The sequence below is a fragment of the Curtobacterium sp. 458 genome, assembly GCF_030406605.1.
In the GTDB taxonomy this organism is placed as follows: domain Bacteria; phylum Actinomycetota; class Actinomycetes; order Actinomycetales; family Microbacteriaceae; genus Curtobacterium.
In genome coordinates this window covers 287,889-343,452 of the sequence record NZ_CP129104.1, presented here as the reverse complement: position 1 = coordinate 343,452, position 55,564 = coordinate 287,889, and the positions used below count along the sequence as shown (strand labels likewise).

57 protein-coding genes and 1 pseudogene (1 of these 58 running past the window's edge) are annotated in these 55,564 nt (G+C 69.1%); 26 read left to right on the top strand and 32 right to left on the bottom strand.

Features of this window, described 5'->3' with window-relative positions; translation table 11 throughout:
* Window positions 1–37: 37 nt before the first annotated feature.
* Complete coding sequence (locus QPJ90_RS01595; protein WP_290132727.1) at window positions 38–448, bottom strand: hypothetical protein; 411 nt, start codon at window positions 446–448, stop codon at window positions 38–40.
* 525 nt (window positions 449–973) lie between these two features.
* Window positions 974–1,534: a GNAT family N-acetyltransferase gene (locus QPJ90_RS01590; RefSeq protein WP_290132726.1), complete on the bottom strand. Its 561-nt coding sequence runs from the start codon at window positions 1,532–1,534 to the stop codon at window positions 974–976.
* An 86-nt stretch (window positions 1,535–1,620) separates the two neighbouring features.
* Between QPJ90_RS01590 and QPJ90_RS01585 the strand changes: the two genes are divergently transcribed.
* From QPJ90_RS01585 to QPJ90_RS01575, 3 genes are all read left to right on the top strand, one after another.
* Window positions 1,621–2,502, top strand: a complete 882-nt coding sequence (locus QPJ90_RS01585; RefSeq protein WP_290132725.1) for a phosphotransferase — start codon at window positions 1,621–1,623, stop codon at window positions 2,500–2,502.
* A gap of 256 nt (window positions 2,503–2,758) precedes the next feature.
* Window positions 2,759–3,316 (top strand): hypothetical protein, encoded by a 558-nt coding sequence (locus tag QPJ90_RS01580; protein ID WP_290132724.1) that lies wholly within the window; start codon window positions 2,759–2,761, stop codon window positions 3,314–3,316.
* Window positions 3,317–3,782: 466 nt separating this feature from the next.
* Complete coding sequence (locus tag QPJ90_RS01575; protein ID WP_290132723.1) at window positions 3,783–5,030, top strand: MFS transporter; 1,248 nt, start codon at window positions 3,783–3,785, stop codon at window positions 5,028–5,030.
* A gap of 299 nt (window positions 5,031–5,329) precedes the next feature.
* Here QPJ90_RS01575 and QPJ90_RS01570 read toward each other — a convergent pair whose 3' ends face one another.
* Window positions 5,330–5,596: a LuxR C-terminal-related transcriptional regulator gene (locus tag QPJ90_RS01570; protein ID WP_290132722.1), complete on the bottom strand. Its 267-nt coding sequence runs from the start codon at window positions 5,594–5,596 to the stop codon at window positions 5,330–5,332.
* 233 nt (window positions 5,597–5,829) lie between these two features.
* Window positions 5,830–6,183 carry a hypothetical protein gene (locus QPJ90_RS01565; protein ID WP_290132721.1) on the bottom strand — a complete coding sequence of 118 codons (354 nt, stop codon included), beginning with the start codon at window positions 6,181–6,183 and terminating at the stop codon, window positions 5,830–5,832.
* Between QPJ90_RS01565 and QPJ90_RS01560 the strand changes: the two genes are divergently transcribed.
* The 3 genes from QPJ90_RS01560 (at window position 6,170) to QPJ90_RS17710 (ending at window position 12,493) form a co-directional block, all read left to right on the top strand.
* Window positions 6,170–10,357: an RHS repeat-associated core domain-containing protein gene (locus QPJ90_RS01560; RefSeq protein WP_290132720.1), complete on the top strand. Its 4,188-nt coding sequence runs from the start codon at window positions 6,170–6,172 to the stop codon at window positions 10,355–10,357. The two genes, QPJ90_RS01565 and QPJ90_RS01560, sit on opposite strands and share 14 nt — an antisense overlap.
* 6 nt (window positions 10,358–10,363) lie before the next feature.
* On the top strand, window positions 10,364–11,068 hold the full coding sequence (locus QPJ90_RS01555) for a hypothetical protein (RefSeq protein WP_290132719.1): 705 nt from the start codon (window positions 10,364–10,366) through the stop codon (window positions 11,066–11,068).
* 762 nt (window positions 11,069–11,830) lie between these two features.
* Window positions 11,831–12,493 carry an RHS repeat-associated core domain-containing protein gene (locus tag QPJ90_RS17710; RefSeq protein WP_354670499.1) on the top strand — a complete coding sequence of 221 codons (663 nt, stop codon included), beginning with the start codon at window positions 11,831–11,833 and terminating at the stop codon, window positions 12,491–12,493.
* A gap of 383 nt (window positions 12,494–12,876) precedes the next feature.
* Here the strand turns inward: QPJ90_RS17710 and QPJ90_RS01545 are convergent, their stop codons facing one another.
* Genes QPJ90_RS01545 through QPJ90_RS01515 form a run of 7 tightly spaced genes read right to left on the bottom strand, consistent with a single transcriptional unit; the run spans window position 12,877 to window position 17,245 of the window.
* Window positions 12,877–13,902: a hypothetical protein gene (locus tag QPJ90_RS01545; protein ID WP_290132717.1), complete on the bottom strand. Its 1,026-nt coding sequence runs from the start codon at window positions 13,900–13,902 to the stop codon at window positions 12,877–12,879.
* On the bottom strand, window positions 13,902–14,147 hold the full coding sequence (locus tag QPJ90_RS01540) for a hypothetical protein (RefSeq protein WP_290132716.1): 246 nt from the start codon (window positions 14,145–14,147) through the stop codon (window positions 13,902–13,904). The genes QPJ90_RS01545 and QPJ90_RS01540 overlap by 1 nt, the downstream gene beginning before the upstream one ends.
* On the bottom strand, window positions 14,144–15,007 hold the full coding sequence (locus QPJ90_RS01535) for an antitoxin VbhA family protein (RefSeq protein ID WP_290132715.1): 864 nt from the start codon (window positions 15,005–15,007) through the stop codon (window positions 14,144–14,146). The genes QPJ90_RS01540 and QPJ90_RS01535 overlap by 4 nt, the downstream gene beginning before the upstream one ends.
* A 38-nt stretch (window positions 15,008–15,045) precedes the next feature.
* Entirely contained in the window at window positions 15,046–15,321 is a 276-nt protein-coding gene (locus QPJ90_RS01530) for a hypothetical protein (RefSeq protein ID WP_290132714.1), read from the bottom strand.
* Window positions 15,321–16,349: a hypothetical protein gene (locus QPJ90_RS01525; protein ID WP_290132713.1), complete on the bottom strand. Its 1,029-nt coding sequence runs from the start codon at window positions 16,347–16,349 to the stop codon at window positions 15,321–15,323. Before QPJ90_RS01525 ends, QPJ90_RS01530 begins: the two co-directional genes overlap by 1 nt.
* Window positions 16,342–16,659: a hypothetical protein gene (locus QPJ90_RS01520; RefSeq protein WP_290132712.1), complete on the bottom strand. Its 318-nt coding sequence runs from the start codon at window positions 16,657–16,659 to the stop codon at window positions 16,342–16,344. Before QPJ90_RS01520 ends, QPJ90_RS01525 begins: the two co-directional genes overlap by 8 nt.
* A complete protein-coding gene (locus QPJ90_RS01515; protein WP_290132711.1) occupies window positions 16,652–17,245 on the bottom strand; it encodes a hypothetical protein in 594 nt (197 codons plus the stop codon). Before QPJ90_RS01515 ends, QPJ90_RS01520 begins: the two co-directional genes overlap by 8 nt.
* Window positions 17,246–17,653: 408 nt before the next feature.
* Between QPJ90_RS01515 and QPJ90_RS01510 the strand changes: the two genes are divergently transcribed.
* Complete coding sequence (locus QPJ90_RS01510; protein WP_290132710.1) at window positions 17,654–18,421, top strand: hypothetical protein; 768 nt, start codon at window positions 17,654–17,656, stop codon at window positions 18,419–18,421.
* A gap of 114 nt (window positions 18,422–18,535) precedes the next feature.
* Here QPJ90_RS01510 and QPJ90_RS01505 read toward each other — a convergent pair whose 3' ends face one another.
* On the bottom strand, window positions 18,536–19,303 hold the full coding sequence (locus QPJ90_RS01505) for a YfbU family protein (protein WP_290132709.1): 768 nt from the start codon (window positions 19,301–19,303) through the stop codon (window positions 18,536–18,538).
* Between the two features lie 68 nt (window positions 19,304–19,371).
* Window positions 19,372–19,974 carry a hypothetical protein gene (locus QPJ90_RS01500; RefSeq protein WP_290132708.1) on the bottom strand — a complete coding sequence of 201 codons (603 nt, stop codon included), beginning with the start codon at window positions 19,972–19,974 and terminating at the stop codon, window positions 19,372–19,374.
* Window positions 19,975–20,256: 282 nt separating this feature from the next.
* Here QPJ90_RS01500 and QPJ90_RS01495 point away from each other — a divergent pair, with 282 nt between their 5' ends.
* Window positions 20,257–21,054: a hypothetical protein gene (locus QPJ90_RS01495; protein ID WP_290132707.1), complete on the top strand. Its 798-nt coding sequence runs from the start codon at window positions 20,257–20,259 to the stop codon at window positions 21,052–21,054.
* A complete protein-coding gene (locus QPJ90_RS01490; RefSeq protein WP_290132706.1) occupies window positions 21,051–21,527 on the top strand; it encodes a hypothetical protein in 477 nt (158 codons plus the stop codon). The genes QPJ90_RS01495 and QPJ90_RS01490 overlap by 4 nt, the downstream gene beginning before the upstream one ends.
* A gap of 229 nt (window positions 21,528–21,756) precedes the next feature.
* Here QPJ90_RS01490 and QPJ90_RS01485 read toward each other — a convergent pair whose 3' ends face one another.
* Entirely contained in the window at window positions 21,757–22,233 is a 477-nt protein-coding gene (locus QPJ90_RS01485; RefSeq protein ID WP_290132705.1) for a hypothetical protein, read from the bottom strand.
* A 323-nt stretch (window positions 22,234–22,556) separates the two neighbouring features.
* Here QPJ90_RS01485 and QPJ90_RS01480 point away from each other — a divergent pair, with 323 nt between their 5' ends.
* Both QPJ90_RS01480 and QPJ90_RS01475 read left to right on the top strand, forming a co-directional pair.
* Window positions 22,557–23,111 carry a hypothetical protein gene (locus QPJ90_RS01480; protein WP_290132704.1) on the top strand — a complete coding sequence of 185 codons (555 nt, stop codon included), beginning with the start codon at window positions 22,557–22,559 and terminating at the stop codon, window positions 23,109–23,111.
* Between the two features lie 107 nt (window positions 23,112–23,218).
* On the top strand, window positions 23,219–24,088 hold the full coding sequence (locus QPJ90_RS01475; protein WP_290132703.1) for a GNAT family N-acetyltransferase: 870 nt from the start codon (window positions 23,219–23,221) through the stop codon (window positions 24,086–24,088).
* A gap of 16 nt (window positions 24,089–24,104) precedes the next feature.
* Here QPJ90_RS01475 and QPJ90_RS01470 read toward each other — a convergent pair whose 3' ends face one another.
* Window positions 24,105–24,689 carry a TetR/AcrR family transcriptional regulator gene (locus QPJ90_RS01470; RefSeq protein WP_290132702.1) on the bottom strand — a complete coding sequence of 195 codons (585 nt, stop codon included), beginning with the start codon at window positions 24,687–24,689 and terminating at the stop codon, window positions 24,105–24,107.
* A 77-nt stretch (window positions 24,690–24,766) separates the two neighbouring features.
* Here QPJ90_RS01470 and QPJ90_RS01465 point away from each other — a divergent pair, with 77 nt between their 5' ends.
* Window positions 24,767–25,657 (top strand): SDR family oxidoreductase, encoded by an 891-nt coding sequence (locus tag QPJ90_RS01465; protein ID WP_290132701.1) that lies wholly within the window; start codon window positions 24,767–24,769, stop codon window positions 25,655–25,657.
* Between the two features lie 80 nt (window positions 25,658–25,737).
* Here QPJ90_RS01465 and QPJ90_RS01460 read toward each other — a convergent pair whose 3' ends face one another.
* Window positions 25,738–27,162: a cation:dicarboxylase symporter family transporter gene (locus tag QPJ90_RS01460; protein WP_290132700.1), complete on the bottom strand. Its 1,425-nt coding sequence runs from the start codon at window positions 27,160–27,162 to the stop codon at window positions 25,738–25,740.
* A gap of 190 nt (window positions 27,163–27,352) precedes the next feature.
* Here QPJ90_RS01460 and QPJ90_RS01455 point away from each other — a divergent pair, with 190 nt between their 5' ends.
* The 5 genes and pseudogenes from QPJ90_RS01455 (at window position 27,353) to QPJ90_RS01435 (ending at window position 30,918) form a co-directional block, all read left to right on the top strand.
* Window positions 27,353–29,014 (top strand): ATP-binding protein, encoded by a 1,662-nt coding sequence (locus QPJ90_RS01455; protein WP_290132699.1) that lies wholly within the window; start codon window positions 27,353–27,355, stop codon window positions 29,012–29,014.
* Window positions 29,011–29,301 (top strand): annotated as a pseudogene (locus QPJ90_RS01450) (response regulator); the annotation flags it as partial. The gene QPJ90_RS01455 and the pseudogene QPJ90_RS01450, both read left to right, overlap by 4 nt.
* 181 nt (window positions 29,302–29,482) lie before the next feature.
* Window positions 29,483–29,692: a helix-turn-helix domain-containing protein gene (locus QPJ90_RS01445; RefSeq protein WP_354670498.1), complete on the top strand. Its 210-nt coding sequence runs from the start codon at window positions 29,483–29,485 to the stop codon at window positions 29,690–29,692.
* 68 nt (window positions 29,693–29,760) lie between these two features.
* Window positions 29,761–30,156, top strand: a complete 396-nt coding sequence (locus tag QPJ90_RS01440) for a nuclear transport factor 2 family protein (protein WP_354670497.1) — start codon at window positions 29,761–29,763, stop codon at window positions 30,154–30,156.
* Window positions 30,157–30,183: 27 nt separating this feature from the next.
* Window positions 30,184–30,918 (top strand): YafY family protein, encoded by a 735-nt coding sequence (locus QPJ90_RS01435; RefSeq protein WP_290132698.1) that lies wholly within the window; start codon window positions 30,184–30,186, stop codon window positions 30,916–30,918.
* On the opposite strand, the gene QPJ90_RS01430 is transcribed toward QPJ90_RS01435, so the two are convergent.
* The gene (locus tag QPJ90_RS01430) at window positions 30,915–31,514 is read right to left on the bottom strand and encodes a TetR/AcrR family transcriptional regulator (protein WP_290132697.1); all 600 of its coding nucleotides are present in this window, start codon (window positions 31,512–31,514) and stop codon (window positions 30,915–30,917) included. The genes QPJ90_RS01435 and QPJ90_RS01430 overlap by 4 nt on opposite strands.
* A gap of 69 nt (window positions 31,515–31,583) precedes the next feature.
* On the opposite strand from QPJ90_RS01430, the gene QPJ90_RS01425 reads away from it, so the two are divergent.
* Complete coding sequence (locus tag QPJ90_RS01425; RefSeq protein WP_290132696.1) at window positions 31,584–32,318, top strand: SDR family oxidoreductase; 735 nt, start codon at window positions 31,584–31,586, stop codon at window positions 32,316–32,318.
* Window positions 32,319–32,423: 105 nt separating this feature from the next.
* Here QPJ90_RS01425 and QPJ90_RS01420 read toward each other — a convergent pair whose 3' ends face one another.
* Complete coding sequence (locus QPJ90_RS01420) at window positions 32,424–33,461, bottom strand: LLM class flavin-dependent oxidoreductase (protein WP_290132695.1); 1,038 nt, start codon at window positions 33,459–33,461, stop codon at window positions 32,424–32,426.
* 318 nt (window positions 33,462–33,779) lie between these two features.
* Here QPJ90_RS01420 and QPJ90_RS01415 point away from each other — a divergent pair, with 318 nt between their 5' ends.
* Entirely contained in the window at window positions 33,780–34,775 is a 996-nt protein-coding gene (locus QPJ90_RS01415; RefSeq protein WP_290132694.1) for a TerC/Alx family metal homeostasis membrane protein, read from the top strand.
* Here QPJ90_RS01415 and QPJ90_RS01410 read toward each other — a convergent pair.
* The 5 genes from QPJ90_RS01410 to QPJ90_RS01390 form a co-directional block, all read right to left on the bottom strand.
* Entirely contained in the window at window positions 34,677–36,032 is a 1,356-nt protein-coding gene (locus tag QPJ90_RS01410) for a hypothetical protein (RefSeq protein ID WP_290132693.1), read from the bottom strand. The genes QPJ90_RS01415 and QPJ90_RS01410 overlap by 99 nt on opposite strands.
* Window positions 36,033–36,268: 236 nt before the next feature.
* A complete protein-coding gene (locus tag QPJ90_RS01405; protein ID WP_290132692.1) occupies window positions 36,269–36,937 on the bottom strand; it encodes a PepSY domain-containing protein in 669 nt (222 codons plus the stop codon).
* A 70-nt stretch (window positions 36,938–37,007) separates the two neighbouring features.
* On the bottom strand, window positions 37,008–38,264 hold the full coding sequence (locus tag QPJ90_RS01400; protein ID WP_290132691.1) for a HAMP domain-containing sensor histidine kinase: 1,257 nt from the start codon (window positions 38,262–38,264) through the stop codon (window positions 37,008–37,010).
* A gap of 85 nt (window positions 38,265–38,349) precedes the next feature.
* Window positions 38,350–39,027 (bottom strand): response regulator transcription factor, encoded by a 678-nt coding sequence (locus QPJ90_RS01395; RefSeq protein WP_290132690.1) that lies wholly within the window; start codon window positions 39,025–39,027, stop codon window positions 38,350–38,352.
* Window positions 39,028–39,153: 126 nt separating this feature from the next.
* Window positions 39,154–40,818, bottom strand: coding sequence for an HAD family acid phosphatase (locus QPJ90_RS01390; RefSeq protein ID WP_290132689.1), 1,665 nt, complete (start codon window positions 40,816–40,818; stop codon window positions 39,154–39,156).
* A 195-nt stretch (window positions 40,819–41,013) separates the two neighbouring features.
* Between QPJ90_RS01390 and QPJ90_RS01385 the strand changes: the two genes are divergently transcribed.
* Window positions 41,014–41,412 (top strand): hypothetical protein, encoded by a 399-nt coding sequence (locus QPJ90_RS01385; RefSeq protein ID WP_290132688.1) that lies wholly within the window; start codon window positions 41,014–41,016, stop codon window positions 41,410–41,412.
* A 210-nt stretch (window positions 41,413–41,622) separates the two neighbouring features.
* Window positions 41,623–43,572, top strand: a complete 1,950-nt coding sequence (locus tag QPJ90_RS01380) for a potassium transporter Kup (RefSeq protein ID WP_290132687.1) — start codon at window positions 41,623–41,625, stop codon at window positions 43,570–43,572.
* Window positions 43,573–43,593: 21 nt separating this feature from the next.
* Here QPJ90_RS01380 and QPJ90_RS01375 read toward each other — a convergent pair whose 3' ends face one another.
* The 3 genes from QPJ90_RS01375 to QPJ90_RS01365 form a co-directional block, all read right to left on the bottom strand.
* The gene (locus QPJ90_RS01375) at window positions 43,594–44,469 is read right to left on the bottom strand and encodes a DUF808 domain-containing protein (RefSeq protein WP_290132686.1); all 876 of its coding nucleotides are present in this window, start codon (window positions 44,467–44,469) and stop codon (window positions 43,594–43,596) included.
* Between the two features lie 152 nt (window positions 44,470–44,621).
* Entirely contained in the window at window positions 44,622–44,747 is a 126-nt protein-coding gene (locus QPJ90_RS01370) for a hypothetical protein (protein WP_290132685.1), read from the bottom strand.
* A gap of 75 nt (window positions 44,748–44,822) precedes the next feature.
* A complete protein-coding gene (locus tag QPJ90_RS01365) occupies window positions 44,823–45,035 on the bottom strand; it encodes a hypothetical protein (RefSeq protein WP_290132684.1) in 213 nt (70 codons plus the stop codon).
* A 63-nt stretch (window positions 45,036–45,098) separates the two neighbouring features.
* On the opposite strand from QPJ90_RS01365, the gene QPJ90_RS01360 reads away from it, so the two are divergent.
* The gene (locus tag QPJ90_RS01360; protein WP_290132683.1) at window positions 45,099–45,362 is read left to right on the top strand and encodes a hypothetical protein; all 264 of its coding nucleotides are present in this window, start codon (window positions 45,099–45,101) and stop codon (window positions 45,360–45,362) included.
* Window positions 45,363–45,401: 39 nt separating this feature from the next.
* Here the strand turns inward: QPJ90_RS01360 and QPJ90_RS01355 are convergent, their stop codons facing one another.
* The 3 genes from QPJ90_RS01355 to QPJ90_RS01345 form a co-directional block, all read right to left on the bottom strand.
* Complete coding sequence (locus tag QPJ90_RS01355; RefSeq protein WP_290132682.1) at window positions 45,402–45,836, bottom strand: VOC family protein; 435 nt, start codon at window positions 45,834–45,836, stop codon at window positions 45,402–45,404.
* Window positions 45,833–46,264 (bottom strand): VOC family protein, encoded by a 432-nt coding sequence (locus QPJ90_RS01350; protein WP_290132681.1) that lies wholly within the window; start codon window positions 46,262–46,264, stop codon window positions 45,833–45,835. Before QPJ90_RS01350 ends, QPJ90_RS01355 begins: the two co-directional genes overlap by 4 nt.
* Before the next feature lie 166 nt (window positions 46,265–46,430).
* Window positions 46,431–47,009: a TetR family transcriptional regulator gene (locus QPJ90_RS01345; RefSeq protein ID WP_290132680.1), complete on the bottom strand. Its 579-nt coding sequence runs from the start codon at window positions 47,007–47,009 to the stop codon at window positions 46,431–46,433.
* 90 nt (window positions 47,010–47,099) lie between these two features.
* On the opposite strand from QPJ90_RS01345, the gene QPJ90_RS01340 reads away from it, so the two are divergent.
* Complete coding sequence (locus QPJ90_RS01340; RefSeq protein WP_290132679.1) at window positions 47,100–47,960, top strand: SDR family NAD(P)-dependent oxidoreductase; 861 nt, start codon at window positions 47,100–47,102, stop codon at window positions 47,958–47,960.
* 16 nt (window positions 47,961–47,976) lie between these two features.
* On the opposite strand, the gene QPJ90_RS01335 is transcribed toward QPJ90_RS01340, so the two are convergent.
* Together QPJ90_RS01335 and QPJ90_RS01330 are read right to left on the bottom strand one after the other, a co-directional pair.
* Window positions 47,977–48,576: a helix-turn-helix domain-containing protein gene (locus QPJ90_RS01335; protein ID WP_290132678.1), complete on the bottom strand. Its 600-nt coding sequence runs from the start codon at window positions 48,574–48,576 to the stop codon at window positions 47,977–47,979.
* An 85-nt stretch (window positions 48,577–48,661) separates the two neighbouring features.
* Window positions 48,662–50,827: an MDR family MFS transporter gene (locus tag QPJ90_RS01330; RefSeq protein WP_290132677.1), complete on the bottom strand. Its 2,166-nt coding sequence runs from the start codon at window positions 50,825–50,827 to the stop codon at window positions 48,662–48,664.
* 119 nt (window positions 50,828–50,946) lie between these two features.
* On the opposite strand from QPJ90_RS01330, the gene QPJ90_RS01325 reads away from it, so the two are divergent.
* From QPJ90_RS01325 to QPJ90_RS01315, 3 genes are all read left to right on the top strand, one after another.
* Window positions 50,947–51,423, top strand: coding sequence for a MarR family winged helix-turn-helix transcriptional regulator (locus tag QPJ90_RS01325; RefSeq protein WP_290132676.1), 477 nt, complete (start codon window positions 50,947–50,949; stop codon window positions 51,421–51,423).
* A 192-nt stretch (window positions 51,424–51,615) separates the two neighbouring features.
* A complete protein-coding gene (locus QPJ90_RS01320; protein ID WP_290132675.1) occupies window positions 51,616–53,499 on the top strand; it encodes a DEAD/DEAH box helicase in 1,884 nt (627 codons plus the stop codon).
* Window positions 53,500–53,820: 321 nt separating this feature from the next.
* On the top strand, window positions 53,821–55,158 hold the full coding sequence (locus tag QPJ90_RS01315; protein ID WP_290132674.1) for a fibronectin type III domain-containing protein: 1,338 nt from the start codon (window positions 53,821–53,823) through the stop codon (window positions 55,156–55,158).
* A 73-nt stretch (window positions 55,159–55,231) separates the two neighbouring features.
* Here the strand turns inward: QPJ90_RS01315 and QPJ90_RS17705 are convergent, their stop codons facing one another.
* Window positions 55,232–55,564: the 3' portion of an IPT/TIG domain-containing protein gene (locus tag QPJ90_RS17705; RefSeq protein ID WP_354670496.1), read on the bottom strand. 246 nt of this gene lie beyond the right edge of the window; the window shows 333 of its 579 coding nt (coding positions 247–579); its start codon lies off the right edge, out of view; the stop codon is at window positions 55,232–55,234.

The window sequence follows — 55,564 nt, the reverse complement described above, 5'->3', positions numbered from 1 at the left end:
CGTTGCAGTAGACGATGGCTTAGCAGGCCTCGTCGGTTTAGTCGCGGCGCTTGTCCTGCAGGGTGATGTTCAGTCCCGCGTCGGGGTGGTAAGTCCAAGACGCCTTGATCCCATCCCAGTCGTCATCTTCTCGTCCGTCGAGCGCGCGGGTCTCACCGATGAGGTTCTTTGTTGCCGCGCTGACGTCCAAGTCGTCCAACACGCATTCGACGTTTGTCCAGTCGAGACCCGTGAAGTTCTCCTTGCCCACGGTCGAGAGGATCAGCGTAGCTCCGTCATCGGCGTACTCGACTCCGTCACTGGTCGTGATCAGGTCACATGCGTGTAGCGCGCTCATGAATCTTGGCTCGGAGTCAGCCGACGACGTGCTCGCCGCATCTCCTGGGGTAGCGCAGGCGGTCAACGACAGAACGCATGCAGCGATCAACGGGATGCTGAGGGTCTTCACGTGAGGATTCTAAGCGAGCCTCAGCTCTTGGCTCTGTTGCCGTGGCTGACCTGAAACCGGGCGCCCTCGTGCCGGTAGCCGGTTGGCCTACCGCACGCTGTCCGAGTTCGTCGTGGTCGTTCCGGTAGGGGATCGGCCATCGAGACGTCGATGCCGCCGTAAACGGGGGCGTGAAGCGTCGGAGAAAAGCATCTGCCCGGCCCGTTGGGTCGTGGTGATACTGACTCGGCCGTCGATGGTTCCACCGCAGGCAGAAGTCCTTCATGCCTGCCTCGATGGGATGGGGTTGGACCTGGTCTGCTCGAACTCCTCGTTAGCAAGGAGGAGGTCCGAAGCGAGGTTCCAGCCGTTGAAGTCGAACAGCCACTCTCCCCACGCTGCGACGGCGTGGACTGCAGCTCCGTCATCGGCCCGTAGCCGCGCAGCGGTACGCGAGAACGTGGCACGCGCCGGCCGCGAAGAAAGCCTCGTCGGTGCGGTCCCATCGACCGGATCGAGGAACCCGTCGACTTGAGTACTGCCCGGTCACGACGAGGTGTCGGTGAGGGGCCGGCCGAAGGTGCTGTAGACCACTGGTTCGCCTCCTGGGCCCGTTTCTCCGAGAGCAGGGAAGTCACCGAGGTGGACGAAGCCGCTGTTCCGTGCGACTGTCACCGACGCATCGTTGTCGGTCTCCGCACGGATGATCGCGCGGCGCCCGACGCCGAGTGCCTCAAGGCGCGCGCAGAGCAGTCTGATCGCCACGGTCGCGACACCTTGCCGCCGAGCCCACGGATGGACCGCGTAGGCGATGTTCACATCACCAGGTTCCGGGAGGTCGTTCGCGTCGGGGTCGAAGTCGATGTAGCCGGCAAGTTCGCCGTCGAGCAGCACGCCGAACCCCCGCTTGCCCGCTCCTCGGCGCGCGTTGCGTGCAAGCATCTCAAAGTGTCGTCGAGTGGACAGCGTCGTGCTGGGTGCTCCACTGAGCCAGCGGATCGTCTGGTCGTCCTCGCCTGCGTTGTGCGCGGCAACGTCGGCGTCGGTCAGGGCGCGGAGGCTGACGCGATCAGCGCCCGCATCCTGAGGTTTCGGCGCCGTGTCCATGCTCCTCACGATCGCCCATCCACGCCGACGGGTCAAGCGTGCACCGTGCGACGTGTGGCGGTCGTCCGGTGTGTCAGCATCAGGAGATGCGTGACCTGCTGGACCGGATCTCCGACGTCTCCGGCTACGTCCTGACCAACGGACGGCGCCTGGCCGGTGGAGAGCAGGGCGGCGCGCTGCTGGCAGACTCTTCGGTCGGCCCCGTAGTGGTAAAAGTCCAGCCCGACCCGGACAAAGCCGCTCGGGTGCTCACTGCCGCTCGTGTCATGCAATTGACGCAGGCGGACTGGTCGGTCGCGAACTGGCTGGCAGTCGGACCGCTCGGCGACGGCGCCTTCCACCTCCAGCAGTTCATCCCCGGCACCGTCCTCGACATCTCAAAGGACGCCGCGATCGATGCGGTGATCGCCGCGAACCGGCGGCAAGGCGGCTTGGCTGTTGCGGGCGCGTACGACCATGCCGCGCAGATCGTCGCCGTCACAACGGACCAACATCCATGGTTCGCAGACGTCGCACGCCGGTCGGAAGCCGGAGCACTGGTAGCGGCGACTGCACGCTCGCTCGTCGCGGTCGCGGGAACAGCCGAGCTGACCAGCGACGACATCGTCCACGGCGATCTCAGCGCGTCGAACATCATCGTCACACCATCCGGCGAGTCTCGATTCATCGATGCTGAGACGGTCGGACGTGGCCACCGCGTACTGGATCTAACTGACCTGTACCGGCAGTGTGTCATCAGCGGTCACGCTCCGGAAACCGTCATCCGACGTCTGGCCGTCGCCGGTGCTTCAGCGTCCGGTCCAGCCGCATTCATCACCGCGACCGTCGGAGCATGCCTGAACAACCTCGCCTGGCATGCAGCGAACAGATCCCTGCCCCGATTCGAGCACATGTGCGAGCGGACTCAACGAGTACTCCATCGGGTCGAAGCCGATAGCGAAGCCGCCGAGCACCGCCCGTCGCAATAGCCGATCGCCTTTCGAACGACTACGCCTCGGCCCTTGCGATGCTGATCCGACCGAGCTCGGTGCGTCTCTCGGCACCAGTAGCACGCCATTGTGGTCGAATCGCCGCGGCTCCTACCTGCGTCGCCCGAACGTGTGTAGTTGGGTCTGATGCATGCGCCCACGTCGGACTCTGCTCATCCTCGTGATCGCGGCGGCTGTCCTTGCGGCTACCTACTTCCTCCCACTTGATGGTCGACGGCTCTCGGTCGTCGCATCGATGGCGACAGCACTCGCGACTATCGCTGCTCTCCTCTCGGCTCTGGCGAGTAATCAAGCGGCTAAAGAGTCGGCCTCTGCCGCGCAGCAGGCCACGAGGGCGTTGAGCTACGCGAGCAAGCCCAAGGTCGAGCTCTTTTTGAAGGAGGAATTTGGTCAGCGCTACGCCGTAATCGAGAACGTGTCGCCGCACAGAGCGGAGGGTCTCGTCCTTGCTTGGCGGCTTGTAGGTGGGGTCGAAGGGACGCGCCGCCTTGATGTGCTCGACGGCATGTCCCTGACCAGCAGAGGGCTGTCTTTCGGGCACCGAGGTCCGATGCAGAGTGTGGGACTTCCGGGCTTCATTCCCGGTCCCGGCGCCGTCGAACGCCTTTGGCTGCGGTATCTGGGGACTACCGGTCCCACCGTTTGGATCGCTGATTTTGAGTTTGGTCCTGGGATCAGCGAGGAAGACCGCTTCGATCATCGGTATTATCGACCGCGGCGCCTCGTCGCCGACAGGGAACTCGACCAGATGTCGGACTCCATCCGCTTCCAGTCTTCGACCGCCGGCCCCTGAGACCCCTCGCGGGGTTCGGGCGGAGAGCGCCTAGCTTCGCGCTGACCTCATGCCCGTCGCGAGTTGCCCGCAGCGAGGTCTCGCGATCGGCCGTGAACTTCGATCCGCAGCCGCCGTTCATCGCGAGCACCGAAGGCGCAAAGCTTTCGACGCAATGAGGCAACCCGACGGATCTTGAGCTCCGTCTCGCCAGTCGATCATTCATCGAGACAATGATCGGTCGCTGAGGGGCGGTAGCATCCACGGGAACCCGCCCAAGGCGCATCTACCCGGTAAGGATGCGTCCTGCCCGCAGCATGGCGAGGGTGGCTGCCCGTTCGAGCCGGGCCGGGTCCGTAGGCCTCACTTCGCTGCGGGCGATGTCGGAGGTCATCAGCGGCGACGTCCGATGAGCCATCGGCTATCGGACGGGGTTCCTGACGTGCATTTGCTTGCTCGGAGAGACGCACTCTGTCAGCGTTAGCTCATGGGCGACGTCGTGAGCACGCTGCGTCGGGTTCCCGGTTTCCGCTCGTACTGGTCTGCCGCAACGGTCTCCTCCTTCGGATCGGCGGTGAGTGCAGTCGCTGTTCCGGTTCTCGTGGTCACGGTGCTGCATGCCAGTCCTTTCGAGGTGGGGCTGGTGAATGCCGCCCAGTTCCTTCCGTACGCACTGTTCGGTCTGATCGTCGGCGCCTACGTCGACCGTGTGCAACGGAAGCCGCTGCTGATTTGGGCGAGTGTCGGCCGCGGCGCGTGCCTCGGCACGATTCCGGTCCTTTGGCTGACCGGGGTCCTGAACCTCTGGGCCACGGCTGCGGCGCTGTTCGTGTTCGGCATCCTCTCCGTCGTGGGCTTCGCCGCCACCCAGTCGCTCCTGCCGCGGATCGTGCCCCGGAACCTCCTCCTGGCGGCCAACGCTCGGGTGGACCAGAGCGACGCAGCCGCACAGACCGCGGGCCCAGCGCTCGGAGGCGTCCTGGTCAGTATCGTGACTGCACCGGTGGCGATCGCGATCGACGCCGTGAGCTACATCGTCGACGCGCTGCTCATCGCGCGGGTGCCCGTCAACGAGCAGATGCCCGCCCGCCGAGTCGGTTCGCGGCTCCGGGGAGAGATCGCCGATGGCCTGCGGTGGACCTACGGGCACCCGACGCTCGCACCGCTGGCCATGTCCACCCACCTCTGGTTCCTCGCCAACGCCGCCGCCCTGACAGTGTTCGCGACCCTCGCGCTCCGCACGCTCGCACTCCCGGCGGCCGTCTACGGAGCGATCATCGCCGTGAGCGGCGTCGCAATGCTCCTCGGCGCGACTGCTGCTCCGCGTCTCGGCGTCCGATTCGGTGCTGGCCGCACGATCATCGCCGCACGAGCCGCGTATCCCGTCGCGTGGGCAGCCGTCACACTCGCAACCCTCGGTGTCGGCGTTGCAGCACCCCCGGCGACTGTCGTGGTCCTCTTCGTCGCTTTCGCCGTTCACGGCGCTGCCGCGGGGTGCGAAAACGCGAACGAGATGAGCCTCCGCCAGAGCGTCACACCGGACGCACTCCTCGGGCGCATGAACGGCACGATGCGCAGCGCGAACCGAACGCTCGCGGCTGCAGGAGCAGTGGGTGGCGGCGCTCTCATGACCGTTGCTGGTGACGGCTTCGCGTTGCTCGCGGTGACACTAGTCTTCGCCGGCGCCGTGCTAGTTGCTACGTGCTCTCCATTGCGGACAAACGCCTTCCAATAGACGGTGGCTCATCGGCCAGCCGTGGCCCGTCTGCTTGCCGCGGGTCGTCGAGTCGCAGATAGCCCGTCCGTTTTGATTCTCACCGGGCTGCCCTAAACGAACGTCGGGAAGCCCGCCAGTGGGCCGTATCAGCTCGGCAGATTGTGCCGTAGGTCGTATCCAATGTCGGCGAGGAATTGCAGCCGGTTCCGTACTTCTGGCAGCGATGCCGAGTCGTCGTCGTTCCGCAGGTCGGCGCGGAGGAGTGTGTTGGAGTTGTTGATGTCGTCAGCGCCGGCGAAGCCGTCGGGCCGAGCTGATCACTCGCTGAGGTCGAGCAGGAAGTCGAGCCCGACGACGTCGTTGGTCAGGAGCCCGATCACGAAGGCTATGGCGACGAGAGCGGGCAGGTTTGGTGCGTTGAGGAGCCGCCGAAGCTTTGTCGCGTGGTAGGCGATCGTTGCGGGTGCGAGTGAGAGTTTGCGGGCGATAGTGTTGAAGTCGTCGCCGCGGGCGATGCCTTGGAGCACGGCGAGTTCCTCGGCTGACAGCTTCCGCCGTGCCGCGTCTCGGTCTTCGGTCCCCACCTGCTGACAGTACGACCGACGGCGATGCGGCCGATACGTGCACCGAACCCCCCCGTTGTGGGGTCATCGCCTCGCTTGGGGACTATCGGATCACATAGTCTTCGGCCGATCCCGTAACGATTGTTGTTCGGCGGCGCATACGGTGCACGTAGTTCTGGGCGCGTACTTCTTTCTGAGGTTTTGGGGCGGCTCAGGTAGGACTCCGCGGTGCTTGCGGCCGCGAAGTGAGGGGCTCACGTGTCGTTGTTGTCTGGCCGGTTCCGGCTGCTCTGGGTTGCTGTGCTTGCGGTTGTCGCGGTGCTTGGTGCGATGCTCACCTCGATGTTCGTCGCGGCGGCTCCGGCGCAGGCGTCGACGTCGGGTACCGGGGGACAGTTCGTGGTGACCTCGGGTCGGATCGTCAGTGGGCATGCGCTGACGGCGGGGGCGTGGACGACTGTGCAGGTCGCTGGGCTTGCTGGTGTGCCGTCGGATGGGTCTGCCGGCGCTGTCGTCTTGAACGCGACGGTGTCGGGGGCGAGCGGTGAGGGGCAGCTGCACGGCCGTCCTGACTCGTCGACGAACTCGACGTTGATGGTGACGTACAACAGTGATGGTCGAGGGGCAGCGTCGGACACGTCAACGCTCGCGGTCGGCGCGAACGGCACGATCCAGGTGGAAGCAGACACGAGCGGGATCTTGTACCTCGACGTGCAGGGCTACTACACGACCACCGGTGGAGGCGCCGGGGTTGCTCCGGGCGGCTTCGTTCCGCTGCCGGGAACGCGGATCGTCGATACGCGGAACGGGACCGGTGCCGCGCAAGCGACGATTCCGTCGGGTGGGTCGCTGACAGTGCAGGTCGGCGGTCAGGGCGGTGTTGCGTCGACCGCGTCAGCGGTCGCGGCGAACATCATCGTCGTCAACGGGTCGTCGACAGCAGGGTACGTCACGCCGTATCCGGCAGGCGGAACCAAGCCCTCCGAGTCGCTGCACTACGTCGCGGGTTCTGGGATCGCGACGTCGAACACGGTGCAGGTCGCGTTGAGCTCGTCCGGGCAGGTGACGATCGCGAACACGGGCGGCACGGTCAACATCGTCATCGACGTGCAGGGGTACTTCGCCGCGACCACTGTCGGCGGATCCTTTACCCCGGCGTCCGGAGCCGGCTTGCACGACAGCCGCGCGTCCGGGAACACCACACCGACTGCTGGGTCGACGACCGTCATCACCGCTGATGGTGTCGCCGGCGTCCCGGGCCTCGGCCACGGGGTCTCCGCCGTCGCGCTGCAGCTCACTGCGATCAACTCAGGCAGCAGCGGTGGGAACGCGGAGATGTGGGCGGACGGGGCAGCGAAGCCGCCGACCACGTCGATCAACTTCAGCGGAAACGACATCCGGTCGAACACGATCATCGTCGCGGTCGGCACGAACGGGAAGATCGACCTCTACACGTCATCGACCACCGACTACCAGGTGCTCGTCGAAGGCTGGTACAACGCGCTTCCCACGGGCCCGTCGACGACGAACCTGACCGGGTCGCGGTCGTCGGCGACGAACCTGTCGTTCCCGGTCGATGACCGCACCAGCGCGCAGGTCGACGTCGCGACCGGCAATCTGCTGCTCTCGACCAATGCGTTGACGATGACCGGCGTCACCAGTTCCGTCGCCATCGGCGCCGCATACAACTCCCGCGGAACGGAGACGGCCAGCACGGTCGCGCCGGATGCGAACAAATGGGCGTACGCGCTCGACGGCGCCGGGTCCCTGTCGAACAACGCCAACGGAGTCGTCTACACCGGGCCGGACGGGTCGACGTGGCAGTTTACCGCCGGCGCCGGCGGGACATTCACCGCCCCGGCCGGCCTGGACGCCACGCTCGTGCAAACATCGGGTGGCTACAAGCTGACGTCTTGGACCTCCAACCAGGTCGTCCACTTCAACCTCGCCGGTCAGCCAACCAGTGTCATCGACCGTTACTCGAACGAGGTGGACCTGAACTACAACAATTACCTATTGAGCACCGTCGTCACGAACGCTGGCCCTTCTGCGGCTCGGACTGCGTCGGTGGCGTACAGCAACGGCACGACCACGATCAGCCAGACCGACGGGACCAACACCCGCACCGTGTCGTGGTCGAAGAACAGCAGCGGCAACATCACCTCGTTCGTCGACGCCGACGGGAAGACCACCACCTTCACCTACTCCGGCACTGACCTGACCTCGGTCACAGCACCGGACGGCGGGAAGACAACGTTCACCTACAACGGCTCCGACCAGGTCACCGAGGTCGACCAGCCGACCGCAACATCCGCCACCGCGGCCACACGGTTCAGCTACGTCTCGAGCACGGAGACGCAGGTCGCGTCCCCGAACACGGACAGCACCCAGTCGGTCGCGTCCGTCGCGCACACCGACTACACCCTCGACCCGTCTACCCACGATGTGTTGAGCGCGGTTGACCCGGACGGCAACACCCGGTCGGCGTCCTACAACCCGGACAACAACGCTGCAGCCTCCACGACAGCGGGCTCGGGTAGTGAGTCGACGACGACGAACGGGACATGGAGCGGCAACACTGCGACGTCGAAGAAGGTGTCGCTGACACAGGTGCAATCCACGTCCGGAGCGTCTGGCAGCCAGACCACCGGCCCAGCGGCGACCGCGACGTACGCCAACTCTGGCGCGGCGGCGTACCTGCCCAGTCAGACGACCGACGGCGACGGCAACACCACGAAGATCTCCTACGACACGCAGGGTGGGATCAGCGGCAGCTCGGTGAACGGCAGCGGCGGCAGCGGACCGAGCTCGGCGTCGCAGGCAACCCTGACGCGCAACACGAACGGCACCCTCAAGAGCGCTACGTCGCCGGGGAACCAAGCAGCGAACCTCTCGACGCAGTACGGCTACGACGCGAATTCGCAGCTGAAGACCGTGACGCCTCCGACGATCGCGGCGAACACCGGGACGCAGCTCGGCACGAAGACGTACACGTACGACGGGTATGGGCGGATGGCATCCGAGAGCGACGGCAACGGCCACACGACCTCGTACACCTACGACGACGATGACCGGCAGCTCACGGAGTCCTTCTCGGATGGCACCACAACAGTCACGAACACCTACGACGGCAACGGCAACGAGCTCACCAGCGCCTCCGCGGGTGGGACGATCACGAACACCTACGATCCGGTCGGCCACTTGACGAGCACGCAGAACTCCGCCGGCGGGTCGACGATCTCGTACACGTACGACCGGGTCGGCAATGAGCTCACCAGCACCAACGGTGCAGGCACGGTGACCTACGCGTACGACGCGGCGAACGTGCTTTGGGCGATGACGTACCCGCATGGGTCCGGCACGGAAACCGACCGGTACAAGATCGACTCGCAGAGCCGACTCACCGACGCCTACACGGCAGCCGGCGCGAACGCGAGCAACACGACCAACGCGACGAACACGCAGCCGACATCGTTCCAGGGACACATCCACACCACGTACGACCAGGGCACAGGCCGTGAGAGCGAGGTCGTCGCCTCCACTGGCCAGGACGCGAATAAGGTGTTCGACACGACGTACTCCTACACGACCGCTTCGGGCGCATCCTCGAACCAGCTGCAAAGCGCCACCGACACCCTGACGGGGAAAGTCACCCACTACGGGTACGTCGATTCGAACGGCAACAGCACCACCCGTCTCACCGGCGTTACACAAACCGGGGGCACGGACGACGTCAACTGGGCGTACACCTACGACGCCGACGGGAACCGAACCGCCGCGACCGAGTCCGGGGCGGCGACGTTCAACCAGGCCCTGTCGTACAACGTGAACGACCAGATCGATTCCGCCGGGTACAGCTACGACGCAGCGGGCAACATGACCGCAGCACCCGGCGCGACGTACGCGTACAACGGAGCAGAGCAACTCACCTCCGAGACCCTGAACGGAACGACCACGAACTACACCTACGCGGGAGCAGCCCAGGACCAGCTGCTGACCGCCACGACCGGGTCGACGACCACGTCCTACACGTACGGGCAGTCCGGCATCGACACGTTCACCAGCAACGGATCGACCTCTCGAGTCCTCGCGAACCCGTCCGGACAGGTCTTGGACCTCACCGACGCGAACGGCGACACCGCAGCGTTCGTCGTCGACGGCATCGGCAACCAGGTCGGTGCACTCACCGACACCGGCAGCAACGCCTTCACCGTCAGCTACGACCCATACGGCACCGGCGACGTCACCACGGGCAGCACCAGCCCGTTCTGGACGCAGAACCCTTTCGGGTTCAAGGTCGGAGCACGAGCCAGCCAAACCCAGAACGCCATCGTCCGCTTCGGGCTCCGCTGGTACCTACCCACCACCGGTACCTGGACCCAACGCGACACTCTCGACGCGCCCCTCGACCCCAACAACGCAGACCGGTACGCCTACGCCGGCGACGACCCCACCAATGGCAGCGACCCTGCGGGCAACTCGTACACCTCTTATGGCTTGGACCTCTGCCTCGACGTCTGTCTTGGTCCCTCGCTGGACGTCTCCGACGACGGGGGACCCTGGGGATTTTCAACGAGCGTTGGAGCGGGGGAGGGATTCTCGGTCGGCACAGCCGAGCACTCCGGAGAGGTCGAACGCGGTGCTGAGACTGATTTCGAGTGCGAACTGGGCAACTACGGACTCGGTTACTCCAGCTCCGGAGGGTGGTCTGTGGGAGAGCAGTCTGATTACTCGGAAGAAGTCAAATGTTCCCTCGAACGAGACCTCACAGCAACCTTCTGATCGTTGATGACAAAAGACATGCAAGAAAACTCGATGAAGAAGCAAACGCCACCAATCGTAGCTGTGGCGTTCGCCCTGATCGGAGCGGCAGTCGTTGTACGACTCGTTCTCGCAGGGTTGTTTATCGCAGGAGATGACGTTGTTTCTTCCCCAGTTGTGAAGCCGAACCAAATCATCTTTAACTTTGCAATTCAGATATGCATAGTGTTTGCTTTGGTTGTCGTTGGGGTGGCACTTATCCGCGGTAAACCGTCCGCACGATACTGGCTGATCGGTCTCTCGCTTGTGGGTATCATGGGTCCTGCTCCGCAGTTCTTGTTAGCGCCAACGGGGATGGGGGTAGTCGGAGGTGGTATTTTGTTTTCTCGGTCGTCAGCGCGGTTTTTCGAACCCTCGCCAAGTGCAGTCGAGCAAAATGATCTGAGGAAGTTACGGTCGCTCGCTCGAACCGGCCTGATCCTAAGTATTTTTCCGCTGACAGACCTGGCCGGGATAGTTCTGAGTGCGGTCGCATTTATTCGCCTTGGGCGCGTCAACGAAGGGCGTGCTATCGCGCTAGCTGGAATTATCGTGGCGCTTGCGACAGTGCTTTTGACGGTTATTGCAGTAATGCTGATCGTTCCCGAGTTTGTTCACGCCTTCCAGGTCTGCTCTAGCCTCGGTGATGGAGTGCATGTGGTGCGGGGAGTGAAGTACACCTGTAATACATGACTAACAGCCGCATAGGTGCAACGAGATAACCCGGCACATTTCTCACGACTAGAATTGGCGGTTTATCGGCCGAGTATTCGGTAAGAATGCGTTCTACCCGATGCCCTGCGGCCACCAGCCGGAGAACTACAACTTCCAGCTCGGCCACGGGGCAGTGAGCGTCGGTAAAAGCAGCATGAAGCCGGGATACATCGCAAACGTAGCATTCAAGGGCGTCGGCCGCATGTTTGGAATACGACTTGCATGACACCCAGCCGGATCTTTATGCGGATCATCCCGAGGAGCTGGTATCTACAGCCGGAGGGTACTGAAGTGTTCCTTCCAATAGCCGCCTTACCAAGGCCGCGCAGGCCGCGGGCGGCACGAACGTCACCTGGGCGTACACGTACGACAAGGCCGGGAACCAGCTCACCGCGAAGGAAACCGGGGATCGGACGAGTTCGCAGACGTTGACATACAACGCGGTCGGGCAGATCACCACAGACGGGTACTCGTACGACAAGGTCGGGAACCTTACCAAGGCGCCGGGGCAGACGTTCACCTACAACGGTGCGCAGCAGCTGACCTCGTCCACGAAGGACGGCGTCACCACGACGTATGAGTACGCGGGCGCTGACATGAACAAGCTGCTGTCGCAGTCCACGGACGGGGGTGCGGAGTACGACTACACGTATGGCGCCACCGACCAGAACGGTGTTCCCGTGATCAGCAGCCGCACCGTCGCCGGCACGGGCACCGCATCCGTGATCAGCGACCCCGTGACTGGGCAGCCGATGGATCTGCAGACCACGGACGGGACCACGAGCATGTGGGTCGTCGACGGAATCGGGAACCCGACCGCCGCAATCACCGACGCCGGCGCGAAGGCGTACGAGGTGCACTACGACCCGTACGGAGCGGAGCGCATCCACCGACCAGGACAAGACCAGCATCCAGTGGCAGCAGAACCCATACGGATTCAAGGCCGGCCTCCGCTCAAGCAACACCGACAACGGGCTCACCAAGTTCGGATACCGGTGGAAGTCCAGCGCCACCGGCGGGTGGATAGAACGCGACACCCTCGACGCACCACTCAGCCCGACCAACGCCAACCGATACGCCTACGCCGGAAGCGATCCAATCAATCTCGCGGATCCAACTGGACGCGTCTCGGGCGCTGACGTCGCAGGGATCTTTGCCGGTGCCGCCGCAGGAGCTGCAGTCGCTACCGTAGTGTGCGGTGTGACAGCAGGTGCCGGTTGTGGAGCGGGCGTCTATTTCGCCGGATTCCTTGGATCCTCGATTGGTTCGGCTGTGGGATCGGCAACTACCGCAGCCCTCAACGGTGACGATACCCAGGAGGCGTTCTTGAATGGTCAAGGAACTGGCGCAGTCGGCGGTGCGTTGGGACCAGCCGGCCGGTTCTTCCCCAAGGTTCGACTATGAGCCCCCGGCCGGTTATTCGCTGGATCGTCGTCTGCGTCGCGGCGCTAGTCGGAGCGGTGGTACTTGTTGCGCTGCGTCTGCCTCTGCTCTGGGTAATCCCAGTCATAGTGCTCGGGTTCGTCTGGGCGCTCGATGCTTCGCTCAAATCACGATCCCGGGGCGAGAAACGAGAGTAGAAATCAGTCATATGAAGCTCGCCGGACTGCTGCAGCACTGATCGTATTGAGCAATACGGGTTCGACTGGAGCCATCTCCCGCCTCTGTCAGCAAAAGTGTCGGTACCTTGAGAGGTACCGACACCGGGAGCGTCGTCGTCGGGACTTGGAGACGATGGCATGGGCGACAAGACGTGCGTGTCATGGGCAGGGCGCGGGCGACGCGATTCAGCTCGGCAGGTTATGCCGTAGGTCGTAGCCGGTGTCGGCGAGGAACTGTAGCCGGCTCCGGACTTCGTCAATCGATGCCGCGTCGTCGTCGTTGCGCAGGTCGGCGCGGAGGAGCGTGTTGGCGGTGATGATGTCGTCGGTTCGGTCCGCGTATCCGGCGGCGGCGCCCGTGAGGACGATGGTCGGGTCCGCGGGGAGGATGAGTTCGGTGCCGGCGAAGCCAACCGTGTCGGGTGTGAAGCCGAGCGCTTTCATGTCGACTTCGAGCTCGGTGAACGCGACGACCCGGTACGGCATCTCCCGTTTGCTAATGGCCGGGTAGCCGGGCCGGTCGGAGATGGCGCGGCCGGAGATGCGGCAGCCGGCGCTGATGAGCCGTTCCGCTTGCTCGATGAGCGGCAGGTCGGACGTCCACCGGGTTCGGACGCCGCCGGGTCCGGGGTAGCAGGCGATGGCGAAGTCGATGAGCCCGCCGACCTGCCGGGATTCCCATCCGATGTCGGTGCGGTGCACGCGTTTGCCGAGGCGAGCGAGCGCGTCGTCCACCTGCCCTGGGGTGAGACCGGCTCGCACCAGTCCGTCGAAGGTGGAGCCGTTGACGGCGAGGAGGCGTGCGACAGCGAACGTGACGTAGATGGGTGCGGCGTCCTTCCACCGGTCGCGCACGCCGAGGACCTGTTCGCCGTCGATCCAGACCCGGCGTCGGTCGACGTCGACGAGCAGCACGGTGTCGGTCTGCTCGGCGAGAGCGATCTGCGTCGCTGTCACGGTGCGCGGCGCCAGCAGCAGCAGGTCAGCGTCGACGTCTTCACCGCGCGGTCGCTGCGTCAACGACGGGAAGCGTGCCCTGCGGCCGTCGGGCAGGCGGATCGTGTCGTGCGACTCGATCACCGCGGCAAGCCCGGCGAGCTTGAGCACGGAGAGGGCGAGGGTCAGGTCCGTGGAGTCGCCGAGCCCGTACGGCAGCGTGATCTGCGGCCGGCCGGAGTACGCGGCGGCGACCCATTCAAGCCGCGGGCCCATCAGCTGCGCTCTTCCGGGGTGTCGGGCTGGGTGAGGGCGATGAGCCACCGGGTCTCTTCGAGGAACGGTTCCCACCCGTCGCGGGTGTCACCGTGAGCTGGTCCGCAGATGGTGCCGGTCTCGGTACTGCGGATGATGACCTGCCGCAGCGTGGTGCTGGGTGGGTCGCGGAAGAACACGTGCCCGTGGACGCCGGTGACGTCGAACGCGACGTTCAGGAGGAACAGATCCGGTCTGCTGCTCATGGCCGCCACCGTCGGCCGCGGAACAGGGCGATGATCGTCGTCAGCGGTCGTCCTTCCCGCATCCAGTCGAGCGGTGTCAGGACTCGTTCGTCGACGGTGAGGAAGTCCAGGGGTGTGGTCATGAACTCCGTCATCGCTGCCGCGTCGAGGAGCGGTTGTGGTGCTGCCGCGTAGAGGACGTCGAGGCCTGGCAGCAGTGACGCCGGGTCGCCGAGCTCGGGGAGGGCGGGCTTGACGAGTTGCCAGTCGGGGATACGTTCTTCACCGTCGAGGTCGAAGCTGAGCAGCCGGTTCGCCTCGAACAGGGCCCCGACGTCGTCGATGCTGACCTGCAAGGCGGCGGCGACTTCGGGTTCGGTGAGCGTCGTCTCGAGGAGGTTCCGGCGGATGCGGGCTTGCGTGGTCTGCCACCAGTCCTCGGGCACGTCCGCTGGTGCGACGGGGGAGTGTTCGGGTTGTCGGGGGAGCTGTCGGCCTTCGTCGGCGTACGCGGAGAGCTGTTCACGGGTGACTTCCCCGCGGGCGTACATCCACAGCTGCGACTGCCACGGCATGTCATCCGGGAACCCTTCCAAGTAGCCGGAGTGAATCACCGTCCGCACCGACTTCTCCCTGCGCGCGATCTCGGAGGCGGGGATGAGGAGGGTCTGCACGATGCGGTTCGCTTCCCGCACCGCCGGCACAGTGAGGTCAGTCAGGACGGTGTTGGTGTTGTCGTAGAGCTCGTACCCGGGCTCCCCGTTGACGGGCCGGATGAGGATCTGCGCCAGGCCGCCGTCGGGGTTGTCGGTGTCCTCGAGGAGGACGTGCCCCCAGAGGATCCGGTCGTTCGACAGGTGCAGGGACACCAGACGCATCATCAGCGGAACCTCCAACAGGTGAGTGTGAGCAGAGCGGGTCAGGGCTGTGGGAAGTCGGCGGCGGTGCGGCCGATGCGGTCGGGTGTGTAGCGGAGGAGGAACCGCATGATCCGGTCCGCTTCGACCACCTCCGGGGCCGTCGGGGCCTGCGCAGTGGGGTCGACGTTGGTGAGGCGGAACCAGGGCGATTCGTCGGTGTGGTCGATGAGGACCGTGGCGGGCTTGTCGTCCGGGTGGTCGGGGTCGGTGAACATGACGGAGCCGAAGAATCGGGTGTCGTCGTAGGCCAGCGTGAGCGAGAGCAGTTGCAGCATCAGCGCACTCCGCCCTCACCGCTGTTGGGGTGCCAGCGGAGGTCATGGGCGAGGTCAGATCGGAAGTGCAGCAGCTGCCGCAACCCGTTCACCGCATCCGTGTTCGCGGCCACCCAGCTGTCCTCGTAGAGGACGTGCGCGGTGATGAAGTCGTCCGTGCAGCACCCCTCCGCGCCGGTCAGGATGGTGGTGTCCTGCGGGACGATGACTTTCACCGTCGCGTCATCCGCTGACGCGGGTTCGTAGCCGAGTGCGGCCATGTCGGGGTGGTCGGCGAAGAACGCCGTCAGCCGGTCCGGCGCGACGATGACGCCGGACTGCTGCGCGGCCCACCGGTCCGACATCACCCCGCCGAGGCTGATGAGCTGGTCGGCCTGCTGGTCGATGGTGGTGTCCCTGCGCCAGCAGGTACGGATCCCGCCAGGACCCGGGTATGCCGCCAGAGCCCAGTCGACCAGTGCGGGTCGGTCCCTGGCTTCCCACCCGATGGGCGTGTGGAAGACGTGCACGCCGAGTGCTGGCATGGCGGCGCGGACCTCATTGAAGGGGATGCCGACGCGGTCTGCGATGGCGTGTGTGCCGCCGCCGTGCATGACGATGCTGCGGGCGATCGCGAACACGGTCCGCCACCCCGGGGTCGCTTCCCGCTGCAATGACGTGCCGTGCACCTGTCGGCCGTCAGCCCACACTCGCCCGCGTTTGCCGTTCACGACCACCAGGTCCGGGTAGCGGCGGACCAGGGAGAGCACCCCACCCTCGGAACCGCCGGGCAGGAGGATCACATCATCCACACGGCCCTCAGCACCGTCGTCGTCGGTGACGGTGCTGGTCGGGTCGGGGGTGGCGAGGAACGCGGTCCTGCCGTCGTCGAATCGGAGCCGGTCGAACGCCTCCACACGCGCCGGCATGCCGGCAGCGGCGAGGGCTGTGAGGGTTTGGGTGATGTCGATCGTGTAACCCAGCCCGAACGGCAACGACAGGATCGTCTGCTCGTGGCGGATGGTCTGCACCCACTGCCGGTCAGACATCAGCAGGCCCGGCCGATTCCGGACCGCGGCCTACCGTACGAAGCTCTGACAGCACGTCCATCACCTGGGTCGCTGCTTCCAGCAGCGGGTCAGCAGGATCCGTTAGCGAGGCCCCATTGAGCAGCGTGCACACCCACCCGTCCTCTGTGGTGCGGACGTTGACGGTCCGTTGCAGGATCTTCCGTCCGGTGGAGTTCGTGAACGTCATCCCCGCCACCGTCGGCCAGATCCTGGCGTCGAACTGCGCCGACAACGACAGCAGCCGCAACGGCACCGGCTCGAACCGCAGCGCCGCCCCACGCTCAGGCATCGCCAGCCAGCCGCGGGTCGTCTTCCGAGAGCCGCTTCAGCCCGAGCCCGGACGCGTCGAGGATCGCATCCTCCGACTCCGTCGTGGCGACGAACGACCCGATCTGCGCGTTGACCGCGACAAGAGTCCCGATCCGACTCCGCGCATCCAACACGACTGCAGCGACTTCATCAGCCGTGCAGTCGGACGTGAGCTCCGGCTTCGATGGGTGCAGGGCGGGGAACTCGAGCTGCTGCACCGGCGGGTGCCACTTCACACCGATGCGCAGCACACGGCCGTCGGTGTCGTTGCGGTAGAACATCGACCCGAACGGGTGCCCCATGTCGAGCGTGAGCTCCGCACCGTAGAGGGTCCACCCTTCGGCGGCGTAAGCGGGATCCCACCGCTGGACGGTGAGAGCGCCGAGCCCCATCTTGAGGCCCGGGATCAGCGCCTGGCCGTCCTGCAGTTCGGCGTAGAGGGCCTGGAGGTTCGGGGGACTCTGGTCGCGCAGATCCGATAACGGGATGCGCGCGATGCCACGAATCGCGGCGAGCTGCTGACGCTGCTTCGCGGTCAGCGCCGTCTCGTCGGGGCCGCCACTCACGACGCAGACCCGTCACCGGTCTCGGCAGTCCTCTCGGGACGCCCCGTCGGACTGATGATGGCACTCCTGGTGTGACTCGCGATGCGATGCATGTTGCGCACGCTACGAGGCCCGAGCCATTCATGGGGCCGTTCGAGCGGCGCCGAGTCCACCAGCAGGAAAACCCGTCACCGCCATGCGCTTCAGCGACTCCTGAGCCCCGGTCCGAACTCCCGGCCCGGACTCCCCACTCCGGGGGTCAGAAAACGCCGAACAGGCAACATTCTGACCCACGAACGAGGGGCAAAACGGCTCTTAGGGTCCCAAATCAGGTCCGCGAACAGTGTCGGCGCCCCGCTCGCAAGCACGAGCTCGCATAGGGGTGGCGCAAGCGAGCAACCGCCTCGCTCCGACCTGAAGGACACCACCGTGGACCGCAACCTCACCATCAGCAACACCCCCATCACGACCTGCACGCAGACGACGCACCACCTCCACAGCGTCGAGGAGCTGCAGCAGCTGCGCATCGCCCTCCGCCGAGCCGGCCGCCGAGGCCGGCAGGAGTTCACCTGCCCGATGATCCGTGCCTGGCGCCGTCAGTTCGTCGACACCTACGCGGTGGACGCCACCTTCACCACGAGCGATGCGTCGCAGGAGACAGACCTGCACGGCAGTCGCGTGCTGGAGGCCGACATCCAGGTCGGCAACGTCCTGGTGCGCTGGCACTGCGACGGATGGCCCGTCGCCACGCCCCGCACCGCGGGGGAGACCAACCTGGACGGAGATGCGCTGCAGCCGGCCCCGACGCCCGCGCCAAACGACCCGAACTGCTTCGGGTACGCACACCGTGTCGCTGCCGCGACGCTCCCGCCCATCCGCATGCACAACCACGTCGAGGCTCACGAGGAGCGACCGAACCGAGAACTCACCGACCGGCAGAGCGGCGACCACCGGGCCGAGGACGCGTTCGCCCCGACCGTGCGGACGCACCTGCTGGGTGTTGGGCGGCGAGTCGCGTTCGACGCGACCATGGTGACCGCGGACGGCACCCCGGCCGACTCGAGGGAGTCGAACTACGAGCCCGGCTGGTACGCCAAGCACCCGACGCCAGCACGCCGTGAGCCGGGCTGGGAGATCGTCTGGGCTGTCATGACCCGGACGAACCGCGGCCCGATCAGCTCCGGTCTCGACCGCTGAAACTGCCTCCCTCGCCGAGCAGTACCGGATTCCTCCAACACGCAAGGCATCGCCGCGGCATCGAAAGCGCCGTCCACCACGAGTGGGCGGCGCTTTCGCCGTCGGGGAGGTTCGTCAGGAGGTGGAGGGTGAGGCGCTTGCGTCTGCGATAGCCGTGAGCTGCGACAGGGTGAGCGGCGCGTCCTCGTACACGCCGTGACCGTCAGTGAGTCGATCGAACGTCGCGAGCATCCGGAAGTACTCCTCCGCGCGCTCGGTCTCGCCGGCCCACGGGAACTCGCCGGTCACGTCGTCATCGACGACCCCGGCGAAGCGGCGGACCACTGCGTGATGCTGATCGTCGACGATCAGATGCTTGGCGTAGTCTGCGAGGCGGCGTTCGGTCCGCCATCCGAAGCCACGGAACTGCAACGTCGCAACCCGATGCCTGCCGAGCGTCTCGTAGTCCTCCGCCGGCAACGCGTCGAGCGCGAGCGTGATGTCTCCGAACATCGACAGTGTGTTCTTCACGAACGCGCACACGTGGACCGGCAGCTCGGGCTTCACCTTCGCGAACACCCGGTCGTACTGGGCTGTCCACCCATTGCGGAGGATCTCGGCGAGTTGCACGTGCTGGTCGTAGGTGTCCTCGAGCACATCGCGGTCACCGTCGACCTCCGGCAGCGTCAAGTACAGGTAGCCGAAGAGGTCGTGCTGCACGGCGAGCTGTTCGCGCTGGAACACCGTCAACGTCTCGGGCGTGACATCGACCGCGAGGATCGAGTCGGACGCCGGTGCCGGGAAGGTCGCGAAGCGGACGAGGTCGCTGACCGTTAAGCCGGTCCGCTCGGCGAGTCCTTCGAGGTAGGCGAACGTCTCGTCATCGATGGAGATCTCAGGCATCCGACAAGTCGTACACGGACTCGACGCGGCGCAGCAAATTACGGAGATGGCCAGTGGATTCCTCTGGCTCAGCGCGGCCGTCGGATGGAGACGATCTGACGCAGGCGGGCGAGGGTTCGCTGTGAATACAGGTCCGTGATACCGGTGTCGCGTCGAGCTTCCCAGATGCGGAACCGCCGAGCCCCGAGCACGATCGAGCGGACCCAGCACGTGACTCCTCCTAGGGCCAGCACCCAGGACTCGCCGGCGACGACATCGGAGACGGGGCGGTCGACCGAAGCCACGTAAAACCCCGCCGCAATAAGGAAAGCGCCGTAGAGCGCCCATCCCACGACGGCGGCGGTGGACGTGGCGGATCCGACCCGCCTCGCGGCGCGGAGCGCGAACTGCTGATGCAGCCGAATTTCTTCATCTAACTGCTCGAGAAATGTCCAGTGCTGCCGGACCGCAAGCAGGTCATCCGCAGCAAGCGGCCCTCGCGACCGAGCGTCCTGCTCCATCGCAATGAGTTGCTCGAGGCGTTTTGCAGCTCGTCCGCTTGACCACGAAAGAAACAGGCCAACGACGCCGACAACCCCTCCAACCGCGCCAATGGTGATCGACAGGGGGTTGCTCGAGTCCAGTGCAGCGGTCCCCGCAGCTGCGACCATGACCGAGCGAAGGAGTGCCACGGGTTAACGGTAGGGCCTAGCCAACCTAACCCTGCACCGAATGGCGCTCTCCGCGCCGAAGTGAGAGGCAGCGCGCACCGCTGGCCGGCCGCTGGAAGGGTTGCTTTACCTGTCGAGGAGCCCTGCCACCGCTCGACAAAGTTATCCGAGCGTGACCAAACGTGCGCGCAACCGCTGTTCTTCACTGCTCCACAAGTGGGGTGTCGAGCCTCATTGCCCCAGCCACTATCTTGAGCAAAACCACAGTTTCGACATACGCTCAAGAGAGACCCTCCCCTCACCATGATCTCGAAGCAGACGCTCGCGTCGGCCGCACTCGGAGGGGCAGCTCTGCTCCTCCTCGCCGGCTGCAGCACGTCCTCCACCTCCAACGTCTCTGCAGGCAGCGTCGGCGAGACCTCGTCTACCTCCCCGACTCCCACGTCGACGACGGTCGCTGCCCTCCCCTTCAACGCCGGCGGGTACCTCGCCGGGAACGCGACGCCGAAGGTCGCCGTCGGAGACGCAGGGAAGGTCTCCGTCGTGGCCACCGCACCCCTCGAGAAGTCGGACGGCATGGGCAGTGGCACGCTGACGTTCGCTTTCCGGAACAACACCGCGGCTCCGATCTCCCACGTCGACTTCACCGGCACGGCATCGGCCGGCGGCAAGGTCGTCGCCAGCGGCTCGAGCCAGGACACGGTCCCGGCGCAGGTGAAGCCGGGAGAGGCCGGTTTCGGGTACCTCTACTTCGAAGACGTCTCGTCCGTACCGGAGTCCGGTGTGCAGTACGAGTTCAAGGCGTCGACGTCGCCCGCCGACACCTCCTCGTACAACTCGGCCCCGCTCAACGTCACGCAGGCCGACAACAACGGGACGTCGATCATCGGCACCGCCATGAACAAGACCGGCGAGGCCCTCACCGGTCCGTACTCAGTGGGGATCTACTGCTTCAGCGGTGACACCCTGACCTCGTCGACCACCGACTACGCCACGGAGTCCGGCGACATCGAGGCGGACGCGACCGTCTCATTCAGTCACGACCTGTACGACACACCGTGCGACACTTTCACCGTCGGAGTGTCGGGGTGGTTCAAGTGAAGCGACTGATCGCTCCCATCGCCCTGGCCGCTGTGCTGGTGCTCGCCGGATGCAGTGCGACGAACACTGCTGACGCATCGGCGGGGAAGACCAGCACTCCGACAAAGGCAGCCGCATCGACGCCGACGCCGGACCCGGTGGTGATTCCGGACCTCACCGGCAACTGGAAGCAGAACAATTCCGCAAGCGACGACGGTTGGATGACCGCCGCCATCTCCGACAACACCATCACGGCGAACTTCGTCACCGACAACGGCGACACCACCTCGCTGTTCTGGGTCGGCACGTTCACTCCGCCGACGGATGACAAGTCGCCGTACACCTGGACGTCGACTCGGGACACGGCTGCCACCGACTCGGCCCTGCTGGCATCGACGGACCCGTCGAAAGACTTCATCTACGAGGACGGGGAGATCAGCTTCCCCGTGAGTATCGCGGGCAGCTCCGCCACGGTTCGGCTGTCCAAGCAGTAGAGCGCGACTGGCGGTCGACCGTGGCGACGCTGGCTCTGTCAAGCAGGCGCCAGCTATTTCGCCGCGCGTTCATCGACGATATGAAGCGCCGTCCACCTTCGGGAGGGCGGCGCTTCTTCTCGTGCCGAACCCGCCTCGTTTTGCCGCCCACCGGCTGGTCGGAGCAAAGCTCCGATGCGAGAACCCAGCGGCCGGCGAGCGAGTTCCACCCGGGTAGTCGTAATGAGTGTTATCGGCGCCCTCCGCACGATGCGCGCTGATCGGGGGGCGAGCAAATCACAAACACGGACGGGCCGCCGGAGAGCGAGCTCTCGGAGAGATCCACGGCGCCCCACGCTGCGTCGAGGGCGATCACCATGTCACCGAACAGCGTGGCGACTTCCTCGACGAGTGCTCGGTCATCGATGACGCTACGACCCCACTTCTGCGTCAGCTCGTTTCCCGTGAGATGCCACTTGAATTCTCCGTCGACTGTGTCGCCGATGGCGCCGCCGCGTCCGGTCAGGAGGCGGAACTCGCCCATCTCCATCTCGGGTTTCATCTCGCGGAATGTCAGCCACTCGATGGGGAGACCCGTCGCAGCTACGACTGCCTCCAGTGACGGCTCGACCGCGATCCGCGCGGGGTCGCCTCCGACCTTCCGCGGTCGAAGCTGAGGGCGTGCGTCGAACGCGCGCGCGACGGCGAGCGCCCGCTCCAAGTCCATGTCTGCAACCGATTGGACCGTCAGACTGATCCACACACAGGAACCATCCACCGGTTCAGTCTTACAGGAGCAGATCACGGCTCCTGGTCGCCCCGAACTTGCGACACGAGCGGCGCACGGATCCGTCCCACTTGTGTGAGCATTCATCATTGGCTCAGGGGTGACAGCGAATCCGACGTCGTCGTCACCTCACACACGCCGTACGCGAACAGGGGAATCCATGACGATGCCATGCACAGCCGCCGCAACGGTGCGGCTCCAACTCGGCCTCATCGCAGACGACGTCGCCGGCATCGTCAAGCTGTACTGAGCAGGAGCAGACCATGCAGCGAACCCTCATCGCCATCATCGCGGCCGGCGTCTTCGCGCTCTGCCTCACCGGCTGTTCCAGCGCTTTCACCAGCGAAGGGTCCCGAGTGCAGCTGTACGACTCGGTTCCTGCCCTCGCCGGTGACAGCAGCATCGTCGTCGCCGGAACCGTCAGTAGCCAGGAGACCGTGTCCGACCTCTCCGAAGGCGGGGTGTTCACCCTCTCGACGTTCACCGTGACGAAGTCCGCGAAGACCGACAGCGCCCATCCCGACGGGTCCACCATCACCGTCCGGCAGATCGGTTCGCCGAAGACCTCCGGTCCGGCACCGTTCCTCGAGCAAGGGAAGTCGTACCTGCTGTACCTCCACCCGTCCGAACTGGAAGGTGAACTCGCCACCCACTTCTTCGTCACCGGCGGCAGCGCCGGAATCTACGAGATGCAGCAGAGCGACGCCGCCCGCAGCGCTGGCGGGGTCACCGAAGACACCGAGTTCACGAAGGCTCCCAGCGACGAAGGGGACGAGCTGCCCGAAGTGCTCACCCTCGACGAAGCGCTGCAGGGCTGAGCAAGACCACGATCGCTGCGGCAGCCTCCTCACGCGCGTCGATGGCCAGTGAGTGCCGTCGGGCCTGCCCCTGGCGAAGCGGCGTCCCAGGTGCTGCACTGGCATGCATGACCATCACCGTCGACGGCCCGGACACCAGTGCCCTCCGAGCCGTCGTCACGACCCTGTCGTCGTGGCAGCGAGACGCCCCAGTGCAACTGCACCCCGGCGACCTCGGGTGGGCCTGGCGGCACGGAGCCACATCGGTGGCGGCCGCCCTGCGGGTGTGGTCCGACGACGGCGTGGTCGTGGCGATCGGGTTCCTCGACGGTCCTTCGGTCCTCCGGATGACGGTCGCACCCGAGCGCTGGGCCGACCCCGGAGTCGCCCGCGTCATCTCCGAGGGTCTCTCCCGCGCAGATGACGAACGGTTCCCGGCCGGCGCGCTGTCGGTCGAGGTGCCCACCACGACGGCGGTCCACGAGCACCTCGCGTCGACCGGGTGGGCAGCCGGCGAAGCCTGGACGCCGCTCGCCCGCGACCTCTCCGATCCGGTCGACCTGCCGCTGCCGGGCTTCCACGCCGAGGTCGTGGACGCATCGAGTGTCGCCGACTTCACGGCCGTGCACCGATCCGCGTGGGGCAACGCGAGCTTCACTGCCGAGCGCTGGCAGACGATGGTCGGTGGGACGCCGTTCGACGCTGGCGTCTGCCTGCTCGGACGGGACGGCTCCGGCGCCCCCGTGGCCGGGGTGACGGTGTGGGGCGCGGGCAACGGCCGACCCGCGATCCTCGAGCCGATGGGCGTGCACGCGGACCACCGTGGCCGCGGGTTCGGGCGAGCGATCTGCACCGCGGCCGCCGCGGTGCTCCGGGAGCGCGGCGCCTCGATCGCGTGGGTGTGCACCCCGAGTTCGCTGCAGAGTGCGGTGGCGACCTACCGGTCGGCCGGCTTCTCGCCGCTGGAGGAGCGCTTCGATCGGGTGCGGCCGGTGTGAGGGGCAGGCCGCTCCGTCACGAGTGCGCCGGCGACGGACTGCCCGCCGCCGCCCGCAACGCCCCCACCTCCTCGCGCACGAACGGCCCGAGCGCCGCCCCCGCACCCGCGACCGTCCACCGCTCGAACCCATCCCAGTACCCCCGCACGGCCGTCCCGGCGAGCACCGTCGCCCGGTGCGCGGGCACACCGCGCTCCTGCAGTGCCGCCCCGAGCGCCTCGGTGACGACGTACCGCTTGTAGACGTACCGCTCCCGGAGTGCCTCGTGCGCCACCGTCAGCGCCGTGATCGCCGCGCCGATCGCCTGCTGCTCGGGCACGTGCGCGGCCACGAGGGCGTCGAGCACGTCGTCGACCACCTCCACGTCCGTGCGGTCGGCAGGGGCATCCCGCACGACGCGCGAGACGGTCTCGACCGTGGCCGCCTGCCCCTGGAAGAGGATCTCCCGCTTGTCGGGGAACTGTCGGAAGAGCGTCGCCTTCGTGAGCCCGGCCCGCTCGGCGATCTGCGCGGCGGTCGTGGCGTCGTAGCCCTGCTCAGCGAACAGGTCGAGCGCCGCTCGCAGGAGTCGTCCGCGGGGATCGGGTTGCCATCGTGCCACCGGCTCATGCTAGCCGATGCGACTCGGTCTCATCGGGTGTACCGTGACGATACCAAGTCTCATCACAAGGAGTCGCCATGCAGGTATTCATCACGGGAGCGTCCGGCTGGATCGGCAGCGCCCTCACCCGCGACCTCGTCGGTCAGGGCCACGAGGTCACAGGGCTCGCCCGCTCCGACGCCTCCGCCGAGCGCATCCGGTCGGCGGGTGCCCGTCCGGTCCGGGGCGACGTGGCCGACCACGCCCTGATCGTCGAGCAGGCCCGGCGTGCGGACGCGACGGCCCACCTGGCGTTCACGCTCGACTTCGACGCCTTCGACGAGACGATCGACAACGAGGTCGCCCTGCTCGCCGCCCTCGCCGATGCACTCGCGGACAGCGGCAAGGCCTTCTTCGCCGCGTCCGGCACACCGACGAACCCGACCGGGGTCGCCACGGAGGACGACGCGCTCGACCCCGACGGTCCCGCCGGGGCACGATCGCGGACCGCCGCCGCGGTCCTCGCGCTCGCGGACCGTGGCATCCGGTCGGGTCTCGTCCGGATGCCACGGACGGTGCACGGCGCAGGGGACCGCAACGGCCTCATCGCCTCGCTCGTGCAGCTCGACCGGCAGCTCGGCGTCGCCGCGTTCGTCGGTGACGGTGCGAACCGGTGGCCGGCCGTCCACGTCGAGGACGCGGCGCGACTCTTCCGGCTCGCCCTCGAGTCCGCGCCGCCGCGGTCGGTGCTGCACGCCGTCGCCGAGGAGGGGGTGCCGATGCGCGCCGTCGCCGAGTCCGTCAGCCGGCAGACCGGCCTGCCCGCGCAGGCGGTCGACCCCGCGACGCTCGGCGTCTTCGGCGCGCTCCTCGGCGGCGACCAGCCGGCGTCGAGTGCGCGCACGCGCGCGCTCCTCGGCTGGGAGCCGACGGGCCCGACGCTCCTCGAGGACCTGGACGCCGGGTACTACACGACGTCGGCCGACTGACCGACGCGGGTGCGGGGCACAGCCTGGAGGCCCGGATCACCGCAGCAGGTCTGCGTGCGGTGATCCGGGCCTCCCGTCCGTCAGCGCCGCTCGGCGGCCGCTGCGCGGCGCTCGTGCTCCGGCTCGACGATGGTGCGGACCGCCTCGGTCGAGATGCGCTCCGGCGCCGCCGGAGTGGCGCCGTGGTCGTCCGCGGACATCGTGCGCTCGTCGAAGGGCGCCGCGCCGGACAGCACCCGCTCGACCTGCTGCTTGTCGATCTGCCGGGTCCACGTGCCCACCAGCACGGTGGCGACGGCGTTGCCGGTGAAGTTCGTGAGCGCGCGGGCCTCGGACATGAACCGGTCGATGCCGACGATGAGCCCGACGCCGTTCACGAGGTCCGGCCGGTGCGCCTGCAGGCCGCCCGCGAGCGTCGCGAGGCCGGCGCCGGTGACGCCGGCGGCGCCCTTCGAGGCGATGATCATGAAGACCAGGAGCGAGATCTGCTCCGGGATGTTCAGCGGGGTGCCGAGCGCGTTCGCGATGAAGAGCGACGACATGGTGAGGTAGATCGCGGTGCCGTCGAGGTTGAACGAGTACCCGGTCGGGACCGTCACGCCGACGACCGGCTTCGAGACGCCGAGGTGCTCCATCTTCGCGATGAGGCGCGGCAGGCTGACCTCGCTCGAGGACGTCGAGACGATGAGCAGGTACTCGCGGCCGAGGTACTTCATGAGCCGGAAGATGTTGACCCCGGTGACGATGCGGAGCAGGACCCCGAGCACCCCGACGACGAAGACGATGCACGTGATGTAGAAGGCGACCATGAGCGTGCCGAGGGCCACGAGGGCAGCGACGCCGGTCGCGCCGACGACCGCGGCGATCGCACCGAAGGCGCCGACCGGGGCGACCCACATGACCATCGCGAGGATGCGGAACACGAGTGCCTGCAGGTGCCGGATGCCGGTCAGGATCGGCGCCCCCTTCTCGCCCATGGCCTGCAGGGCGAAGCCGACGAGCAGCGCGACGAACAGGGTCTGCAGGATGCTGCCGCTCGTGAGCGAGGACACCAGGGTGGCGGGGATGACGCCGAGCAGGAAGCCCGACGTCGACGACGCGCTCTCCTCCGAGCCGGCCGGCAGCTCGTACGTCGCCTTCGACATGTCGAGGTGATCGCCCGGGTGGATGAGGTTGCCGACGACGAGGCCGATCGCGAGCGCGAACGTCGACATCGCGACGAAGTAGCCGAGCGCCAGGCCGCCGACCTTGCCGACCGTCGCGGCCTTGGCGATGGACCCCACGCCGAGGACGATCGTGCAGAAGATCACCGGCGCGATCATCATCTTGATGAGGGCGATGAAGCCGTCGCCGATCGGCTTGAGGCCGACCGCGAAGGCCGGGGCCGCGAGACCGACCACGATGCCGGCGACCACCGCCACGATGACGGCGATGTACAGCCAGTGCGAGCGGTCCAGGCCGCGACGCCGCGTGGGGCGCGTGCTGGACGGGTGCGTCGATGCCATGAGACTTCCTTGTCGTCGGGACCGGCGCGTCGTCGCACCGGTCGGCTCGTCCTCTCGGGAGTGGGGACACCCTCGCCCTTCCGGACAGCGCACGTCGACTTGTGTTCATTGCGTTCACGGCCGTGCTGCGCGATCGGCCCGCGGTGCGCGAGGATGGGTCTTCCCGCAACGAGGCGAGGAGGGCAGGACAGTGGCACCGAGACGGTGGAGCATCGCCACACGGTTGTTCGCGCTGCAGCTCGTGTTCGTGGTCGTCGGGGTGGTGGTCGGCGGGGCCTGGAGCTGGTCGTCTGCGCGGGCCGACCTCGAGACCGATGCCGCAGAGAAGTCCGAGGCCGTAGCGGTCTCGATCGCCCGCAACCCGTTCGTCGTCGAACAGGCCACCACCGCCGACCCGTCGGAGCGGCTCGAGCCCTACGCCCTCGACCTCATGCGCCGCACCCACACCGACTTCATCACGATCATGGCGCCCGACCGCACCCGGTGGACCCACCCCGACCGTGCCGAGATCGGGCAGCCGTTCCGGGGCACGATCGCGCCCGCCCTCGCAGGGGACACCTTCACGGAGACGTTCACCGGGACCCTCGGCCCGTCGGTGCGTGCGGTCACACCGATCACCGACGGAGACGGTCGGGTCATCGGGCTCGTGGCCGCGGGGGTGACCGTCGCCAACATCTCGACGGCGCTGCTGCCGCGGCTGGTGTCCGTCGTGCTGCTGGCGCTCGCCGTCGTCGCGGTGTCGGCCCTGTTCTCGTGGTTGCTCAGCCGGTACCTCGGCCGGGTCACCGCTGGTCGCGGGCCCGAGGAGCTCGCGCGGGTGTTCGCGTCGTACGAGGGCGTCCTGCACTCGGTCCACGAGGGGCTCGTCGTCATCGACCGCTCGGGCGACGTCGTGCTGCACAACGACCGCGCCGCCGAGCTGCTGCACCTGCCGGCCCCGGTGGACGGCCAGCGACCGGTCCCGCTGGCGTCGCTCGACGTGCCCGAGGAGCTGCGGACCCTGCTCGCCTCGGGTGACCGTGCCGTCGACGAGACGTACGCGACCGCCGACCGGGTGCTCGTCGTCAACCAGGAGATGGCGTTCTCCCGCGGGTCCTCCCGCCCGCTCGGGACCGTCGCCACGATCCGGGACCAGACCGAGCTGCTGCACCTGTCAGGCGAGCTCGCGGCGACCCGGACCCTCACCGACGCACTGCGCTCGCAGACGCACGAGTTCGCGAACCGGATGCACGCCGTGGTCGCGCTCCTCGAGCTCGGGCGGGTGGACGAGGCGATCCGGTTCGCGTCCGACGAGCTCGACCGGCACGCGGATGCGCGCGGCGGTGCGGACCTGCGCGCGCCCGGCGGTGCCGCCGCCGAGGTGGGCGCGGACGTGGGCGCGCCCGGCGGTGCCGCCGCCGAGGCGGAGACCCCTGCCGACGTCATCGCGGCGGTGCTCGACGGCAAGCGAGCGCAGGCGCATGAACGCGGGGTGACCCTGACCGCGCGCACGAGCGGGCTCACGGCGCCCGTGGCGGCCGCACCCGGCGACGTCATCACCGTCCTCGGCAACCTCGTCGACAACGCCGTCGACGCGACCGCCGAGCGCCGCGGCACCGTGACCGTCACGGTGACCACCACCGGCGGCCACACCCGGTTCGTCGTCGAGGACGACGGCCCCGGCATCCCCGACCTCGACGCGGCCTACGGACGCGGATGGTCCACCAAGTCCGCGGGTCCGGAGGGGCGCGGCTTCGGCCTCGACCTGGTCCGGTCCGCCGTGGCGCGCATCGGCGGGGAGGTCACCGTCAGCACGGGTCCCGACGGCAGCAGGTTCGTGGTCGACCTCACACCGGGGCGGGTGCCCGCGTGACCGACACCGTCCGGGTCCTCATCGTCGAGGACGAACCCCTGACCGCCGAGGCGCACGCCGCGTACCTGGCGCGTCTCGACGGCTTCACGGTCGTCGGGTCGGCGGTGACCGGGCGCGCGATGCTGGCCGCCGTCGCCGCCGAGCAGCCGGACCTCGTCCTGCTCGACCTCAACCTGCCCGACGCCCACGGCCTGCAGCTCGTCCGTGCACTCCGCACCGCCGGGTCCGCCGTCGACGTCATCGCCGTGACCGCCGCCCACGACGCCCGCGGGGTGAAGAACGCGATCGCGCTCGGCGTCGTGCAGTACCTCGTCAAGCCCTTCAGCTACCGCACGTTCGCCGAGCGCCTGACCACCTACCGCGAGTTCCGGCGCGGGTTCGAGGACCGACGGTCCCTCACCCAGGCGGACATCGACCAGAGCCTCGGCTCGCTGCGTCCGACCGCGCCGCCGGACCACGAGAAGGGGGATCGCCCGGGAGACGCTCGACGCGGTCCGGGCGCACCTGACCCACACCGGCCAGGCTGTCTCGGCGTCCGAGGTCGCCGACGCGCTCGGGATCTCGCGGGTGACCGCACGCCGCTACCTGGAGCACCTCATCGGTGCGGGCCAGGCCGGCAAGGACGTTCGGCACAACGGCCCCGGCCGACCGGAGTACGCGTACCGCTGGCTCCGCTGACGACCCGCTCGTCCGACGTCGAGGAACACCGACACACCGTTGTCGCGTCGGTGTCGTCGACTGGACGCATGACGAACGACACGAACGACACGAGCCGCACCGCCCGCGACGCGCTGGACCGCTGGCTGACGATGTGGAACGGGGACGCCGCCATCGCCCGCGAGGTCTGCGCCGACGACTTCCGCATCCGCTTCGCGGTCACGGAACCCGACGGCTCCACCCCGGCCGACCGGATCCGGACGGCGGACGAGTTCGCCGCCTACCTCGAGTGGTGGCACGGACAGCACCCGGACGCAGTGTTCACCGCGATCGGCAGCGCGCTCGACGGTCCGCACGGGCGGCTGACCTGGGACATGGAGGAGGGCGCCGTCCACGTCGGTGGGGTCGACGTGTTCGACTTCGCCGAGGACGGGCTCGTGACGCGGGTGTGGTCCGCCGGCGGGCAGCGGAGCATGCGGGCGTGAGACGGTGGTCCCTGGCAGGGTGAGGGCGTGAAGCGGTCCGAGCGACACCACGCACTGATCGACCTGCTGCGCGCGTCGCGGCGTCCGTGGTCCGCGTCCCGGTTGGCGGCCGAGTTCGAGGTGTCCGCACGCACCGTCGAGCGGGACGTCGCTGCGCTGCAGGCCGCCGGTGTCCCGATCTACGCTGACACCGGCCGGAACGGCGGCTACTCGATCCTGGCGGAGTACTCGCTGCCGCCGCTGGGGTTGACCGGTGCCGAAGCGACCGCCGTCCTCGCGGGACTCTCGCTCCTCGAGTCGTCGCCGTTCGAGTCGGCCGCACGTCGGGCAGGCGCCAAGATCGGCGCGGTGGTCGACGACCGGCTCCGTGCATCGGTGCAGACCGTGCTCGGCGGGATGCACACCGTGGACCCCGCGATGGCGGCCACCGCCGGCGTCCGAGCCGCGATGCTCTCGGACGTCGTCGCCGCCAGGCGGGTGGTCCGGATCGAGTACCTCGGGTCGCATCCGGACGGCAGCACGGACGCCGGCTCGCGGACGGTCCGGGTCGTCGAGACGTTCGGCCTGCTCCGTGCGGCGGACGCCTGGTGGCTCGCGGGCTGGTGTCGTCTCCGGGACGGCGTCCGCGGCTTCCGGACCGATCGGATCATCGACCTCCAGGTGCTCGACGAGGTGGCGCCTCCCCGTGACCCGGCGGTGTGGGAGCGGGACCTCGCGCAGTGGCCGACGCGCGGGCTCGGCGCGCGGTACCGCGACGACTAAGCCCGGCGGGGATCCGGAGCGCCCGCGACCCGCGCCACGACCCCGGCGGTCGCGAGGTCGACTCGCGCACGGGCACGTCGTTCGTCGTCCCCGAAGCGGTCCACCGCCCACGACACGGCGGTCAGCAGCTCGAAGACCTCGGTCGCGGGCACGCCTGCTCCGATGTCGTTCCCGGAAGCAGCCCGGAGGAAGTCGGCCGTCCGGGCGGTGAGCCGCTCGCTGACCGGCTGCACCGGGTTGCCGTCCTCGTCCTTCGTGCGGGCGATGCACGTCGGGAGGTCCTGCCAGATCCGCAGGCGCCACGTCAGCTGGAACATCCACTCGCGGAGCGCCGCCACCGGCGCACGGCCTTCGAGCGCGAGCGACTCCGCGAGCAGCGCGTCGACGCTGTCCTCGACGACCGCGGCGAGGAGGTCGTCACGCGTCGGGAAGTTCCGGTACAGCGTCGCGTTCCCCACGCCCGCACGCACGGCGATGCCGTCCGTCGGCGCGTTGATCCCCTCGGACTCGAAGCAGGTCCGAGCCGCGTCGAGGATCGCGTCCCGGTTGCGTTTCGCGTCAGCGCGCACGAGGGCCTCCCAGATCGGTGTCGACAAAGTGGGGACTGTCCCCACATACTGGAACGGGGAGATTCCCCACTTCGATCAGATTACCGCAGGAGCACCATGGCCCAGCAGCTCGACCACCGCACTGTCCTCGTCACCGGAGCGAACGGAGGGCTCGGGGCCGAGTTCGTCCGCCAGGCCCTGGACCGGGGTGCCCGCCGCGTCTACGCAGCGGCGCGGACGCCGAAGGACTGGGATGACGAGCGGGTCGTCCCCCTCCGCCTCGACGTCACCGACCCGGAGTCGATCGCCGCAGCGGTCGCCGCGGCCCGCGACGTGGACCTCCTGGTCAACAACGCCGGCATCGCCCCCGCGTCCGACGCGAGCATCGCGAACCCGACGGAGGAGTCGCTCGATTCCGTCTTCGCGACGAACACACTCGGGCCGATCCGCGTCGCCGGGGCGTTCGCGCCCGTGCTCGCCGCGAACGGTGGCGGTGCCGTGCTGAACGTGCTGTCGCTCGCCGCGTGGATCCCCCTGTCGACCGTCTACGCGGCGTCGAAGGCCGCGGCGTGGTCCGCCACGAACGGGCTGCGTGTCGAACTCGCCGATCAGGGCACGACCGTCACCGGGCTCATCGTCGGCATGGTCGACACCGCGATGGGTGCCCGGTTCGACGTCCCGAAGTCGGATCCCGCCGACGTCGTCGCACAGGCCTACGACGGTGTGCTCTCCGGCGCGTCCGAAGTGCTGGCGGACGAGGACTCCCGCATGGTGAAGTCGCTGCTCTCGCGTCCGGCCGAGGAGCTCGCGGCCGTCACGAAGGCCGCGGCCCGCGCGGTGGTGAGCGGCTGACCGCGCGATCCGGCCACAGCCTGGAGGCACGACACGCGTCCGACGCGTGTCGTGCCTCCAGGCCGTTCCCCGGTCCGCCCCTGGCGGCGGCACGTCCGCCGTGGCTCAGCCGGGCGACGAGCCGTTCGACGCCGGACGCCACCCGAGTGCCGGGCCGAGGTGTTCGGCGATGTCGGTCACGATCTGGGCGGAGTCGTCGGCCTCGAAGGAGAACGGCAACGCGAAGGCGACCTCGGTCGCGACCTGGAAGCCGGCGTCCGCGCGCAGACGGTCCGCGATCTCCGCCGACGACCCGACGAGGTCGGCGGCGAACAGCAGCCCTGCCGGACCCTGGGGGACGCCGACGCGTGCGGACCGTGCCTCGGCGTACGCGCGGTAGCGGGCCTCCTGCTCGGGTGTGGCGCTGTCGGTCGGGACGACGACGAGGCCCTGCGACACGCGTGCGGCGGCGGGGTCCGGGTGGGCGTCGAGGTACGCCTCCACCTGGGCGCGCTGGTTCGTGGCGAAGTCGGTGCCGACCTCGCTCCGGGTCACGCTGGAGGTGAGCAGGTGGAAGCCGTTCCGGGCCGCCCAGACCGCGGACCGTGTGCTGCCGGTGCCGTACCAGAGCCGATCGACGAGGCCGGGGCTGTGCGGCTGGACGGTCGTGGCGAACTCCTCGAGGCCCCGGCGCTCGGCGTGGTCGACGACCGCGTCGCCACGGACGAGGTCGCGGAAGCGCAGGAGTCGGGCGTCGCCGAAGTCCTCCAGCTCCGCCGTGTCCGGGTGGATCGCGTCGCGGTACAGGTCGTAGTTCATGGGGGTGCCCGACGAGAACCCGGGGTTGAGCCGCCCGCCGAGGAGCACGTCGACGGTGCCGAGGTCCTCGGCGAGCCGGAACGGGTTCTCGGCGCCGATCGGTGTGACGGCCGTGCCGAGGTGGATGCGCGCGGTGCGCTGGGACGCGGCGGCGAGGAGCGCGACGGGGGAGGAGATGCCGTGCTGCAGGTGGCGGTGCCGCAGCCACGCACTGTCGTAGCCGAGGGACTCCGCTCGCTCGATGACGCGGAGGGTCTCCTCGTGCCCGCGCCCCGGGTGTGCGGGGTCGAAGGTGCCGATCGTGAGGAAGCCGAGTCGTGCGAGGGGCTGACCGTCGTGGGGCATGGGTCGATCGTCGCAGACACGGCGACACTGCACCGGGCGGACGGTGTGGCCCCCGTTCTGGGTAGACAGATCGGTTTGTCCGCCGTTCGGTGGACCGCTAGAGTCGTGACCAGACGAACCGCACCCGACCGGTCCGACCCGAACGCACCGGGGTTCGTCATCGCGATGCCGTCCCGGCCCTCGAGCCACCCTGCTCGGGCCGGGACGCCGCTCGCTCCATCCCGACCGGACCTGAACGATCGCACGGGTAGGATCGCGGGGTGCCGGACGGCCCACCGCACGGGTGGCGCAGCTCGTCGGCCACGGAAGGATCGTCGCGTGCCGGACCTGCCCATCGCGTTCGAGATCGGGTCGATGGTCGTCGTCGTCGCGATCCTGCTCGCCGACCTCGTGATCGTCTCGCGTCGTTCACACGAACCGACCATGCGGGAGTCCGGACTCTGGGTCGGGTTCTACGTCGGCCTGGCGCTCCTGTTCGCCCTCGCGATGCTGGTGTTCGCCGGCGGTGACGCCTCGGGGCAGTTCCTCGCGGGCTGGCTGACCGAGTACAGCCTGAGCATCGACAACCTGTTCGTCTTCGTCATCATCATGGCGCGGTTCGCGGTGCCGAAGCCGATCCAGCAGGCGGTGCTCATGATGGGCATCATCATCGCGCTCGTGCTGCGCGGCGTCTTCATCCTGCTCGGCGCGCGGCTCATCGAGGACTTCTCCTGGATCTTCTACCTCTTCGGTGCGTGGCTGATCTGGACCGCGATCCAGCAGGTGCGCGAGGACCACGACGGCGAGGAGCAGGAGGACAGTTTCATCGTGCGGCTGCTGCGCCGCCGCGTCCGCGTCACCGACACGTACGACGGGATCCGGCTCCGGACGCACGTCGACGGGCAGCGACACTTCACGCCGATGCTCGTGGTGCTCGTCGCGATCGGCACCACCGACCTGCTGTTCGCGCTCGACTCGATCCCCGCGATCTTCGGCATCACGGAGAGTGCCTTCATCGTGTTCACCGCGAACGTGTTCGCGCTCATGGGGCTGCGGCAGCTGTACTTCCTGCTCGGTGGGCTGCTCGAGCGTCTCATCTACCTCAAGTACGGGATCGCCCTGATCCTGGCGTTCATCGGCGTGAAGCTCGTGCTGCACGCCCTGCACGAGAACGAGCTGCCCTTCCTGAACGGCGGGCAGCACGTCGAGTGGGCGCCGGAGATCGGGACGTGGACGTCACTCGCGGTGATCGTCGTCGCGATCGGTGGTGCGACCCTCGCGAGCCTCGTACGGATGCGGCACGAGCCCGTCGACCGCCGTCCCGTCGAGCGCTGACGCCGTCGTCGGTCCGGTCCGGGGCGTCGGCCGCCCGAGGCCGAGTGCGACGACCGCCACGAGGTTGACCGCGCTGCCGACGAGGAACCCGGTGCTGCCCGCTGCGACACCGGTCGCGGGGGCGAGGGCGGCCATGAGCACCACGCCGACGACGAAGCCGCTGACCGACGCGAGCGCCACCTGCCGTGACCGTCCCGCGGCGAGCAGCAGGGCCGCGGGGACGAGCGACATCGTGAACACCCACACGCCGAGCACGAGGTACCGGAGGTCGGCGACCGCGGCCACGCCCTCGTCCGGGTAGAACAGCGGCAGGAACCAGTCCGCGAGCAGCGCCACCAGGCCGAAGACCACGGCGGTCCCGGCGGCGAAGCCGGTGACGAACCGCAGCGTCCCCGGCGTCCGGAGGGACGACGCCTCGCCGCGGTGTGCGAACGCCGGGACGACGACCTGCGCCACCGCCTGGCCGACCATCGACGCGGGCGTCGCGAGCGAGAAGGCCGCCGCGTACACCCCGGCGTCGTGCGCCGAGGCGGTCACCCGCGCGCTGATCATGGCGAGCTGCAGCAGTCCGTTCGTGGTGAGGCCGGCGAGCACGTTCCAGGCCGCGAACCCCAGGACCCCGCGGGTCGGCTCGGGTGCGGTCGCGTCGCCGGCCGTGCCCCGTGGCCAGCACGCCACCGCGAACACCGTGTACCCGATGCCGAGCGGCAGGAGCACGAACGGTTCCGCTCGGGTGACGCACGCCAGTACCAGCAGGCCGAGGGTCAGCAGGCTCGTCAGACCGTCCCACACGGCGACCCGTCGGGCCCGGTCGTACCCGAGCTGCGCCCCGCGGGTGTAGGCGTAGAGGCCGTAGCCCACGACGACCGAGACGCCGCCGAGGACCGTCCACGGGCCGTTGCCCCACGCGACGGCAACCGGGACCGTGAGCGCGGCGAGCACCACCGACGAGACGAGCATCGACGCACCGAGGCGCCGGTTGACCGCGGCGTCGGACCGACCGGCGCGCATCGCGATCGCCAGGGAACGGGCCGCCGTGTTGCCGGCGGCGGACGGCCAGAGCAGGGCGGCGAACACCCCGAGCGACAGGAGCGCCGACGACTGGCCGAGGACCTCGGTGCCGAACACCCGGCCGATCACGACGGTGACGAGCAGCTTCGTCGCGCCCTGGACGCCGATGCCGACGGTGGAGAGGAGCGCCGAGGACGCGACGCCGGCCCGCGGACCCGCTGCCGCCGTGGTCGGTTCGCTGCTCACGAGTACTGGAGCGTACCGCCCGCTCCCCGTGCGTCAGTGTCGACGACGACTGGACAGCAGTCCGCCGATCACGACGGCCGCAGCCACGCAGAAGATGATGAGCGTCGGGACGTCGAAGCCGTCCAGGTTCATGGTGTGTCCTCCAGGTCGAACCCGACGGTAGGCCGACGATCCTGTGGTTGTCGGGTGCTCCTGGTGTCGAGCCTGAGCACCCACCGAGGGTCGCGGGCCGGCGGTCAGTCGTCCGTGTCGACCGTGTTCGTGACGACGGCACCCGATCCGGCGTCGATCCGGACGCTGTGCTTCGTGCCGTCGCTGCCTCGGACGTCGGCTTCCCAGACGACCGCGCCCCGGTGGTCGTCCAGCCCGAGCTCGGTGACCGTGCCCGGCGCGACGTCGACGACCTTCGCGGCGGCCTCGGTGACGTCGAGGTCGGCGGCGTCCACGAACCGGCGGTTCTCGGCGACGTCGTCGGCATCGGTCGCATCGGCCGTCGGGCCGGCCGTGACGCGCGAACCGGCGGCGTCGGTGTGCACCGCGTGCTCGCCGCCGTCGCGGTCGACGACCGTGACCTCCCACGAGGAGCCGCCGGCCTCCTGCTCGACTGCGATCACCGTGCCCGAGGCGACCGCGTCGCGTGCGGTCGACACGGCGGCGCGCAGAGCCGACCCGTCGGCTGTCGCCGAGCCCGACGGTGCCGACGAGCGCTCGGCGGTCGCCGAGGACCCGGTGCCGGACCCGTCGGAGTTGCTCGACGAACCCGAGCCCGAACCCGAGCCCGAGCCGGTGTCCGAGGAACCGGTGGACCCGGTGGAGCACCCGGCGAGCGCGAGGACGAGCGCGAGGGGGACCGCGGCGACGAGGGCGGTGCGGCGGGCGGTGGCGGGGAAGCGTGTCGTGTCCATGCCGAGAGTGTGTCGAGCGGGTGCTGAAGCCACCCTGAAGCGGCCTGGGACGCGGCCCGGAGCGGTGCCCTCAGTCGGTCGCGGCAAGTCGGATCGCGAACCGCGCCCCGCCACCGGGCGCGTCCGACACCGCCACGCTCCCGCCGTGCGCCCGGACGACGTCGTGCACGATCGCCAGCCCGAGCCCCGATCCGCCGGCGTCCCGGGCACGTCCTTCGTCGAGCCGGACGAACCGCTCGAACACCCGCTCGCGCTGGTCGGCAGGGACCCCGGAGCCGTCGTCGTCCACCGTCAACTCGACCACGTCGCCGCGGCGCTGCAGACCGAGGACGACACGGGACCGAGCGTGCCGAGCGGCGTTGTCGACGAGGTTCCGCACCACCCGTCCGAGCAGCACCGCGTCGCCGGACGCCCGCGCCGCCCCCTCCGAACCAGCGTCGACCGTGACGCCGAGGCCACGGAGCCGTGCCGCCTCGGCGAGCACGACGTCGTCGAGGTCCACGGCCGTGTCCCGTTCCACCCCGCGCTCGTCCACCCGGGTGAGCAGCAGGAGCGAGGTGACGAGGTCCTCCAGACGGGCGCCCTCGTCGAGCACGACGCCGGCGAGTTCGTCGGTGTCCGTGACCTCCGGGTGCGCACGGGCGAGCTCGGCGTGCTGCCGGATCGTCGCGAGCGGGGACCGCAGTTCGTGCGAGGCATCGGCGACGAACCGGCGCTGGACCTCCTGCGAGCGCTCGAGTCGGCCGAGCATGCGGTTCATCGTGGCGGCGAGCCGGTCGACCTCGTCGCCGCTGCCGGGTTCGGCGACCCGGGCGTCCAGGGTGGCTGCCGCGATCGAGTCCACCTCGCGGCGCATCCGGTCGACGGGTCGCAGGGCACGCCCGACCACGACCCAGGTCACCCCGGCCATGAGGAGCACCGCGACGGGCACGGCGACGGCGAGCAGCACCGAGACCTCCGCGGTCGCGGCGTCGGCGTCGGCGAGTGACGCCCCGACGACGAGGGTCGCCTCACCGCCGCCCGGCAGGTCGACGTCGTCGGTGCTGAGCAGCCAGGACTCGCCGTCGTGCCGGTACCGCGACCCGTCGGTCGTGGGGAGCGTCGGGTCGTCCGCGTCGTCGCCGTGGGCGAGCACCCGCCCGTCGGTGACGACCTGCACGAGCAGGTCGTCGTCCTGGTCGGCCACGACGGACGGTCCGTCGGCCTCGATCCGGGCGGCGAGGGTGTCGAGGGTCTGTTCCGCGGTCGTCTGCACGCCGCCGACGAGCGAGGACCGGAGCACCCAGACGAACGCCACGGCGCCGACGACCAGGGCGACCGCGATCACCGCCGCGGCACCCGCCGTCGCACGGGCCCTGATGCTCGCAGGACGGCGACGTGGACGAGCGGGAGCAGCCAGCCCGCCGGAGCGCTCAGCCACCGTCGGCGTCGAGGCGGTACCCGGCCCCGCGGACGGTCTCGATCGCGGCCCGTCCGAACGGCCGGTCGACCTTCCTCCGGAGGTGTCCGACGTACACCTCGACGATGTTCGGGTCACCCTCGAACGCCTCGTCCCAGACACCCGCGATGACGTCCGACTTCGAGCGGACCTGCCCCGCGTGCCGCATGAGGTACTCGAGCACGGTGAACTCCCGACTCGTGAGGTCGAGCAGTTGCTCGCCGCGCCAGGCCCGTCGCTCGGCGGGGTCGAGCCGGAGGTCGCCGGCGGACAACACGGTCGGCCGCTCCCGCGAGCCGCGCCGGGCCAGCGCGCGCAGCCGGGCGACGAGCACCGGGTAGGAGAACGGCTTCGTCACGTAGTCGTCGGCGCCACCGTCGAGCGCGTCGACCTGGTCCCACTCGCCGTCCTTGGCGGTGAGCATGAGCACGGGCGTCCAGTTCCCCTCGGCCCGCAGGGTCTCGCAGACCTTCCACCCGCTCATGCCCGGCATCATGAGGTCGAGCAGGATCGCGTCGTAGGGGTGCTCCCGGGCGTACCAGAGGCCGTCGACCCCGTCGTGGGCGACGTCGACCGCGAAGCCCTCGGCCTCGAGCCCTCGGCGGATGCCGTCGGCGAGCCGGACCTCGTCGTCGACCACGAGTACGCGCACGCCGTCAGCCTGTCGGAGCCGCCTGAAGCGGCGCTGAAGCGCGCCGGGTCGCGACGCGACCACGGAACGGACGGGAGGCACGGTGCCAGCTGGCACCGTGCCTCCAGGCCGTCATGCGGGAACGGATCAGGGCAGGTAGTACGTCGGGTTCGGCAGCTTGACGCTCCGGTCGGCGGAGCCGCCGATCAGGTCGCTGTACTGGTCACCGAAGTTCGCCACGATGTCGTAGCGCCCACCGGACCGGGACTCGATGTGCGCCCGGGTCTGGGACTTGTACTCGATCGTGGTGCACTTCGCGGTCGCGCACGTGATGTACGACGGCTGCTGCGACGTGCCCGTGCCGGTCCACTTCGTGTAGTACGTGCGGTTGCCGTCCTGCTCGGCGGCGAACTGCGGGTAGCCGACCTTCTGGAGGTTCTCGATCGTGGCGGTCTGCTGCGCCTCGTTGCGGCCGGTGAGCCCGATGATCGTGCAGCCCGAGCGCTCGGCGACGGACACGAGCGAGGTCATCGACGGGGTGGCCGGGAAGCGCTCGTCCTGCACCCACTCGTCCTGGAGTGCCGGGTCGAACACGAAGTGCATGTCCGCGACCTCCATGTCGTACGTCCACAGCGTGGTGTCGTCGGCGTCGAGGACGATCGCCGGGTTGCGGTGCTGCTTCGACGCGACGAAGCACTGTGCGGCGACGAGCGGCGCCTGCTTCCGGACGATCGACCGCATCTCGCGGATGTACGGGCTGTCGGTCTTGTCCGCGATCCCGGTGCCGGGGTCGCCGTAGTACGTGGCGATCGTCTTCTTGACGGAGTCGATGTTCGGGATGCCCTCGCCGCCCTGCGTCGCACCGGACGAGCCGTCGGCCGCCATCCGGAAGTGCGTGCGCGGGGCCAGCCACGGCTCTCGGACGCCGGGCAGGTCCGCGGACGGCAGGTAGTAGGTCGGGTTCGGCAGCTTGACCTGCTCCTGGGCGTACCCGCCCTGCAGGTCGGACCACTGGTCGCCGAGGTTGTCGACGATCGTGTAGCCGAGGTCGCGCTCGATGTGCTTCCGGGTCAGCGCCTTGTACTCGACCGTCGTGCACGAGGCCGCGGCGCACTGCACGTAGGACGGCTGCTGCGAGGCACCCTTGCCGGTCCACTTCGTGAAGTAGTGGTCGGACGTGAAGCCCTGGTACCCGACCTTCTCGAGGTTGGCGAGCGTCGCGGCCTTCTGGTCGTCGTTGCGCCCGGTGAGCCCGAAGATCGTGAAGCCCATCGCCTTCGCGGCGTTCACGTAGGAGACCATCGCGGGCACGGCCGGGAACCGCTGGTCCTGGACCCAGACGTCCTGCTCGGCCGGGGTGAACACGAAGTGCATGTCCCCGACCTCCATGTCGTACGTCCACAGCGTGGTGTCGTCGGCGTCGAGGACGATCGCGGGTTTCTGGTGGTGCGCGACGGCGCGGCGGTACTCCCCGCGGAGCTCCTTCGTCTGCTTCGCCATGATCGACCGCACCTCGCGGATGTACGGGCTGTCGTCCTTGTTCGCGATCCCGGTGCCGGGGTCGCCGTAGTACGTCGCGATCGTCTTCTTGACGGAGTCGATGTTCGGGATGCCCTCGCCGCCCTGCGTCGCACCGGACGAGCCGTCGGCCGCCATGGTGAACGAGGTGCGCGGGGTGAGCTGGCCGTCGTGGTGGCCGGGGTCGTGCGCGGGGTGCGCGCTGGCGGAGAACGAGCCGGTCAGGACGGAACCGGCGACGAGCGCTGCCGTGGTCGTGGTGACGAGCACGGCGCGGCGGATCGGGAAGGGCATCGGTGTCGCTTTCGATCGGGGATGGCCCTCGAAGGGGGCACGATGACGCTAGCTGGGAATCCGCCCAGAAGCCAGTACCAGATCGGTACTTCTCCGGCCGTCCGGACGGTTTCCGGACCGCTCCGGACAAGCGTGCCCTTCGTCTGTACGTTGTCGGGAAGATCGCTGAACGCGGTCGATGCAGAGGGAGCAATCATGGCCAACACCACGTCGGGTCGTCCGACCACCGTCACCGTCTCGTTCATCATCTGGCTGGTGGTGATCCTGGCGAACATCCTGTCGGGCATCATCGGCCTCGTCTCCGGCGGCAGTGCAGCAGCTGCCCAGGGCGTCGGCACCGCTCCGCTCGTCGGTGGCGCGATCTTCGCCTTCATCCTCGCGGTCGTCGAGCTGATCATCGTCTTCAAGATGCGTGACGGTCGCAACTGGGCCCGCATCGTCCTGCTCGTCATCGCGATCCTGCAGGTCATCGGCGTCGGTGTCGGCGCGGCCTCCGGTGGCAACGCCTTCGGCTTCATCGGTGGCATCGCGGTCATCGTCGCGACCATCCTGATGTTCGTCGGTGGCGCGAACGGTTACTTCCGCCGTCGCTGACGCGACGACCGTCGCTGCGGCGACGGACCCCCCTGACTGGAGGCGCGGTGCCGGCTGGCACCGCGCCTCCGGTCCGTCTCGGGGTCGCGACGGGCGCGAGAGGCGCGCCATCCGGCCGTCCATGTGCGCACGCTGCGAACGGCGCAGCCCGCACGGTGCGAGGATGATCCGCGGCCGTCGCCCGGACGACCAGTGACGGAAGAGACGACGGTGACCGAGACCCGCGCTCACACACCCGCGACCGACACCGGCGAGGACGGCGGACACGGCCCCGCGAAGGGCATCGCCGCGCTCGCCCTCGCCGCGCTCGGCGTGGTGTTCGGTGACATCGGCACCAGTCCGCTCTACGCGCTCCGGACCGTCTTCACGATCGACGGCGGGATCGTCAAGGCGAACCAGGAGGACGTCTACGGCGTCATCTCGATGATGTTCTGGAGCGTCACGGTCATCGTGTCGATCAAGTACGTCCTCGTCCTCATGCGCGCGGACAACAACGGCGAGGGCGGCGTCATGGCACTCGCGGCGCTGGCCCGTCGTCTCTACGCCAAGCGGCGGGGTGGCGCGACGATCTTCCTCGTCATCGGCATCGTCGGGGTCTCCCTGTTCTACGGCGACTCGGTGATCACCCCGGCGGTCTCGGTCCTCTCGGCGGTCGAGGGCCTGCAGACGGCGGCCCCGAGCATCGAGCACCTCATCGTGCCGATCGCGGCCGTCATCCTCATCGTGCTGTTCGCGGTGCAGCGGTTCGGCACCGGCAAGGTGGGCAACCTGTTCGGGCCGGTCATGCTCCTGTGGTTCGTCGTCATCGCTGCGGCCGGGGTGCCACACATCCTCGCGCACCCCGGTGTGCTCCAGGGGCTCTCGCCGACGTGGGCGATCTCCTTCCTCATCGCACACCCGTACATCACGTTCGTGGCCATGGGTGCCGTGGTCCTCGTCATCACCGGTGCCGAGGCGCTCTACGCCGACATGGGGCACTTCGGCCGGAAGCCGATCCTCCGCGCCTGGTTCTTCGTCGTGTTCCCCGCGCTCGTCCTCAACTACCTCGGCCAGGCGTCCCTCGTCCTCCGCGACCCGTCCGCCGCGAAGGACCCGTTCTTCCTGCTCTTCCCGAGCGGCCTCCAGCTGCCCGTGGTGATCCTCGCGACCGCGGCCACCGTCATCGCCAGCCAGGCCGTCATCTCCGGGGCGTTCTCCCTCAGCCGGCAGGCCGTGCAACTCGGGCTCCTGCCCCCGCTGACGATCCGCCAGACCTCCCGCGAAGAGGGCGGCCAGATCTACCTGCCTGCCGTGAACCTCCTGCTGTTCATCGGCGTGCTGGCGGTCATGCTCACGTTCCGGTCGTCGGCGAGCCTCGCGACCGCGTACGGCGTGTCCGTCACGGGCGCGCTCGTGGTCGACACCCTGCTGCTGCTCCTCGTCGTGAAGCCGCTGTGGCAGTGGGCGACGTGGAAGCTCGTCCTCGCCGCGGTCGTGTTCGGCGGCCTCGAGCTGACGTTCCTCGCCGGCAACCTGTCGAAGATCCTGCACGGTGGGTGGGTCCCGCTCCTCATCGCGCTCGCCGTGATCACGCTCATGACGACGTGGCGACGGGGGCGCCAGCTCGTGCAGGAGGAGCGCAAGGAGCGGGAGGGGTCGCTCGCGGACTTCATCGAGAAGATCAACACGAAGGGGATCCCGCGGGTCAAGGGCATCGCGATCTTCCCGCACCCGAACAAGGAGACGACGCCGCTCGCCCTCCGCGCCAACGTCGAGCACAACCACGTGGTGCACCGGACCGTGATCATCGTGTCCGTCATCACCGCGAACGTGCCGCACGTGCCGCACGCGAAGGCGTTCTTCCGCGACGACCTCGGCTACGAGGACGACGGCATCGACCACATCACGATCAAGTTCGGGTTCTCCGACGACCAGGACCTCCCGCGCGCCCTGCACGCCGCGTGCCTGGCCGAGGTGCTGGAGCTCGATCCGGACGAGATGGAGAAGGCGTCGTACTTCATCTCCCGCGGCGCACTGCGGCCGCAGCCGGGGAACCGTGGCATGGTCAGCTGGCGGAAGAAGCTCTTCGTCGGTCTCGCGCACAACGCGGCGGACCCGGCGGCGCGGTTCGGCCTGCCGGCGCAGCGCACCGTGACGATGGGCAGCGACGTCGAGCTCTGACGCCCCGGTGGTAACGACCGCTCAGTGCGTGCGGCCGCGCAGCCGCCCGATGCCGAGGACGACCCCGACGACGACCAGCCCGAGCGCGAGCCCGAACACGGCCGAGATCGCGGTGTCGACGATCCACGTGACGACCGGCCCGGCCGCCTCGATGCCGTGCTCGACGGCGTGCAGCAGGTCGTACGGGCCGTGCCAGAACGTCTCGGCGAGGTTCTGCACGACCAGGTGCCCACCGACCCAGAGCATCGCCACGGTGCCGACGACCCCGATCACCCGGAAGACGGTCGGCATCGCGCGGACCACCCGGGCCCCGGCGCGGCGCGTCGACCGGGACGGGTTCTTCATCATCTGCAGACCGATGTCGTCGATCTTCACGAGGAGCGCGACGGCGCCGTAGACCGCGATCGTCATGACGAGGCCGATGACGAGCAGCGCGCCGACCGTCGGCCAGAACCCGAGGTCGGGGTCCAGGCCGGCGAGCGCGATGAGCATGATCTCGGTGCTGAGGATGAGGTCCGTCCGGATCGCACCGAACACGAGCTTCGGCTCGGTGGTCGGGGTCTCGGCGTCGGTTTCGTGATGGGTGCCGAACCACTCGGTGACCTTCTCGGCCCCCTCGAAGCACAGGTACGTCCCGCCGATGAGGAGCAGCCACGGCAGCACCCCCGGCGCGAACGCGGACAGCAGGAGCGCCACCGGGATGATGATGACGAACTTGTTGAACAGGCTGCCGAGCGCGATCCGCCCGACGACCGGCAGTTCACGAGCGGGCGCGATGCCCTGCACGTACTGCGGGGTGACGGCAGCGTCGTCGATGACCACACCGGCGGTCTTCGCGCTCGCCTTGAGCGCGGCGGACAGGATGTCGTCGACGACCGCGAGCAACCCCACTGACATGCTGATCTCCTCGTGCTGGACCAGCCGGTTGCTGTCCGGCCGCTCAGCCTAGCGGCCGGTGCTGTCGCAGAACCGCCTGGAGGCGCGATGCCAGCTGGCACCGCGCCTCCAGGCGGTCGGGTGGTCGCGTCAGCGGCCGGTACCGGGTCGCGTCAGCGGCCCTCGTTGATGAGTCCGAGCCAGCGGCCGAAGCGCTGTTCCGGCGCGTCGTGGAGCGACGGGACGGGGCGGCAGCGCTTCTCGTCGCGGTCGGTCGGCTGGGGGTCGGTCTGGATCATGGCTCGCTCCTCGTGAGATCGGTGTTCATGTGTACGCCGGAGCGGCTGGGTCCATTCCCGGGTCGGCCGGACCGCTCACTCGACGTGGTCGGAAGGCTCCTCGGTCTCGACGCCGGTCTCGGCGGCACGGTCGCGGAGGTGGTCGGCCATGGCGCCGGCACCCTCGTGTCCGTGGTCGTGCTCGACCTGCTCGACGAGGCCGTGCAGCTTCTCCTCGTTCGTCGCTTCCTCGGCACCGTCCATGACCGGGTGGTGCTGTTCTCCGGGTTCTCCGTGGTGTTCGCTCATGCGCGGGACCGTACGCCTCCCGACCCTGATGCCGGGGTACAAGCCGCTCCGTATGCTCGCGACATGGCTGACTTCACCGCTGACCAGGCCGCCGTCGTCCGGATCACGCGCTCCGAGGAGGGGCGGTGGGACCTCGCCGTCGTGAGCGACAGCGGCGTCGTGATGGGCCACGGTGTGTACCTCTTCGACGCCGCGCACGACGACGAGGAGGACGAGGTCGCCGCCGCACGCGAGTTCGTCGGCCAGTACGGCTTCGACTTCAGCGCGGACAGCGTGCAGGAGGAAGCTCCCGACGTCTTCTGGGCGCCGCTCGTCACCGCGGGCTGACGCGGGCGCCCGGCACCGGGCTCCGCTCCGGTCTCGGCGTCAGTCGAGGCAGAACTCGTTGCCCTCGACGTCCTGCATCACGATGCACGACTCGTTGATGCCGTCCGCCGTCATGCGCCGGACCTGGGTCGCGCCGAGTGCCACCAGTCGCGTGCTCTCGGCGTCGAGGGCGGCGAGACGCTCCTCCCCGACGAGGCCCGTCCCGACCCGGACGTCGAGGTGGACCCGGTTCTTCACGACCTTGCCCTCCGGGACCCGCTGGAAGAACAGGCGTGGCCCGACGCCGTCCGGGTCCTGGCAGGCGAACGCCGAACCCTGGTGCTCCGGAGGCAGCGCCGCGTCGAACGCCGCCCAGTCCGCGAAGCCCGGCGGCGGTGGCGGCACCACGTAGCCGAGGACCGCAGACCAGAACCGTGCGACGCGCTCCGGCTCCGCGCAGTCGAACGTCACCTGGACCTGCCGGACGGCGCTCACCGCTCCTGCTCCTGCCCCGGCAGCGCCGAAGCCTCGTAGCCGATCAGCCAGGTCACGCCGAACGCGTCGCGCACCTGACCGTCCCAGTCGCCCCACGGCCGCCGCTGCAGCGGATCGAGGACGGTGCCGTCGACCGAGAGTGCCTCGAACCAACGGGTCAGGGTGGCGGGGTCGGACGCGCCGAGCAGCGAGAAGAGCAGTCCGGTCGCCGCGAACGTGGTCTCACCCTCGGCAGCATCGGCCGCGAACAGCTCCAGGTCGCCCGCCAGTTGCCCGTGCGCGACCGCGTCGGAGGGGCCGTCCGTGCGGCGGAAGTCCGCGTAGGTCGCGATCCGCACCTCACCGCCGAACACCTCCGACCAGCGCCCGAGGGCCGCCCGGGCGGTGCCGGGGAGCTGGAAGTACGGCGACGGACCCTTGGCTCGCATGCAGGGAGGGTACTGCGGTCGACCTCCTGCGTCGAGGGCGGCCGATCCGGTGGGCTGTGTTCGGGATCGGTGCAGCGGAACGGCCACGCGTCGGGAGCGAGGTACCGTGGCTCCGGCGCGAGCAGGACGGCGAGCGGGGGCCGACGGTGTACCGGGCAGTACCGCCTCAGGCACGCACGATGGCGTCGACCGCTGCCACGACGACCGCTCGCCGCCGGACACCGTCGAGCCCGCGGACGAGGTCACCGAACTCCGGCGTCGAGCCGCTCCACAGCGCGGCCGTGTGGATGACGAGGCCGAGGAGTTCCGGCGCGGTGAAGGTGTCCCGCACCGTCCCGGCTCGTTGTGCTGCCGCGATCGCTTCGACCTTGGCCGCGTTCGAGCGGACGACCGCACCGATCCGCGAGCCCGCATCGCCGCGTTCGAGCCGGTACCACGTCGCGAGGCGCTGCACCCACGGGCGCCTGTCGTACGAGTCGTGGAGCCGTCCGGCGTAGCCCGGGAGGTCGTCGGGCGTGATCTCGACCTCGTCGAGGGTGTCCGCCACCACGGCGTCGAAGACGGCGTCGAAGAGTCCGTCCTTGCTGCCGAAGTAGTGGTAGATCTGCGCCTTGTTGCTCGTCGCGGCTGCGGCGATCCGGTCGACCCGCGCCCCGGCGATGCCGACGGCGGCGAACTCGTCGCGCGCTGCCCCGAGGAGGCGAGCCCGGGTGGCGTCGGCGTCGCGCGGCATCGTCGGGGTCATGTGGTCGATGCTATCAACCGGACGGTTGACAACCGATCCGCAGAGGTGTTCGATGGCTGTTGTCAACCAAACAGTTAGTAAGGAGACATCATGTCCGTGTTCCTCGTCACCGGGGCTTCCCGAGGCCTCGGTCGATCCGTCGTCGAGACCGCACTCCGAGCCGGGCACCGGGTGGTGGCCGGCGTCCGCGACGTCAGCGCCCTCGGCGAACTCGTCGGCGTCTTCCCCGAGGCGCTCGAGGTGGTGCCCCTCGACGTCACCGACGCGCCCGCGGCCGAGCGTGCGGTCCAGATCGCCGTCGAGCGCTTCGGCGGTCTCGACGTCGTCGTCAACAACGCCGGCTACGCCAACGTCGCGAGCATCGAGGACGTCGATCCGGAGGACTTCCGGGCGCAGGTCGAGACGAACCTGTTCGGCGTCGTCACCGTCACCCGCGCGGCGTTGCCCGTGCTGCGTCGGCAAGGGCACGGCCACATCGTGCAGGTCTCGTCGGTCGGTGGCCGCATGGCCACCCCGGGGCTCGGCGCGTACCAGACGGCGAAGTGGGCGGTGGGTGGCTTCTCGTCCGTGCTCGCGAAGGAGGTCGCGCCGTTCGGCGTCCGGGTGACGGTGCTCGAGCCCGGTGGCATGCGGACCGACTGGTCGGGGTCGTCGATGCACATTGCCCCGGTGCGTCCGGAGTACGAGAGCACCGTCGGTGTCTCCGCTCGGATGCACGGCGGCGACTCGATCGGTGCGAGCGACCCACGGCTGGTCGCCGAGCTCCTGCTGCGGGTGGTGGCGATGGACGAGCCACCGTTGCGCCTGCTCGTCGGTCCCGACGCGTTCCAGCACGGCACCGCGGCCGGCCGCGCGCTGCTGGCGGAGGACGAGCGCAACGAGTCGTTGTCCCGGTCCAGCACCGCCGCCGACGTGACTGAAGCGCAGCTCGACCCGCTCGCGCAGGCCTGACCAGACCGCCGTACGATCAGACGGTCGCGAGCGCGGCCATCTCGGCCACCACCGCTCGCAACCGATCGCCGAGCTCGACCGTGCTCGACACCGTGTCCCGGTGCGCGACCTCCGAGAGTGCCGACATGACCAGGGTGACGACCGTCCGGGCCGTCTGCTCGTCCGTGCGGGTCGTGACCACCGCGAGCATCGCCTGCCGGGACTCGGCCATCCACCGCATGACCATCGGTGTCATCTCGGGTCGGTGGACGAGCAGTTCCTTGGTGCGGCTACGGTCCGACGGGAGCGGGACGCTCCGGGCGACGAGGGTGCAGACGTCGTCCACGAGCCGCCCGCTGCCGTCGCGGAACGCCTCGGCGACGCGGTCGGGCGTGACGACGGTGTCGAGCCCGAGGGCGGCGTGCGCCTTCGACGTGAAGTAGTTGAAGAACGTCCGCGGGGAGACGTCGGCGTCCGCGCAGATCTGCTCGACGGTCACCCCGTCGAGTCCGTGCGCGATGACGCGGTCGAGCGCGGCGCCGTGGATCGCCTGTCGGGTCTGCTGCTTCTTGCGCTCGCGGAGGGTGCAGGGCTCGGGGGCGACGGCGGTGTCGCGTTCGAGCGCCGGGTTGGTCACGAGGGCCTCCTGGGGTGGTCGTGGCGGGGGAGTGGAGGGTGGGGTGTCCGTCTGCGTGGGGGGAGCGGACGGACACCCCGGTCGGTCACCGACGGGTGGGGGTGGACCCCGTCGTCGGTGCGGACTGGACCGGCACGGAGCCCGTCATCGGTCCGGTGAAGGAGCCCGCGGCGGCCGCTGCCGTGCCCGCCTCGGTCTCGAGCTGCGCCTCGGCGGACAGGTCGTGCTGCTCCTGCAGGGCCGAGCGCTGGCGCAGCGGCGGGACCCGGAAGAACCAGGTGAGCACGAACGCGAGCAGGATCACGCCGAGTCCGACCCAGTAGATCGTCACGGACGAGGCGTTGAAGCCCGCCATGAACGGCCGGGTGAGGCGGCTGTCGGCGCCGGTCAGGAACGAGGTGTCGTTCGCACTCGAGGCGTTCTCGCTCGTGCCGGAACCGTCGTCGATCTGCTTCGCGAGCGTCGGGGTGAGCTGGTCGACCCAGTAGGAGCGCTGCGAGGCGTCCGCCCAGTCGACGGTGACGGTGCCGTCCTGGACGGTGGCGTGCGCCTCGTCCGCGACGGCGGCGAGGGCCTGCTGTTCGGCCGCGGGGGTGGCGGCGGCGACCTGCTGGTCGATGACCTGCTGGGCGGCAGCCGCGGGGACTGTACCGGCGGCGACCTGCTGCTGGACGGCCGCGCTGACCTGCTCCGTCACCGCAGTCCGAGCAGCGGTCTTCGCCTGTGCGGCGGCGTCGTCGAGCTTCGACTGCACGCCGTCCTCGAGCGGGGTCACGATCGGCGTCCAGATCTTGTCCATCACGCCGCGGTTCTCGCTCGCGGTGGCCACGGTCGGGTTCGTCGCGGCACCGAGTGCGGCGGACAGGTCCTTCTCGTTCGCGGTCGCGTGCAGGATGTTCGCCGGCATGACGGAGAACAGCACGGAGAGCAGCACGGCCGTGCCGAGCGTGCCGCCGATCTGGCGGAAGAACGTCGCCGACGAGGTCGCGACGCCCATGTCCCGCGCCTCGACCGAGCCCTGCGACGCGAGGGTCAGCGACTGCATGACGGAGCCGAGTCCGAGGCCGATGAGGAACATGCCGATCATGAGGAACCAGAGCGGCTTGTCGATCGTCATGAACGTGAGGACGACGTAGCCGGTCGACACCAGGAACGTGCCGATGACCGGGAAGATCCGGTAGCGGCCGACCCGCGCGACGATCTGGCCGGACGTGATCGACGCGATCATCAGGCCGCCCACGAGGGGCAGGGTCGCGAACCCGGACTCGGTCGGGGTGAGGCCGACGACGATCTGCAGGTAGAGCGGGATGGTCAGCATCGCGCCGAACATCGCGAACCCGACGAGGAACCCGATGACCGTGGCCATCGAGAACGTGCCGGAGCGGAAGAGCTTCAGCGGGATGATCGCGGCGTCGCCCATCTTCGACTCGATGACGAGCAGGGCGACCAGGCCGACGGCACCGATCACGTAGCAGGCGATCGCGGCCGGCGAACCCCAGCCCCACGTACGGCCCTGCTCGGCGACGAGCAGCAGCGGCACGAGCGTGACGATCACGGCGGTCGCACCCCACCAGTCGACGACGGGCTTGTCGCCGGCGCGGTGCACCTTCGGCAGGTGCAGGAAGACGATCACCATGATGAGCGCCGCGATGCCGATCGGCACGTTGATGAGGAGCACCCAGCGCCAGCCGGTGATCCACAGGATCTCGGAGGAACCGGCGAGCAGACCGCCGATGAGCGGGCCGATGACGGACGAGATGCCGAACACCGCGAGGAAGTAGCCCTGGTACTTGGCACGCTCGCGCGGGGCGAGGATGTCACCCATGATCGCGAGCGGCAGCGACATGAGCGCTCCGGCACCGATGCCCTGCACGGCGCGGAAGCCGGCGAGCATGATCATCGAGGTCGCCATCGACGACAGCACGGCGCCGAGGATGAACACGACGATGCCGAAGATGTAGAGCGGCCGGCGGCCGAAGATGTCGGAGAGCTTGCCGTAGATCGGCGTCGCGATCGTCGACGTGATGAGGTACGCGGTCGTGACCCAGGCCTGCTGGTCGAGGCCGTGCAGGTCGTCACCGATCGTGCGGATGGCGGTCCCGAAGACGGTCTGGCCGAGGGACGACAGGAACATGCCCGCCATCAGGCCGTAGATGACGAGGAGGATCTGGCGGTGGGTCATCAGCGGCTGCTGACCGGCCCCACCTGCGGCCGCGGGGGCCTGCACCGAGACGGGTGCGGTGGCTGTCATCGAGCTCCTTGGATCAAGCTGCGCGAACCGGAGTTTCGCGCTGTGAAAGTTTGCAGACCGCGCAACGATACATCCGTTGCGTTCTGAAAGCAACTAAATCGGGCCGGTACGCTGACCCCGTGAACGAGGACCGGACCGCCGCCGAGCGACTCCTCCGATCGCAGCTCGACCGGCTGTGGGTGCGGCAGACCATCCGCGCCTCGCTCATCGAGTCGCGCGGGGGACTCGACCCGACCGCTCGCGTGATCCTCCGCGCCGTCGAGCACTTCGGCGCCGTACGGTCCACGGCGATCGCGGACGCCACCGGTCTCTCGCGTCCGGTCATCAGCCGACGGGTCGCCTCGCTCGTCGACGCCGGTTTCCTCAGCACGGCTCCCGACCCGGCGGACGGCCGTGCGGCCCTCCTCTCCCTCGCGCCGCTCGGTGTCGAGGTCCTCGACCAGTTGGACCTCGCCGGCGCCGAGGTCTTCGACGACCTCACGGGCGTCTTCGCCGCCGACGAGCTCCGGCAGCTCGCGGCGCTCCTCGAGCGGCTCAACGACCGGGCCGACGTCCTGTTCGGGGTGGGCGCGGCCGCGCGCGACGCGACTTCCTGACCGCGCGTCGCGTCAGCGCCGCGTCACCACGGGCCGGCCGGGAGGCGCGGTGCGGGCCCGCCCTCCCTCGCAGGCTCGGTCGGCGCGATTCGCGTGCTGCTGGCGCGTCACCGCTCAGCGAATCGCGCCCGGCCGGCGCAGGGTACGCCTCGCATTCACCCTCCGTGCCACATCCGGGATACCGTTCTCCCCATGAGCACCGAGAACACCAGCACTGCCGAGACCGTCGACGAGGGGCCCGTGGTGACCTTCGCCGACCTCGGCCTGAGTGACCAGGTGCTCAAGGCCGTCAAGGACATCGGCTACGAGACGCCGTCCGCCATCCAGGAAGCCACCATCCCGACGCTGCTCGAGGGGCGCGACGTTGTCGGCCTCGCGCAGACCGGTACCGGCAAGACCGCCGCGTTCGCGCTGCCGATCCTGTCCCGCATGGAGTCGGGCAGCAAGGTGCCGCAGGCGCTCGTGCTGTCCCCGACCCGCGAGCTCGCACTCCAGGTCTGCGAGGCGTTCGAGCAGTTCGCGTCGCACATGAAGCACGTGCACGTCCTGCCCGTGTACGGCGGTCAGGCGTACGGCGTGCAGCTGTCCGCCCTCCGTCGCGGCGTCGACGTCGTGGTCGGCACCCCCGGCCGCATCATGGACCACATCGCGAAGGGCACGCTCGACCTCTCCGAGCTGAAGTACCTCGTGCTCGACGAGGCCGACGAGATGCTCAAGATGGGCTTCGCCGAGGACGTCGAGACCATCCTCGCGGAGACCCCGGACGACAAGCAGGTCGCGCTGTTCTCGGCGACGATGCCCGCGCAGATCCGCCGCATCTCGCAGCAGTACCTCACGGATCCGGCCGAGATCACCGTCAAGACGAAGACGAAGACCGCGGCGAACATCACGCAGCGGTACCTGATGGTGTCCTACCCGCAGAAGGTCGACGCCCTCACCCGCATCCTCGAGGTCGAGGACTTCGAGGGCATGATCATCTTCGTCCGCACGAAGAGCGAGACCGAGACGCTCGCCGAGAAGCTCCGCGCCCGCGGGTACGCCGCTGCGGCCATCAGCGGCGACGTCGCCCAGGCGCAGCGCGAGCGGACCGTGAACCAGCTGAAGTCCGGCAAGCTCGACATCCTCGTCGCCACCGACGTCGCCGCCCGTGGCCTCGACGTCGACCGCATCACGCACGTGGTGAACTTCGACATCCCCGTGGACATCGAGTCCTACGTCCACCGCATCGGCCGCACCGGTCGCGCAGGCCGCAAGGGTGACTCGATCAGCTTCGTCACCCCGCGCGAGCGCCGACTGCTCTCCGCGATCGAGCGCCACACCAAGCAGCCGCTCACGCAGATGCAGCTCCCGACGATCGAGGACGTCAACGAGACGCGCCTGACCCGCTTCGACGACGCCATCACCGCGGCGCTCGAGCAGCAGGACCGCATCTCGGCGTTCCGCGACGTCATCGCCCACTACGTCCGCAACCACGACGTGCCCGCCGAGGACGTCTCCGCGGCGCTCGCGGTCGTGGCCCAGGGCGAGGACCCGCTGCTCCTCGACCCGGAGTCGGACGAGCTCAGCGCGCGGGTCGGCCGCGACGGCGCCTCGGGTGCCCGCCGTGACCGGGACGACCGAGGTGACCGCGGCGACCGTGACGACCGCGGTCCGCGTCGGTCCCAGCCGATGACGGCGTACCGCATCGAGGTCGGCCGTCGCCACCGTGTCGAGCCGCGCCAGATCGTCGGTGCGCTCGCGAACGAGGGTGGCCTCCGCCGCGACGACTTCGGGGCCATCCAGATCCGGCCGGACTTCTCCATCGTGGAGCTCCCGACCGACATGGACGCCGGCGTGCTCGACCGTCTGTCCGACACCCGGATCAGCGGCAAGCTCATCGAGATCAAGCCCGACCGCCGCGGTAGCGCCGGTGGCCGTCGCTTCGACCGCGACGACCGCGGGCCGCGCGGCGGTGGCCGGTACGACCGTGACCGCGACGACCGCGGGGGTCGTGACCGCGACGATCGTGGGCCGCGCGGCGGTGGCCGGTACGACCGTGACCGCGACGACCGCGGGGCGCGCAAGCCGCGCCACTGACGCGTCGCGCCGGGCGGGCGGGGTGCGCCGCTGCGCTGGTGTGCGCCCCGCCACGAGACTCGGGCTGAGCGACATCCCTCGTGGTCCTGAGCGCGAGGGACGTCGCCCAGCGCGAGACTCGGCCGCGCCGGCGCGAGACTCGGCCGCGCCCACGCGAGACTCGGCCGAGCCAGCGCAAGACTCGGCCGTTGCGGGGTCCCGCCAACCCGGAGCCGACCCCGCACGATCGATCCCCGCGTCCCCGGGGCGTCCCGTCGTGGTGCTTCGATGACCTTCAGTCGTGGCCACCCGAAGGCCACGCGGACCAGTAGGGGATCGATCGTGTACAGAGCAGTGCTCACCGCCGCGGCCGCCGCGGCGCTGGTGATCGGTGGAGTGTCGCCCGCGATGGCGGCCACTCCCGCGTCGAGGCTCCCCGGGGCCCCGACGTCCGTCCACGTCAGCGGTGCCGGTGACGCCGCCACGCTGACCTGGAGTGCCCCGCGCTCCGGAGCCGCCGTGCAGCGCTGGCGCGTCTCGATCCGACCGACCACCGGCCAACCGGGCAGCGGGACCGACGTGGTCGCCGCGAACGTCCGGTCCGAGCGCTACGGCTGGATCCGCGCGGGCGTGCGCTACACGTTCTCCGTCCGGGCCGTCGGCGCGAAGGGCGACGGCCGCAGCGTCTCCGTCCGGTACACCGCCCCGGCGAGCACCACGGTCGCGCAGTCGCTCTACGGCCTCGACGCCGCAGGGTCGGTCGTCCGCTTCCCGACCACGGGCACCGGAACACCGAAGACCGTCGCGGCCAGGGGCGACGGCTACGCCGCGGACGACGTCGGCAACGTCTTCGTCCCCTCGAGCGACGGCACGAAGCTGCTCCAGTACCCGGCCGGCGGGGGTGCGGCGCGGGTCCTCGCGACCGGGCTGCACCTGACCAAGGACCTCCGTACCGACGTCGCCGGCAACGTGTACTGGGTCGACTCCGTGTCCGGCGGCGTCGTGAAGCTGCCGATCGGCGCCGGCGTCCCGAAGACGATCCTGCCGTCGAGCGGCACCGCCTGGGCGGTCGGTCGCGACGGCACCGTCTCCACCTTCACGACCGCTCCGGGAACCTCGACCGGGCCGACCGTGGGCACCGTCGTCAGCCGCACGGTGCACGGCACGGTGACCACCCGGAAGGTCGGGCTCGCGAGCGGCCAGCCGATCGGCTACTTCACCGCGCTCGTCGCCGACGGGCAGGGCTCGCTGTACCTCGACTTCCGAGCCTTCGGAGGCAGCGGCTACAACGGCTTCTGGTCACTCGCTCCCGGGTCGTCCACGCTCGTGCCCGTACCCGCGAAGGTCAAGTACCGGTTCAGCGCGACGAACGACGACTCGCTCCTGCTCGGCCAGTCGGCGGGTTGGTGCGCGGCGACCTCCGAGGCGGACCCCTTCCACCCGTGCACGGCCGACCACGCGGTGGCGGACCTGTTCACGCAGGACGCGTCCGGCGTGACGCTCGACCACGCGGTCACCGGTGGCCCGAAGGTCCCGTCGAACGGGTACTACCCGGGTGCGGCCGACTCCGCCGGTGACCTCTTCGTCGACGCCGACTCCGGTCTCTGGCGGATCCCCGCCGCGGGCGGGGCGGCGCAGCAGCTCTCGACGGGGCAGTTCAGCCGGCTCACGTCCATCTGACGCGGCCCACGACGGACGGGAGGCGCGGTGCCAGCGGGCACCGCGCCTCCAGTCCGTGTGGCGGTCGCGTCGACTACGCGCGGTGACCGCGTCGACGGCGCGCCACCACGATCCCGGTCCCGGCGAGCAGCGCGAGGAGCGCTGCGATCGCTGCCGGGACGAGCCTCTCGGCGCCGGTGAACGCGAGCTCGCCGTCCGAGCCCGGTGCGTCCGCGACGACGGTCACCGTGGTCGACCCGACGGTCACGCCGTCGACGACCACGACTACTGTGTGGGTCCCTGCGGGCAGCCCGGCGGGGACGGTCGCTGCGAGGGTGAACGCGCCGGAGTCGTCGGTCCGCACGGTGCCGAGCAGCACGGGGTCGGAGTGGATCTCGACGCGGGCATCGGCGTCGGCCGCGAAGCC

Coding starts and splice junctions, on each gene's coding strand:
- QPJ90_RS01485 (WP_290132705.1), bottom strand. CDS start 22,233: ATGGACTTGGAGCGGGCGCTCGCCGTCGCGCGCGCGTTCGACGCACGC.
- QPJ90_RS01405 (WP_290132692.1), bottom strand. CDS start 36,937: ATGGACACGACACGCTTCCCCGCCACCGCCCGCCGCACCGCCCTCGTC.
- QPJ90_RS01390 (WP_290132689.1), bottom strand. CDS start 40,818: ATGCCCTTCCCGATCCGCCGCGCCGTGCTCGTCACCACGACCACGGCA.
- QPJ90_RS01525 (WP_290132713.1), bottom strand. CDS start 16,349: ATGTCTGACCGGCAGTGGGTGCAGACCATCCGCCACGAGCAGACGATC.
- QPJ90_RS01330 (WP_290132677.1), bottom strand. CDS start 50,827: ATGACAGCCACCGCACCCGTCTCGGTGCAGGCCCCCGCGGCCGCAGGT.
- QPJ90_RS01495 (WP_290132707.1), top strand. CDS start 20,257: ATGATCTCGAAGCAGACGCTCGCGTCGGCCGCACTCGGAGGGGCAGCT.
- QPJ90_RS01590 (WP_290132726.1), bottom strand. CDS start 1,534: ATGGACACGGCGCCGAAACCTCAGGATGCGGGCGCTGATCGCGTCAGC.
- QPJ90_RS01505 (WP_290132709.1), bottom strand. CDS start 19,303: ATGCCTGAGATCTCCATCGATGACGAGACGTTCGCCTACCTCGAAGGA.
- QPJ90_RS01440 (WP_354670497.1), top strand. CDS start 29,761: ATGACGAACGACACGAACGACACGAGCCGCACCGCCCGCGACGCGCTG.
- QPJ90_RS01585 (WP_290132725.1), top strand. CDS start 1,621: ATGCGTGACCTGCTGGACCGGATCTCCGACGTCTCCGGCTACGTCCTG.
- QPJ90_RS01425 (WP_290132696.1), top strand. CDS start 31,584: ATGGCCCAGCAGCTCGACCACCGCACTGTCCTCGTCACCGGAGCGAAC.
- QPJ90_RS01540 (WP_290132716.1), bottom strand. CDS start 14,147: ATGAGCAGCAGACCGGATCTGTTCCTCCTGAACGTCGCGTTCGACGTC.
- QPJ90_RS01530 (WP_290132714.1), bottom strand. CDS start 15,321: ATGCTGCAACTGCTCTCGCTCACGCTGGCCTACGACGACACCCGATTC.
- QPJ90_RS01340 (WP_290132679.1), top strand. CDS start 47,100: ATGTCCGTGTTCCTCGTCACCGGGGCTTCCCGAGGCCTCGGTCGATCC.
- QPJ90_RS01480 (WP_290132704.1), top strand. CDS start 22,557: ATGCAGCGAACCCTCATCGCCATCATCGCGGCCGGCGTCTTCGCGCTC.
- QPJ90_RS01385 (WP_290132688.1), top strand. CDS start 41,014: ATGGCCAACACCACGTCGGGTCGTCCGACCACCGTCACCGTCTCGTTC.
- QPJ90_RS01580 (WP_290132724.1), top strand. CDS start 2,759: ATGGCGACAGCACTCGCGACTATCGCTGCTCTCCTCTCGGCTCTGGCG.
- QPJ90_RS01320 (WP_290132675.1), top strand. CDS start 51,616: ATGAGCACCGAGAACACCAGCACTGCCGAGACCGTCGACGAGGGGCCC.
- QPJ90_RS01465 (WP_290132701.1), top strand. CDS start 24,767: ATGCAGGTATTCATCACGGGAGCGTCCGGCTGGATCGGCAGCGCCCTC.
- QPJ90_RS01575 (WP_290132723.1), top strand. CDS start 3,783: ATGGGCGACGTCGTGAGCACGCTGCGTCGGGTTCCCGGTTTCCGCTCG.
- QPJ90_RS01370 (WP_290132685.1), bottom strand. CDS start 44,747: ATGATCCAGACCGACCCCCAGCCGACCGACCGCGACGAGAAGCGCTGC.
- QPJ90_RS01535 (WP_290132715.1), bottom strand. CDS start 15,007: ATGATGCGTCTGGTGTCCCTGCACCTGTCGAACGACCGGATCCTCTGG.
- QPJ90_RS01375 (WP_290132686.1), bottom strand. CDS start 44,469: ATGTCAGTGGGGTTGCTCGCGGTCGTCGACGACATCCTGTCCGCCGCG.
- QPJ90_RS01345 (WP_290132680.1), bottom strand. CDS start 47,009: ATGACCCCGACGATGCCGCGCGACGCCGACGCCACCCGGGCTCGCCTC.
- QPJ90_RS01420 (WP_290132695.1), bottom strand. CDS start 33,461: ATGCCCCACGACGGTCAGCCCCTCGCACGACTCGGCTTCCTCACGATC.
- QPJ90_RS01350 (WP_290132681.1), bottom strand. CDS start 46,264: ATGCGAGCCAAGGGTCCGTCGCCGTACTTCCAGCTCCCCGGCACCGCC.
- QPJ90_RS01360 (WP_290132683.1), top strand. CDS start 45,099: ATGGCTGACTTCACCGCTGACCAGGCCGCCGTCGTCCGGATCACGCGC.
- QPJ90_RS01460 (WP_290132700.1), bottom strand. CDS start 27,162: ATGGCATCGACGCACCCGTCCAGCACGCGCCCCACGCGGCGTCGCGGC.
- QPJ90_RS01555 (WP_290132719.1), top strand. CDS start 10,364: ATGACAAAAGACATGCAAGAAAACTCGATGAAGAAGCAAACGCCACCA.
- QPJ90_RS01520 (WP_290132712.1), bottom strand. CDS start 16,659: ATGCCTGAGCGTGGGGCGGCGCTGCGGTTCGAGCCGGTGCCGTTGCGG.
- QPJ90_RS01560 (WP_290132720.1), top strand. CDS start 6,170: ATGGTGACGTACAACAGTGATGGTCGAGGGGCAGCGTCGGACACGTCA.
- QPJ90_RS01545 (WP_290132717.1), bottom strand. CDS start 13,902: ATGGGCCCGCGGCTTGAATGGGTCGCCGCCGCGTACTCCGGCCGGCCG.
- QPJ90_RS01475 (WP_290132703.1), top strand. CDS start 23,219: ATGACCATCACCGTCGACGGCCCGGACACCAGTGCCCTCCGAGCCGTC.
- QPJ90_RS01365 (WP_290132684.1), bottom strand. CDS start 45,035: ATGAGCGAACACCACGGAGAACCCGGAGAACAGCACCACCCGGTCATG.